This window comes from Nocardia sp. NPDC004278, assembly GCF_053602975.1.
Genome location: NZ_JBSGEQ010000017.1, coordinates 68,207 through 125,877 on the forward strand (window position 1 = coordinate 68,207; position 57,671 = coordinate 125,877).

Genomic DNA, 57,671 nt, shown 5'->3' on the forward strand with positions numbered 1-57,671 from the left:
GGCGGAGAACGCTGCACCGGCCACCTCGATCAAGCGCTCGTGCTCACGGTCCTCGGCATTGTTGACTTTGACCGTACGCACGCCGGTGAGCGCGCGTTCAATATCTGCAGAAAGTGCGCCGACGCTCTCTTGCAATCGAGTCGAGGCTACCTCGATTCTCGTCATAACCAGCAACATCGCACCCGCGGCAGCACCAACGGTAACAATAACGATCGAGAACAGCAGCCAATCGAGGTATATCATCACCGCGACGGTTCCAATGAGCGTGATCGACCCGGTCAATATTTGAACGAGGCTGGCCCCGACGGCGTTCCGAACCACCGTCGAATCGAGTGTCACGCGTGAAATCAAGTCCCCAACCCTGAGCGATTCGAGTGTGGGAATTCTCAACCTCAGCAGATGTCCGGCCAAGCGATTGCGCACAGACAAAAGCACGGACTCACTGGATCGCTCGAGGATGTAGAGTCCGCTGGTGTCGGTTACGGCATACAGGAGATAGGCGCCTATCAACGCGGTAAGGGACCATATGATTGCCGCACCCGAAACCGCATCCCGAATGACCTGTCCGGCCAGCAGTGGTTGCACCAATGACAATCCGGTACCCACGAGAAGAAGTGCCGTTGCTGCCAACAAGGAATTTCGATGTGGTGCGATCAACCTGAGCAGAGCCCCGACTCTGCGCAGCCACGAATCGTGCTGCCGAGCGTCACCGTTGTCAGCTGACATCTTCACCCACTTTTCGCATGCCGGCCGACCACGATCAGTCGGCTGAATGTAGTCATATCTCCCGCCTCACCGACGAGCTTGCCGTCTGCTTCGACCCATGCGTGCGCGGCGAACGGCAGTTCTGTGCGAACGCCGACACACCACGTCGTCCACGCGCCATATCTTCGGCTCAAGAGGGTGGTTGCCACAGACCGCATCAGACACCCGTATCGTCCGGCGGCATCGGGGCTGACTTCCACTACCTGCCGTCTCCATCTTTCGGCATCTTCGAACGAAGCCGGATGACTTCCTCGGTTCAATTGCTTCAAGGACCACTCGATTCGCCGCGGCGGCAACATGACAACGATCCTCGCGGCTCGAACAGCCCACCTCGCGGAAAATCGTTCCCCCCTGCGTCCGTCCGCATCGAATTCGGTCCCGAGGGCCATATGATAACTCACGCGAGCACCAATCCGACATCCCGAAGGTGGTCCAAGAGTTCTTTTACATCACGCCGTACGGTAGCCGCGTCGACATCGAACTGATCGAGCACTGCCGCAATGGGATCGGCGCCGCCATCCATGACAAGCGACGAAAACACCTCCGCCGCTACCGGATTCAGCCGCCAATAGTCGCCTAGCTGCATATCTAGAATCACACCCCCGTACTCGGTTCGTACGAAAGACAAGCCTGGTCTCAGTGTCACGGTATCCATGTTCCTGCTGTTCCCTCATGTTCTTCCTGCGCTATTGATTTTGCGGTTCGACGAAATTTCGCTCCAGGTCTCGCAGCCAGAGCTCGCATGCGATCGTTGTATACATCGTTCCCTCCTCCAATTCGAACGAACTGGGATTCGCGCACAACTGCTTCAGTTTCTTCGAATCGATGAGGCCGATGTCGCCGAGCCGCGACCCTTCCCATAGCGCCACGAGTTCGTCGCGATGCTTTCGCAATCCGATCTCGACATCATGAGAGCCGTCGTCCTTCGTCTGCCGTTGCAAAACCACATCAGGAACGATCCCGCGTACCGATGCTCTGAGCAGGGGTTTGTATGTCCACGCGCTGACCCGGTGCTGAACGGCCACCGACAAGGAAGCGGAGATCACTCTGTCGTCGAAATAGGGTGCCGCCAAAGGTGGTCCACCCGCAGCCAACGACATCCGATTCAAGACCGCCACCGTTCTGGCGCCCTCGATTACGGTCTCGAGTTCAACATGACATCCACGCTCGGGTGCCAGCGGTTCAGTAGCGGATGCCATCCAGAAGATGCCTTCGCTGATTGCCTTTTTAGCGGTTTCTGTCGCCCACACCGGCACGGATGGAGTAATTGCCCAGCCCAGCATCGGTTTACGCTTTTCTGGCACACCCACGACCGGCCTGGAGTTCTTCTTCCACCACGAATGGAAACCGGTCGGCTCAACAGCGTCGTACAACAGGTCTCGCAATCGCCATCCGCCAAGGGCCCCAAAGCCCCGCAACCCCCGCCACGCGGTGAACGGACGATGCCACAGCAGATCGCGATAGCGGGTGGGTAAACCACTGAAGATGTGGTCACCCCCGTGGCCGGTCAGATGCACACTGGGACCGAAAGTCGACGCCAATCTTGCGAGCGCACCGACCCGACTTCTGCCGACGATCAGCGGTGACGGCTCGTTCAACCAGGTCGGCCCATCCTCCAGCCCGGCATATGTAAAAGGTAACTCGGAATCCGGGAGAATCGTGTGTTGCACTTCTGGCAGGTGCTCTGCGGCGCGCAGAGCCCACCCGAGGTCCTCATTCGCAGAATCGCGTCCGCGCGCGGTCAGCAGCTTGATCTTTGCCGGTCCCCTCGCGGCTATGAAGCTTATCGATGTCGAGTCGTAACCGCCGGAAAGCTCGGAAGTAACCGTGCCACCCGCGGCTGTGCGAGCCGATACCGCACCCACAAGCCGGCTCCGGACCTCATGCGCCCCTTCGTCGAGGTCCCGAACCAATGTCGTTTCTGTCCTGTCCCGGACCGACCGGGACGTCCCTCTCGGCGTGATGATCAACCCGGAGCCTGGGGACATCGGCTCAATTCCATCGAGCAACGGACGTTGTGCAAGGTGATGGGGTATCGGCTCGAGCAGATGCGCGGCGAGGGCGCCGACATCGAGCCCTCCGCCGACAAGGTGCTGCAGGGCGTGCACCGTGTCGGCAGCAATGTCGATACCGTCCACTCGAGATCGGTACAGGCTGCGAGACCCGTATATGGAACCATTCACATAGATGTCGCCATTCACATTGACGACAGAGTGAAAGCATCCATCGATCGCGTCGAGAACGACTCGCCATCGGGCTGCCGAATCAATCGACATCGCATACTCGAGAACCGCGTCTTCGTCGATCAGAGCGTGTCCGAGTATCACTACTCGCGCCGCGCGCCCAACCTTGTACAGGATGGGCCGGTCTCGGCAATTTCCAACAATCATCGGCCGTTCCGAAGGGTGTTCGGCCAACACTTTTCCCCACGGGAGAAGACGCCTGGCGATGCTCGCTCCTCCCTCATTATCGGGGAGTACGACGAATCCTGTCCGAGCATCGCCAGTCATCTGTTAACCTCCTGCGATTCGAGCTCGCTTATGCTGCCGAATCAAATCATTCCGCGACGTCCGACCAGCAAGTCGGATTCCGTCGTGAAAACCCCTCCGGTAAGTGTTCGAAAGTCCCCGCACTTGGCAACGACCGGCTTCTCGTACGCCTTCTTTTCCGGGTTCTCTTCCATCTTTCCCTTTCCTTTCTTTACTCGCACTCCGCCTGGGAGGCGCTCTCATCCTGAGCCGGGTCTGCACCGGTTCAGAAGAATCAAATGAAATAGACAAATCTATGTTGTCGAAGCAAATATCGTCGCGGCTGGACGTGTTCGTCGACTAGATGCCGAATCGGCAAATATCGGAGTTAGATCGACTTCTGGCCGATGTGCTTGTTGACACAGGAAATGTCGTGCCGGCTTTGTCATCTCTACTGATCAACCCCCGTACCGAGTCCGAACAAACATTTGGTCGTCGTTCCGGACGTACAGCTGCCACCCAACGCGGTTATTTCGGGCTATTTTGCGAACCATCCCCCGTGCCGCCTGGCGATTGCTCCCCGTCCCCGATCACCATCTTGCGCTGCAGTGTGCAGCTCGTCAAGTAGTCGACCCAGAAAGTCAATCTCGAGTGTGCACAACGGGACTCGGGGTCGGCGCTCGCCTGCTGCAGTAGTAGCGAGGAGTTGGCCGCGCCCGAGAATTGGGAAACTTCGAACGCGCGCAACCGTTGTCACCGAGTGGAATCCGCTGAACCGCGACGCAACTGGGCCGCCGGGAGGCGTTGCCCACCGGCGGCCCAGCCACTCTTCGCTGTCAGGCGTAGGTGCAGGAGATTCCGTTACTGGTTCCGCCCTGCGGTCGTTACGGTGATCAGCACCGTCCCCGCCGCCTCGGCAGGGGATACGGCCGTGATCTGCGAGGCGGAGTCGACGGAGAACGAGATCGCCGGTGTGCCACCGAAACTCACCGCGGTCGCGCCGGTCAGGGCCGTCCCGGTGAGGGTGACGGCGGTTCCGCCGGCCGTCGTGCCCGACGTCGGACTGACCGTGGTCAGGGTGGGAACCGCCGCGTAGGTGAACGCGACACCGTCGACAGTTCCACCCGGAGTGGTGACGGTGACCAGCACCCGGCGGGGGTGACCGCCGTGATCTGCGTGTCGGAGTCGACGGTGAACGATCTCAATCGTCAAGCCGCTTATGCGGTCAATGATTGGTTGTTGGCACAAGAGCACACCGGGCGCATCGAAGTGCCCACGATCTCGGCGGACCTGTTGCAGGTCGCGCGCAAGGTGCAGAACAGATACATGGCCATGCGCCTGGATCTCACCGACGCCACCAATGTGTCATTAGCCGAGCGATACGAAACTGTGGCGGTGCTGACACTCGACCGACGTGCTTTCCGCGCGGTTACCCCGCTCACTGGTCATACTGCGTTCCGCCTGCTGCCCGACGAACTCTAGCCGATCTGTCGAACCCTCTCCGACGTCGCTGCCGAACTGGACGGCGATCTGGCCGACGACGAAGGCGCGGCCGGATTCCGCATCCGGGCATCTCTCCCGATCCGTCGCGCCCACAGGTGCATCAGCTTCTGCGCGTCGCATCCACTACACAGGCATCCACGGCTCGCACCCGCTCGTCTCCCGGCGAGATACTCAGCGGTGACGACGAGGCTTTCGGGAATTGCGAGTTGCTGCGTGCGCCACCGGTGGAGGCGAAGACGACGTGGTCGCGCAGGATCCACACGTCCGAACGCTCTTCCATCTGTCCGGATGCGTCGAGGGTCGTTGCAGCGAAGAACGTGAGACGACCGTCAATGATCACCGTGGCGTTGGTGAGCCGGTAGCCATCCATGGTGAGGCCCGCTTGCACCTGCGCGACAACGTTTTCCGACGCTGGCGCGCATCGCGGATCCGACAGGGACGCGGGCGCAGCGGCCGGTGTGGTCGGCGTCGCGGTAGGGGCAGAGCTGCTCGTTGTACTCGCCGCAGTCGATTCCGACTCTTCGTCACCCAGGCCGAGCGCCTTTGAGATGAGCACGACGAGGACTATCAGTGCGAACACACTGACAGCGCTGGTGATCAGGGCCCGTACCACAGCATTGGCTTGCCCGCGTATGCCGAGGTGTTCGTCTGGTTCGATGGGCATGGGAGTCTCTCTGTGTGATCGACGGATTGGAACCGTGCCGCGAGCACCGAGTACCAGGCACGCGCGGGCATCGTTGACGGCCGAATCTGGCAGCGGCACAACCGAAGCCAGACAGACAAGGGGTCATCGACGGTGTAGATGTTCGGCTCTCGGCCACGCAGACTGCCGCCGAACATGCTCGTGCACACCGGAATCGACCCGGTTGCGCCGCTCTGCACGGCTACGTGGATCCAAAGCCGCAGCAGCGATACCAAGCAACACCAGCACGATGATGACGCCCACGACAGATCCGCCGATCAACAACAACCTTTTCCTATTCCCTGGACAGATGCGCGGCACGAACACCGCCATCGATGATCTGATAGCCCTTGCGGCACAAATACTTTCATGTCACACCTCCACAAACCAGCCCCGCGAGCGCGGTCCTGCCATGCACTCGGGTCACCACGGGTACCTACGTGCTGCGCTACTAGGTGCACCATCAGCAATGCAACAAGCGGATGTTCGGCGAACCCGCAAGAACTACGGCTACTACACCTGTCAGCCGCAACTGGATCGCGTCGCAACCCAGAGGCGTACGTCGACCACCCCCGAGCGGTGTACGTACGCGAAGACGCGCTGCCGGAGTGCGTACAAACCTTCTTCAACGAGCGAGTGTTCGTTCCCGACCGCACCGCGTGCTACGCCACCAAACTGCGCGGCCACGCTCCAGCGACCGCCACGACATCGAGCAGCGGATCGCCGCGATCGAAGACGATCGCCGAGGTCACCCGCCGCCGGAACAACCTTCTAGACGAACGCGAATCCTGCTCCACCTCCAACGGTGGCGAGGTCGCCGACGCCTGGGTCGAGCGGCTACGCCACCGGTTCGCCGAACTCGAACACAAACACCGCACCAAAAATACCGAGCTGGACTCCGCGAACGAGCGAACCACCACGTGCGCCAAGCCGAACCGGCACGCGATAAAACACGACAGGCCGGGCAACAACCGAAAGTTGCCCACGTTTTCGGTGCCCTCGGCAGGACACGCAAAACATGGGCAACTGGGAACCGCCTGGTCATCGTGGGTGCGTATCCAGTTCGAGTATCGCAACTACGCTGAGGATGCTGGCGGCGGAGACATCCAAGCGCGGCCTCAACATCGCCTTCAACCGCTCCGCGTATTCCCTCGAGAGAAGCTGCCGTAAGACTTGTCATCCACGGCGACATACGCATCGGCGACCGTAATGTCAGCCGCCCGCACGAGCCGACGTGGCGGCGTGTACCGTGCTGCTGTTCTGTTACTCAGGCGGTACGGCTCCGGTAGCAGCCTGTGAGTTCGGCGCGCAGTCGCGAATCCCCTTTGGGCACCTTATCGATCCCGCGTTGGGGCTGATCCGCCGACGGGATGGCAGTGTCGCCACCTGCATGGGCGGCGATCCCGGAACACTGGACGCTGGTCGGCGGAGAAGGGGCCCAGTTGCAGTCTGCGGGCACGCCGGTGCGAGTTCTGTTGTGGCGTAGCTGTTGTCGACCGGGTTGTTGGGTCTGCGGGCGGGGCGAGTTCGTCGATGCCCGGCGTGGTCTGCTCAGCTGTTATCGGAACGTGTCGCGTGATCAGTGTGGACTTCGGTTCGATCGCCGGTGTCAGTGGTGGTCCGGTGCTGGGCGGCCCAGCTGGCGAGGAATGATAGCTGTTCGTGTGCGGGGGTGTCGGGGACTGCGCTGTAGGCGATGACGACCAGCCCGTCGCCGGGTAGATGCAGGGCGTCGCCGGTAAGTTCAATGTCACCGACGAGCGAGTTGTGCAGGGTTTTGCTTGTTGTGCGGTGCAGTCGTACGGCGTGTCGGGCCCAGCGGGTGCTGAATTCGTCGCTGCGCGTGGTGAGTTCACCGATCAGGTCGCTGAGGGCCCGGTCGGTGGGGGAGCAGCCGGCCTCGGTGCGCAGAGGGTGCTGACGATGTGGTCGGCCATGGTGTCCCCGTCCGCGAAGAACTCGTGGGAACGCCCGTCCAGGAAGACGAATCGGGGGAGGTTCACCGGAAGTACACCCGGATCGAGGATTCCCTCATAGAGAACGGTGCACAGGGTGTTGGCCGCGACGATGTCCATGCGGGCGTTGCGGACGTAGGCCGGTGTTCCGGTCATTCCGGCCTGGGGATTGGCCGGCACCGGGGACATCCTCACCCTCTCCAGCCGCCCGCTCCGGCGTGATTCGCTCGCCCGAACCGGACATTGCCCCGCGGAGCGTCACCCGGCATGGTCGGGCCGTCTTCGTATCGATGCTCGGACGTCGAGCAGCGCGGCGATCATATCCAGCCAGCGGGCGAACAGGACGTCGCGGCCGAGATCGGGCGTGGATGAACACGCGGCGGTGAGCCAGGAGTGGGCCAGGCGGGCGGGCACCGCCCCCCGCAGCGGCTCGGCCAGTTCGCTGCATGCGATGATCCCCATTGCACGTACACAGTCGGCCAAGTACCTGACGGCATAGGGAATCACCTGCTGGCCCTCCAGTAAATACGACGCGGCGATCGCCGACTCGGTGAACAACGGGTGCAGATTGGCTGCGGGGACCAGCGCTCCTTCCGTTATGGCGGCGACCACGTCAAGGACCCGCAGCGCATCGTCGGACCTGCGTATCGGACTTTCGGTGCTCAACTCGCCTCCGCCTCGAACCGCCGATGACCGGACGCGGATCCCGGAACCGGATCGCGCACCACCGGAGGCGGATCGCGGTGCGTGGCCGGATCGTGCAGATCGCGTTGAAGATCGTGCTGGAGCTGATCTAAGCGATTGCTGAGATCGGTCGTCGCCACCGGCGGATCGTTCTGCACCGGAACCGAATCGGCCGTCACCGGCGGCGGATCGTTGGGCGACAGCATGCGAATGGTGTGGCCACCCTTGATGTCAGCACTCTCGTAGGCTCCTGTTACGCATGCCATCGCCTGCACAAACTCGGCGAACGCTCCTGCGGCAGTCTTGGCCTCTGCCGACCACGCCTCGTGAAATGCCGTCCATGCCTTTCCGACGTCAGGATCACCGAGTTGCGCCTCGGTGACATCCGTGGTCGCCAATGGCAGCATGGTATCGGCGAAGTCATCGAAGATGTGGCCGAGCCGACCGGCCACACCTGGCAGTCGGTCGGGGTCCATCTCGAACCCGTACGCCGACCATCCACCCAGACCGCTGTCATTCTCGGGAGCTCGCACCATCCATCCACCGTGCCGCGTCCGGGCCGGGGCGAACATCCGCTATCACACCGAATTTCTAGCCAGGGATCATTGCGGTACGTCTATTTCCCGAGGGACCGGCTCGTGGCCATTCGTGAGATAGCCGAGTTTTCCTTCTACGAAATCGGTTTCGGGCACCCATTGGGTAAAACCCCACGGATTGTAGATCTCGAGCTGATCGCCATGATGGCCGATGATCATCATCTGGTGACTGTCATGAAAGGCGTTCTTTGCCAGGTGGGCGTCTTCATAAACATGCACGACGACAGGCTTGCCCATGTCGACGGAACCCTCAATCTGCTTCAGGGCCGCACTTCGGGTGGCTGAGGTATCGATATCGCGCTCTGAATAGTGACCGCCCGCAGGGCCACTCAACCATTCGTTCGCCAGTGCGTTGGAATGTCCTCCACCCCAGCCGTGGTCATCCATCGCAAGGTAGGTGTTCTGCAGTCGTGTCTGCACCGCGGCGGGCGTATCAACCCCTTTGGGCGGATTGTTCTGCCAATCCTTGCCGAATCCTGTCGTCAGTCCGAGCATGTAGACCGGGTCGTTCATCGCCCGTGCCACAACGGTCGAGGCCGCAACACAATCGCCGTGATCACCTTGGTCGAAGATCGCCACCCCTTTATAAGTGGCCTCGGCCTTGCTCCCGAACTTCGGATACAGTGGAGGAATCAGATGTTGGACCAACCAATTCGTATCACTGCCGTGCGGATGTATCTCCGCCTCGAATAGCCGTATGACATCGAGTGAGTTCCCGGCGGCCAGGGCCTTCCACAGAATGCCCGCTTCCATCGGGGAGCGGCTCTGCTCGAGCATCCGCTCGAAGGCATCGCGCTGGTCGGCAGGCAATGCGGCATAGCGCTGACCGGCCAAGTCCAGAGCGTTCGGGGTAAGCAAGCCCGGAGTGCTGTAGGCCAACGTGACCGCGCTGAGCGGATCGATTGGTTGCACACCGAAGATCCAACGCACGCCACGGTTTTGGGCCAAGTGCGCACGGGCATTGGCAGCGAATTCGGTGAGGTCCCTCGCCACCGTCGTTGCGGCAGCGTCGTATTGTTGGGCGGCCTGCACCAGGCAATCGCATCCTTGGTGGGCCAGCGTCATGGCCTGTCCCAACGACTTGCCCGACAGGAGGGGGCGGCCGTTGATCACGCGTAGTGCTTGGGTGACCAGTGCACGACCTTGCCCATCAGTCGCCACTGCGGCACCGACGGCGCTACTCCACTTTTGGAGACTGTCCCCGGCGCTTTGGAATGCGCCATGACATGCGGATATATCGGCGGCAATCGCTTTCAGCGCCGTACCAGCGTTCTCTGCGGCCTTGCCCCGCCATGCCGCCGGAAGTTGGATCGTGTGGATGATCTGCATAGTGTCATCGAGCTCCGCCAAACGGGTCGCAATCCCGTGGTAGCCCTCAGCCTGGCGGGCGATTTGACCGGCGTCTCCGGGTGGTGTGGGCAGCTTGAGCGCCCACCGCAGCGCATGTTCCAGCTGTCCCGCGTTGTACGCCGAGTGGACGAAGTGCTGCACGGACTGAGCAGCTTTCGACAGGCTCACGCGCCCACCTCCTCCGAGATAATCCGACCGCAAGCGTGGCCTAACACCCCTTGTTCGATGCCACCAATAAAGGTCGAGCACCTGATCGTACATTGCCGCGATCCCATCGGAACATTGCCAGTCACGGAAAGACCCGACTGAATCGCCGTACCGGGGCGAACATTCGGCCATCGCGGCCGGGTGAGCGTAGATCCCAGTAGCCCTTCGTGCGATCAAAAGGCTCGTTCGCACGGGCGAGCGCACTGACCTGATGACCTGACCTGTGACGTATCAGGATATCCTTACCGTTTCGTGTTCCGGACATCCTTTCCCTGATCCTGGCGTGAGAAATTGTCAAAACCTGTGGTTCGGCAGGATTCAGGCGACCTCCGACTGGGTGGTGTCGGCCGGGCCTGAAGCTTCTCAATCCGAACACTCGTCGGTCCGGAACTTGAGATTGAGCCTGTCGGCACGGGGGCTGTCTCAACACGGCGTCTCGGCGGCGGCGGGACCGCGTGCACTCTTCGCCGCACACGGACACGATCCGAAGGCTGCGAAGTCGCGAATTCCATTGGAATTCAATCGGGTCGGCGCACTGCCCCTTTAGAGTCACCGCCGGGCTCCATGTGGGTCCGCGCTAGCCGCTCGAGTTCCGCGTCGATGTCGTCTCCGCGGCCCAGCGCGACCGACGTGTCCAGCCGGCCTACGGCGGCATACTGGGCGGATTCGTCGGATGTGGAGGCAATCACCTGGTCGTAAATGTGAAGCGCCCGTTCGGGTTCGCCCGCGAGCTGCCACTGCCCGGCGGCCTCCAGTAGTATCTCGGCCCGTTCGCTCGGATGGTCGGCGACCTCACGTTCATAGCGCTCGGCGAGCTTGCGCGCCTTCAGCTGATTCGATACGCGCTCACCATAACCCAGAGCGAACCACACCTGGCGGCTCGTTCTGAGCCGAGGCGTTTAGGCGTTGGACCAGGGGCTTTCATGGGGCCAGACGAGTCCTGCGCGCGGCAGCGGCTTCTTCCGCATGGCTCCGGCCGGACCGACTCCAACGCCGCCTGCATCGTCCGGAATCCGACTCTGTGCATGTCAACGGAACGCGACGCCATGTTGGCCTTGTGCACGACGATGACATCCACCCAACGCCGCGCCGCCGCAAACACCGCGGCCGACCTACTCATCGGCCAACTCTGAACGAGCACACCGACATTCGACGGCCGGATCAGCGACCCAGCCTCGGTCGTGACCGTCGCGCGGATAGGCTCCCGCCTGCGCGAGCTGGAGTGTGATTTGATCGAGAATCTATCGAGTGGCTGCGAGCCACGATGTCGATCCCGTCGGCTGGGTGGTGCCTGAGTCGGGTGCCGGTGGCTGGGGCTCGATGGGCGACCGAGGCAGAGGTGGGGACCAGCAACATGCGGATCGGACTGTGGTCAGGAGCGCATCGCTGCCGTGCTGATCGAGCAGGTCGCTCATCGCCGCAACGTTCTCGGCCAGCTGTGCTTCGTAACGTTTGATATCGGCACGTTTGATATCGGCGACCAGGTCCTTGGCCAACAACTTCTGGACACGGTCGGTGCCACTGATCGGGCGCATACCACGGAGAACAATTGTGGCCTTGGCAGCGGTTAGGTCCGTGGGCACTCCACCGGGCAGCAGCTCGCGCAGCAGCGCATGTAATTGGTTGACCGAGCGAGTTCGTTTCTCGGACAGGGTTTTCCGCCGATCATTGAGTAAAGCGAGGGAGGCGGCGTGTGTTTCTGGGCGTACCGGCCGCGCATCACCGTGCATCGCCGCGACGCTGGCCGCCGCTGCGGCATCGATACGGTCGTTCTTGCGTCGGCCGCCGCGGGAGAGCTGCCGCACTCGCGCCGTCGCAGCAGGTGCTACGTCAACGCGCCTGGGGATTGGATCCGGCGTGCGCGGATGATCACGGCGAGTTGGGACGGTATGTTCACTGCGGAGATTGCGAGCGAACTGGGCTGTCATCGGCAGACAGTGCGAGAACGGTTGCACCGGTTCAATACTTACGGCTTGGATGGTCTGGGCGATCGGCGAGGGGCAGGGCGTAAACCGCGGCTGACAGAAACAGAGCGCAGCCGGATCGTGGCCTTGGTCGCCACCACCCGCCGGGGCGTTTGACCCGGCGATCCGACGGGGCTGGAGGCCGAGCACGTCGGAGCGCCGTCGAGCTGGACCCTGGATTCGCTCACCGCGGCCCTGCGTGCCGAAGGCATTGTCGTAGGCCGTAGTCAGGTGCGCAGAATCCTTGCGGCAGAGGGTGTTCGATGGCGTAGACCGCGGTCGTGGACGGCGAGTAAGGACCCGTACTTCGTCCCAAAAGGACCCACATCGTCGGTCTCCACACGCAGCCACCCGCGGGCGCCACGGTAGTATGCGCCGACGAACTGGGCACGGTCTCACCCCGAACTTTCGGACCCGCACCAGGGTGGTCCGTCGACGGGCACCGGATCAAAGCGCCACTGGAATACTCGCGCGGCCCGGACAAGACCTGGGTCTGCGGATCGATCCGCGTCCGCGACGGCCACGCCGTCACGCTCACCGCGTCCTCCCACAATAGCGTCAAATACCAGCGCTTCCTCGAACTGATCGAACAAACCAATCCGACCGGTGACATCTACATCGTCACCGACAACCTGTCCAGTCACAACAGCAAATCCACCCGCTAATGGCTCGAGGACCATCCGAGGATCAAGCACGCGTTCATCCCCGTCGGGGTGTGCTGGCTCAACCTGCAAGACCATGGTGGCGGATCTTCCGGCGAGAAGCCCTTGCCGGACAAACCTTCGCCGACCACACAGAGATCGACCGAGCCAACCACCAAGCCACTGCTGCCCTAGATGCCCGCGCACGACCATGGATCTGGGGCAGACCAGCCCCGAAACCCCGAACCCTACGCCGCCGCTTTGTGTACCACCTTTGAGGAACGCAGCACTAGTGCAGCAACTCGTTGGTTCTGTTTTGTGTCCGGGGATTCGGTGAAGCGGTTTCGCATTCGAGTTCGGTGTGCCTGGTGATAGCACTGGTACCGATCGATCAGCTCGGTCTTGTGCGAACCCCGGCGGTGCCGCAGCCGAACTCGTTGGTCGAGCAGCAACAGTCAGTGCTCGCAATTGCAACCTGATCGCAACTGTTTCGCTTGTCCAATCGGTGCCCTCGGCAGGATTCGAACCTGCGACACCCGCTTTAGGAGAGCGGTGCTCTATCCCCTGAGCTACGAGGGCTGATCTGGTGGGTGCCGGGGGCGCCTACCGGGACTTCGGGGAGTCTACCGGGTCGGGTGCATAGGGGCCGCATCGATTTGGTGGGGAGCGTGATGGGGGCGTCATTTGGTCGATATCGGATTGGCGTTGACCGAGGTGGAGCGACTGTCTGAGACCATTCTTTGGCTCGGTCTGTTTTTGGCCGGTCTCCGGGCATGCAATGACGCAAGCTGGAGGCTCTGCTCGGGGTGGCGATGGCTCCGCGGGAGCGGTGGCTCGATGTCGCGACGGGTCGCTATAGGTGTGTCGAGCGTTCGACTCCGGAGGTGTCGACCCGAAGGTCGCCGCTGGTGTGGAGCCGACTTCCGCTAGGTGTCGGCCCCTGGCGTGAGGTCGGCTTTTGTCACGCAACACGCGAAAGTTGTTACTGCGCAGCGATTCTCGTTGATGCGGGGCGCCGAATCTGCGGTGACGAGTTTGCCGCCGGGCTGTGGCGCTCGGAATGTTTCGGCCGAAAAGCCTTGCGTAGGAAGGGAAGTGAAAGTCAACTTCAGGGCGGTGACCTTGGTGGTCGACTTGTCCGTTCGTGGAAGATCGAAGGCGGAACCGAATCCGTAGTAGATCAAGGAAAACTAAACGCTCTGTCTCAGACAACAAAGCAGCGGACGAGAGTTGCGTCCGCGGGAGGGCTATTCCGGTAAGACCGGCCTGTGCTCAGCCGGGTGGTCAGAACCCGCCGTCGAACCCGCCCCCGTCGAACCCGCCGCCATCGAATCCACCCCCATCGAACCCGCCGCCACCCGAGTCGTATCCACCTTGATCGCCGGAGTACCCACCTTGATCGCCGGAGTATCCACCTTGATCGCCGGAGTATCCGCCCTGATCACCCGAGTCGTACCCCTGATCCCCGCTGGCCGCATCGAGCCCGTCTTGATATCCCTCGCCATAACCACTTTCGAAGCCCTGCACGTCATACCCCACCCCGGACATTCCGGAGAACAGCGACGAGAACAGCAGCGCCGAACCCAAACCCCATGCGCCGGCGATCAATGCGGGCCGCCACCATGGTTCGGAGTACCAGCCCGCGGGCACCGGCCGCCCCGCGACCCGGCCGCCCGGATAGTAATTCGGTGTCTCCGCCGAGGGGTTGGGTGAGGCGGCGACCTGGCGGCCGTCGTATTCGACGACCCGGTTCTCGGTGACCCGACCTGCGGTGTCCTGGCCGTCCAGTGCTGGAATCACCGGACCGGGATCCATGCCCATCGCGATGCGCGCCGCCCGGATGTAGTACATGCCCTCGGCCGCGGTCTGCTTGGCCAGCCGCGCCTGGGCGGGCGTGCGCGCCTGCTCGATCTGCGATCCGGCCGCGATATGCCGTTCCGAGGCGTCCGCGAGTGCCTGCTTTGCCGCCTCGCTGGTGCCGTTGAGGTTGTACACCTGGCCCGCGAGTCGTTCGATCATCTGCCTGGCGTCGGCGGCCGCGTCGTCGAATTCCCGCACCGCGCGCTGTTTGGTCTGCTGCGTCAGGAAGACGACATAGGCCGCCGCGAGCAGAATGACAACGCCGATCAGTAGCCACAACACCGCTCGCGCCCCTTTCATCCTCAGTTTCAGGTCGCCCCCAGTTTACTGGGGACTTGCTGAGACTCGGCTGAGCTCGGCGGCGGGAAGAGCCGCCGTCTCTATTGTCCGGCGAGCTGGCGTGCGATGACCAGGCGTTGGATCTGATTGGTGCCCTCGAAGATCTGCATGACCTTCGCCTCGCGCATATAGCGCTCCACCGGGAAGTCCTGGGTGTAACCGTAACCGCCGAACACCTGTACCGCGTCGGTGGTGACCTTCATCGCGGCATCGGTGGCTATCAGCTTGGCGACACTGGCCTGGCGCGAATAGGGCAGCCCGGCATCGCGGCGGCGGGCGGCGTCGAGGTAGGTCGCGCGCGCCGAATCCACCGCCGCGGCCATATCGGCGAGCACGAAACCGAGGCCCTGGTGATCGATGATGTGGCGACCGAAGGCCTCTCGTTCCTTGGCATAGGCGACGGCATCGTCGAGGGCGCGCTGGGCGAGACCCGTCGCGACCGCGGCGATGCCGAGCCGGCCCGAGTCCAAGGCACTGAAGGCGATCGAAAGTCCTTGTCCCTCAACGCCTATCAGGTTTTCAGTGGGTAAAAAGGCGTCGTCATAGGCGGCGGTGGTGGTCGGGATGCCGCGCAGGCCCATTTTCGCTTCCGGCTTGCCGAAACTCAGGCCTTCGGTGTCGGCGGGCACCAGGAAGCACGAGATTCCGCGCGAGCCCTCGCCGGTCCTGGCGAAGAGCGTGTAGAAGTCGGCGCGGCCGCCGTTGGTGATCCATGCCTTCGATCCATTGATCCGATACCCGCCCTCGACCGCGGCGGCCCGGCAGCGCAGCGCGGCCGCATCGGATCCGGCGTGCGGCTCGGAAAGGCTGTAAGCGCCGATGGTTTCGCCGGAGAGCATGGTCGCGAGCCAGCGCCGCTTCTGCGCATCGGTGCCGAAGGTGAACAGCGGATGGCAGGACAGGCTGTGCACGCTGACCGCGACGGCGACCGCGGCCCAGCGGCTCGCCAACTCCTCGAGCACCTGCAGGTACACCTCGTAGGGCTGATCACCGCCGCCGAATTCCTCCGGATACGGCAGACTCAGCAGCCCGGCCGCGCCGAGGGCGGGAAAGACGCCGTCGGGGAAGGTCCCGGTCCTCTCGGACCCGACTACACGCGGCTCGAGCACCTTGTCGGCGATATCGCGCGTGAGCTCGATCAGGTCGCGGGCCTCTGGGGTCGGCAGCATCCGGTCAACAGGCATGTCGCCTGTTCTACCCGGTCGATGCCGGGTCGCGACAGGGTGGTCGCCTGTGTCCAATTGGACACGGCATCGCATCGGACTCGACGCCGATAAATGGCGCGTCCGCAATCAGCGGTAATTGCTCTCCGCTGTGCGAAACTGGCCCCGCACAGCTGACAATTTCGAGCGACCTGCAAGCAGTCGCTACGGTTGCACTCCTCACCCTCGGAGGACTGTCCATGAAGAATTCTGTTGCGTCACTGGAGCTACCCGAACCCCTGGTCATAACGCTGGGGAATCTCAAAGGCGGCGTCGGAAAGACCACATCAGCGTTTTTCTTGGCCGCATATTTCGCGCAGATCCATGAATTGCGCGTGCTGGTGATCGATGCCGACCCGCTCAGTCAGACCGGATATTCCTGGTATCGGCGGCTGGTCCGGGGCGGTATCGAGGTGCCATTCGAGTTGATCGCCTTCCCGTCCCGGCACGTCAACGACTGTATTGCCGACAATTCCGGGACGTACGACGTGATCATCGTCGATGCCGGAGGTGAGTCGGCCGAGATATTCAAGGCCGCCATTCCGCAGAGCGATGAGCTGATTCTGTTGACCAGCGTGAGTCCCTCGGAAGTGAAGCGGGTACCGAGTACGTACAAGGCCGCGGAGGAGGCCGCGATGGATAGCGGTCGCGAGATCAGGGTGCGCGTGCTGATGACCAAGGTGCCGGTGACGATGAAGAACGGCGTGAACGTCTCGACCGAATATCGCACGCAGCGCGGAAATCTGGAGGATGCGGGCTACGACGTATTCGAGTCCTATTTGAGCGCGTGGAAATGGTATCGGGAGGCGGCCGACGGCGAGGTCGGCCAGGGTGCCGAGAATCCGATCGTGGACCTGGGGGAGTATCTCCAGGTAGGAGACGAGTTGGTCAGTCCGTATGGGGTCGCGGTGGAGGTGCCTGCCTGATGCCTCCGCAGCGTAGAAAGGGTTCCATCGGATCCGTCGGTAAGGGCTCGATCGGTGGCGCGAATCCGTTGGCGGACAGCGCCGAACACACGCCGCCGGTTTCGCCGCTGCGCGACGCCGAGTGGCGCACGGGTGCGCTGAGTGCCGCATCCCTGGATGTGATCGCCCCGCCCGCGAACGCAACCGCACCGGTCGCGAACGCAACCGCACCGATTCCGGCTGCGACGGTCCCGCTCGCCGACGTGACCGCACGGGTCGCGAACGCAACCGCGCCGATTCCGGCTGCGACGGTCCCGCTCGCCGACGTGACCGCACCGCTCGCCGATGTGCTGACGATGCCGCTGCCCGTGCCGAGCGGGGCCGAGCTGGCGGGTCCGCTCGACGCTCATGAGCAGGCGCAGTTGACGGCCTGCGAATCGTCCATCGATGGTCTGCGCGTTGCCTTCTGGACCGCCGGACGGGCGCTCCAGATCGTGCGGGACGGTCGCCTGTACCGCGATCGGCACGCGACCTTCGACGAGTACGTCGAGCAGCGCTGGGATATGCAACGGTCCTATGCGCACAAGCTGATTCGGGCTTGGCCGCTCGCCGCGAAACTGCATCCGGTCGCACCGGCTATCAATGAGGGACAGGTCCGCGAGTTGCTGCCGGTCGCGGTCCAGCACGGTGAGGATGCCGCGGTCACGGTGTATACGACGATCGCGGGCACCGATGATGTGAAGGTCACCGCGGGCAAGCTCCGGGAGGCCGTCGCATTGCTGCCGGAGCAGTTCGATAAGGCCGAGGTGGTCGCGCTGCTGCAGGCATGGTTGCGCGGGGAGCTGCGGGACCGGTCGAACCAGCGGGCCGTCGATCTGTTCGCGGCCGTGGAATCGCGATTCGCCGCGCTGACGCGACGAGTTGTCAAGGGCTCGAACAATGATCCGGTGGCGGCGCGTGAATTCGCCGCGAAACTACGAACTCTCGCCAGACAGATCGAGGAACAGATCACCGCGTGAGTAACCGATTGCCGAAAATGCCCCGTCGCGAAAGCAGTTGCGCGACGGGGCATTTTCGATTAGTTATGATTTTGTTATCTCGATATCGTGTGTTGCGCCTTGCAATTCGCTAGAACTGTCGAAATATAGACGTTCGGATCCACTGGACTACAGATCACCGTGATGGTTTTCGAATCAATTCGAGGTCTTGGTGAAGTCCTACACGCCGATGCAGTGCGGCGTTGCACGGCCAGCCAGGGCCTTCGATACGAGGATCGGAGGACCGGATCATGGCATCATCTTCGGAGGGTCGATATTCCCGCTTCCTGCGGCGCGCACTCCCATGGGTCGTCGGCGCAGGGGTCATCGCAGGCGCGGCCATTGCCGCGACACTGCTGGGAGGACAGGCCGCGGCACAGCCACTGACGATTCCAGGTATCGGGACATACGAAGTCCCGGACGACTTTTCGATTCCAACCGCGATTCCCGGCGTCGATTTTCCGACGGAGGGGCATGCATCGCCCGATGCAATTCCCGCGGTTGCGGAATCCGCTGTACTTCCCGAATTCGCCTCTGCTGAAGTTCTGGGGAAGGAACTTTCGGCTCCGCTCGCGGTTCCGAGTGCGGAACTGCCTGCACGCCTCGCCATTCGCGGCGCGGAACACGCTGTACCCCTGGTAGTTCGGAATGCGGACCTCCCAGCCCGGTCGGAGTCGCTGGCAGCCGTGCGTTCGGCGCTCCCGGTGATTCCTGCCAGCGGTGATCCCGTCGCTGTCTCGGAACTCGCGCCAGTTGTGGTTTCGGGTAGGGAGCTCTCGGCTCCGCTCTCGGTTCCGAGCGCGGATATCTCCGCGCCCCTGGCGGTTCCGGGCGCAGACCTCATGGTCCAGTCGGTGACTCCGTCGGCCTTGCGTTCGGCGCTTCCCGTGGTTGCTGCGATCGGTGATTCCGTCGCCCCGGTGGAGGCCGCGCCGACCATCGCTTCTGGTAAGGAGCTTTTGGCACCGCTGGTGCGTCCCGGTGTGGGACTCGCTGCGCCGCTGCGTGTTCCGGGGATTGCGCGTTCGGCGCTGCCTTTGGTTGCTGCGGTTGGTAATTCCGCTGCTCCGGTGGAGATCGCTCCTGTCGCGGCCGCCGGTCAGGAACTTTCGGCTCCGCTCGCGGTTCCGGCTGCGGAACTGTCCTCGCCTCTGGTCATCCCCGGCACGGAACTGACGGTTCCCGTTGCGGCGGTCTCGCTCCCATCGGAAGCTCTGGCGGCCGCGCGTTCGGCGCTCCCGGTGATTCCTGCGATCGGCGATTCCGCCGCTCCCGCGGACCTCGCGCCGGTCGCGGTTCCGCCGACGGAACTTTCGATACCGCTCGCGGTTACGGGTGCGGACTTTTCAGCGCCACTCGCGGTGTTCAGCTTCGGGCGTCCGGCTCCGCTCACGGTGCCCGGTGCCGAACGTGCGCCGACAGTTCCGGGGATCGAGGCCGCAGCGCCCATAGTGATTCCGGGGACCGCGACTTCGGCACCGCTGACGCCTCCCGGGGCGGAACGTTCGACGCCCTCGGCGGCTCAGGGCACGGACCGTCCGGTGCCCCTCGGAATTCCGGGTGTGGAGCTGTCGATACCCGCGACTGTTCCGGGGACAGGGATTCCACTGCCCGTCGATGTGATCCGCAATGAACTCGCATTACTCACCGGTGTACTCGGCATCAAGCCGCCTGCTCCGGCGCCCGCGCCCGCGGTGGCGCCGCCGCGCACGCACGGCGCGATCGCGGTCGACGCCGCGCGGACCAAAGTCGGCACCGAGTACAGCATGGGCGCGACGGGTCCGGATGCATTCGACTGTTCCGGACTGGTCCAGTGGTCTTACGGACAGGCCGGGGTGAAGGTGCCGCGCACGAGCTATGAGCAGCTGTCCGCCGGTACTCCGGTTTCCCGGGACGAATTGGAACTCGGTGACGTGGTGTCCTTCTATGGCGGCGATCATTCGGCCCTCTATGCCGGTGACGGCAAGGTCATCCACGCCTCGACCTACGGGGTCGGTGTGACGACGTCGCCGCTGTCCTCGATGCCGTATGCGGGGGCCCGCAGGTACTGACCGCCCGTCGCCGGCGATACGACATGCTTCCGTCTCATTTACGCCATTGTCGGCAGGTCGACTGGCATAAATGTGCCGCACCGACTAAGACAATGAGCTGTTCGAAATGGGGCGGACCGGTCTGTCGGCGGCCGAGCAGGGGGTGTCGCCGCCGGACCGGTCCGAAGGGACGGTTTCGCTACGCGGCCCACCGTTCTATTATCTGCGTATGAATGCAGATAGCGAGCTAATTCGGCCGCCGCTCGCGGAGGACCAGGTCGGGCTGGTTGTCGAGGTCTTCCGGATGCTGTCGGACTCGACCCGCGTGCAGGTGCTCTGGGCGCTGGTGGACCGGGAACTGTCGGTCAATGATCTGGCCGGTCGTATCGGCAAACCCGGCCCTTCGGTATCGCAGCATCTGTCGAAGCTGCGGATGGCTCGCTTGGTCCGGACCCGCCGCGCCGGTACCACGATCTTCTACAGCCTGGAGAACGAACACGTCCGCCAGTTGGTCGTCGACGCGGTGTACAACGCCGAACACGCCGGGCCCGGCGTGCCCGCGCATCACCGCGGCGATGGTGTGGTGCGCGAACTGCCGTCCCGTGATCAGGCGGTGGCGGAATGAGTCACGAGCGCAATCCCGAACGGTGGCGGGGTATTTCGCACGCACACGGTGACGAAGTCCAGAATGCCGAGGCGCACAGCCATGTGGCGAATGCTGGGAACGGCCATGGTGCCCGAGACGGCCGTGCGGTCGACCGCGACCATGGACCGGATCACAGCCACGGACCAGGGGATGGTCACGAATCCGAGTTCGGTCATCGGCTGGGCAACGGGCCGGATCACGACCACGGAGTGGGACACCGGCATCGACATGGACACGGTCACCATCACGCGCACGAACCGGAGCACGACCACGGGCATCGACACGGACACGGTCACCATCATGCGCACGGTGCGGATCACGACCACGACCATCCGGGTGGTCTGCGGGGAGCTCTGCGCGAGATCTTCGTGCCGCACAGCCACGATGCCGCGGACAGTGTCGATGATGCGTTGGAGGCCAGTGCGGTCGGCATTCGTGCGGTGAAGATCAGTCTGGGGGTGCTCGGGGTTACCGCGCTGCTCCAGGTGCTGATCGTGATGGTGTCCGGGTCGGTCGCGTTGGCGGCGGACACAATTCACAACTTTTCCGATGCGCTGACCGCGGTGCCTTTGTGGATCGCATTCGCGCTCGGTCGCCGGGCCGCGACTCGGCGCTACACCTATGGATTCGGGCGGGCCGAGGATCTGGCCGGGTTGTTCGTGGTCGGCATGATCACGCTGTCCGCGATCATCGCCGGATACGAGGCGGTGCGCAGGCTGATCGATCCGGTGCCGATCCAGCATGTGAGCTGGGTTGCGGCGGCGGGGCTGATCGGGTTCGTCGGCAATGAGACCGTCGCGCTCTATCGGATCAGGGTCGGGCGGCGCATCGGTTCGGCGGCACTGGTCGCGGACGGATTGCACGCGCGGACCGACGGATTCACCTCACTGGCGGTGCTGATCGGCGCGGGCGGTGTCGCGCTCGGCTTCCCATTGGCCGACCCCATTGTCGGACTGCTGATCACCGTCGCGATCCTGGCCGTGCTGCGGACGGCGGCACGAGATGTGTTCCGCCGCTTGATGGATGGTGTCGAACCCACGCTGGTGCACACCGCCGAGCAGGCATTGGCCGCCGAACCCGGCGTGCTGGGGGTGCGCAGCCTGCGGATGCGCTGGATCGGGCACCGCCTGCACGCCGATGTCGAACTGGATATCGCCCCGACCATCACCCTGGCTGATGCCCACCGCCTGGCCCACGGCGCCGAGCACACCCTCACCCACGCCATTCCCAAACTGGACACCGCTCTCGTGCACGCCTATCCGGCCCACGTCGCGGTCTGAACCGGAGTCATCCGGGCGCCTCGAAAGACCATGTGACGTGTCGCGCCAGGTCGCCGCCGAGCTGCGCCGTGCTCGCGCTCAGACCGCTCGACATTGCCGATGGGATCGGCTGCTGGACTCGGCTGCGTTGCGGCGCAGCGCCGGGTCGCCGCTGAGCTGTGACAACTGAGGGCACCTGCCCGCTCATGTGATTCGCGGTCGCCCCGTCCGTCCGACCTACCCTTGGGTAGCATCCGGGGGTGTGATGTGGCTCATGGTCGGCAGGCCGCCGTAGCCACCGAAGAAAAGGAGTACCGATGTTGAGCACCATGCAGGACGAGCCGTTGTCGCTGGCGACGTTGCTGCGCTACGCATCGACGTTCATGGGCGATTCCACCGTATCGACCTGGACCGGAACCGGCGTACGCACCATGACCTACCGCGAGCTGGGCGCCGAATCGGCGCGTCTGGCAAATGCGTTGCGCGGCTTGGGAATTGGCGTCGGCGATCGCGTCGGCACCTTCATGTGGAACAACAACGAGCATATGGTCGCCTACATCGCGGTGCCCGCGATGGGGGCGGTGCTGCACGCGCTCAATATCCGGCTCTTCCCGGAGCAACTGGTCTTCGTCGCCAACCACGCCGAGGACCAGGTGGTGATCGTCGACGGCTCGCTGCTGCCGATGTTCGCCCAGTACCTGCCCAATCTGAAGACTGTCCGCCACGTTATCGTGGCCAATGGCGACGCCGCCGCACTGCAGGCCCCCGAGGGCGTCCAGGTGCATTCCTACACCGAACTGCTCGCCGCGCAGCCGGATACCTACGACTACCCGGTGATCGACGAACGATCCGCCGCCGCAATGTGTTACACCTCCGGCACCACCGGTGACCCCAAGGGTGTGGTGTACTCGCACCGCTCCAACTGGCTGCACGCCATGCAGGTCTGCCAGCCGACCAGTATGGGCTTCTCCGCTAGCGACTATGTGCTCGCCATCGTCCCGCTGTTCCACGCCAACGCCTGGGGCTTGCCCTACGCGGCGCTGATGTCCGGCGCGAATGTCCTCATGCCGGACCGCTTCCTGCAGCCCGGCCCGCTGCTGGAGATGATGGCGTCGGAAAAGCCCACCTTTGCCGCCGCGGTCCCGACCATCTGGGGCGGCGTACTCGCCGGACTCGCGGCCAAGCCGCAGGACATCTCGCATCTGCGTTCGGTGGTCGTCGGTGGTGCGGCGGTGCCGCCGTCGATGATGCGCGCCTTCCAGGAAAAGCACGGCGTTCGCATCCTGCACGCCTGGGGCATGACCGAGACCTCCCCGCTCGGCAGTGTGGCCCACCCGCCCGCCGGGGTGACCGGCGATGCCGAATGGGAGTACCGCTTCAGCCAGGGCCGCTTCCCCGCCAGCGTGCAGGCACGCCTGATCGGCGACGACGGCAGTGTCGTCCCCAATGACGGTCGATCCCTCGGTGAGTTGGAAGTTCGCGGCCCGTGGATCACCGGCTCGTACTACTCCCCGGACGGCGCGCAGATCGACCCCGATAAATTCGACGATGGCTGGCTGCGCACCGGCGACGTCGGCAAGATCAGCCCCGACGGCTATCTCACCCTGGTCGACCGTTCCAAGGATGTGATCAAGTCCGGCGGCGAATGGATCTCCTCGGTGGATCTGGAGAATGCGGTCATGGGCCATCCGGCCGTCGCCGAGGCCGCGGTCATCGGTGTGCCCGACGAGAAGTGGGACGAGCGCCCCCTCGTCGCCATCGTGCTCACCGACGGCGCCGAGACCAAACCCGAGGAGCTGCGCGAATTCCTCGCCGACAAATTCGCCAAATGGCAACTGCCGGAACGGTGGACCTTCATTGCTGAGGTGCCCAAGACCAGCGTCGGCAAATTCGATAAGAAGCGCCTGCGCGCGCAGTACGCCGACGGCGAGCTGACGGTCACCACGCTGTCCTGACGGAACGACCCCGCGTCACCACTTCAGCATGGGCAGTGGTGACGTGGGGTTGGTTCGGATCCGCTGCGCCGTCAGTTGCACCAACCGGCGGTGGAAGCCCTTGTCCGGATGGCGCTTCGCCAACTCGCGGTAGGTCGAGCGGGGTACGCCGAAACGTCCGAGTAGGCCGAATTCGACGTCGATGGCATCTGCTCGGCGGAAGATTTCGATCGGGTCGGTGCGCTCACCTGCGGGCCGAATCTTGTGGTGCTGGTCGATCATGGTGACGACGAGATGGGCGAGGTCGGGTCGGTCGATCTGGTCGAGCCACTGCAGCGCGAGGTCGGCGGAGGGCGCGAGGTAGTCGAAGGTGCCCGCCGTCCAGATGCCCAGGTCGTGAAAGGCCGCGGCCGTCAGGTACTCCTCGCGGGTGCTCGGCACGGGCCCCGAGCCACCGGCGAGCAGATCGCACAGCTGCAGCACCCGCAGCACATGATTGGTATAGGCCACGCGATCCGAACCGAGTTGCGGCAGCCAAGGATCGAGGCGCCTGTCGACCTCGTCACGAAGATCATTGCTGCTCATGCGCGCTCACATTACGCGCGATACCGCCGATACGGCGGGAGCATCGGCGCTATCGCCCAGCACGTCGGCGCGGCCGGAAGTCCGTGCCGCGCCGAGGTTTTGTGCTGTTGATCAGCAGTTGCGGAGTTCGGGGCTCTGGTTCAGCAGTTGGGCGCGCGTCCCGATGAAGGTGGAGTAGGTGTCGCCGCCGACCGCGGAGATCGGGAAGGCCGCTACCCGGTGGCAGTTCTGGAAGGCGAGTTTCACGTTGAAGTGGCGTTCCAGGCCGCCGCGGATGGCGTCGGAGGCCATGGCTCGCAGCAGTTGTCCACGGGCCACTTCATCGGGCGGAGCGACGATGTTGTCGGCGAATTCGACTGTGCCGGAATGCAGCTCACCGGCCACCCGGCTGACGACCTCCCAGGCGTAGGGGAGGGAGAGCCGGACGACCTCGACGAAGTCGGCGTCGTCGACCTCGCCGCGTTCGGCGCGTTCGAGTAGGGCGGTGGGAACATCGAGGGACATAGCGCTCTCCTGACCTGGATGGCTGTTGCGATGCCCCTCGATTCTAATCGGAAACTGTTGTCAACAAGACTGGATTCGTCCCGAAAGTGCTTTGGTCAGTGCGGTTTTCGCATCCGCGGCCAGCTGCCGGACCAGATCGCCAGCCGGTAACTCGGGTGCCAGTTCGTGGGTCTGGCCCGCCCACATATTCACCTCTTCCGGGTCGCCCGCCGCCCGTGCGGCAGCCCGCAGCGGCGCTGTGGCGTAATGGATTTCCGGGTAGGCGGACGGTGCCGTCGCGGTGTGTTCGTCGATGAACCGATTACGCAGGCCACGCGCCCGGCGGCCGGTGAAGGCGCGGGTCAGCACGGTTGGGGCAGCCGTGCTCAGCGCGGCGCGGTGCAGCGCATTGGTGCCCGCCTCCGGACAGCGCAGGAAGACGGTGCCGAGTTGGACGGCCGCCGCGCCCGCCGCGAGTGCTGCCGCGATGCCAGCGCCGGTGGTCAGGCCGCCGGTGGCCACGATCGGCCGGTCCACGGCGGCGTTGAGCAGCTGCAGCAGGGCGAGCAGTCCCAGCGGGTCGGTGGCGTCATCGGCGACGCGATCGACGAAGGTGGCGCGGTGCCCGCCCGCCTCGGCGCCCTGTGCGATCAGCACATCGGCGCCCGCCTCGACCGCGAACCGGCCCTCGGCGACCGAGGTGACCGTGACCCACACCTCCGAGCCCGCCGCGTGCAAGCGGGCGATCTCCGCGGCGCTGGGGCAGCCGAAGGTGAACGTGACCACCGCGACCGGGGTATCGACGAGCAGTGCCAGCTTCGCGTCCCAGTCGTCGGTGTCGTACTTCGGCGTGCCGAGTTCGTGCGTGCGACCCAGCTCGGCCAGGTAGTCGGCGAAACTCTCGGGCGGTGAAGCGGGTCCGGGGGTGAAGAGATTCACCCCGAGCGGCGCGGTGGTGAGTTCGCGCGTGGCCGCGAGTCTTGCCGCGGTATCGGCGACGGTCAGATATCCGGCGGCCAGCAGTCCCAGCCCGCCCGCCGCGGAAACCGCCGCGGTCAACTCCGGAGTGGACGGTCCGCCCGCCATCGGCGCCAGCACGATCGGAACGCTCGTGTTGTCGAGGATCACGCATCTCAGTCTGGCTCATCGGCCGTCGCCGGTGACCGGCGTCGCCCGGAAGTCACGACGCCGTGATGTCCCGCTAGGCGTCTGACCAGGCTCTTACCCAGGACTTGGGCAGGAAAGGTTGCGGAATGGTCACGACGGGGTAGAGTTCCCGTCACAACGGACACCGAAACGTTACAAATTTCGGAACCGGCGAATCGTTACAGAACGGTCGGGGCCGACTCGGGATCCATTGAGTCACTGTAGGTCGAGTGCAAGGACCAGCTTTGTCGCAGCATCGGGTAGGCCCCAGTTCCATAACCGTCATGAGTCTGATCGGTGAAGGCGTTGCGGGTCGGCCGGCGCGGCATCGCGCCGAGCCGTCGACCACCGACCGGGTGAAGGTCGCGGCCGGTGTCGCGGTCGCCGCCGGCGCACTCATCGGCGCCACCGCCCAGGTCGCTCCGGCCATTGCCGCCCCACTGCTGCCGGGCGCGCACGACGGGGACGAGGAAGCCGCCGCGCCCATGACGTTCAAGGGCACGGCGGAATTGCCCGTCGAAGAGATCAAGGCCGCGACTCCGGTCGCCGAGGTCGCGCAGGCCGTCGCCACTCCGGTGGCCGCACCGGTCGCGGCTCCGGTCGCCAACCCGTTCGGCATCGGCGGTCTGCCGCCGGAGATCGCGGGCCCGCTGGCCCAGGTCGAACAGATTCTCAAGGGCGCACAGCAGCAGATCGCCCCGGCCGCCGCGGTGCGGCCGGTCGCCGGTGAGATCAGCTCCGGATTCGGTTCCCGCTGGGGCGAATTCCACTACGGCCTCGACTTCGCCGACCAGCTCGGCGCGCCCATCCACTCGGTGAGCAATGGCACCGTGATCGAGGCGGGCCCGGCCTCCGGCTTCGGACTCTGGGTGCGGGTGCAGCAGGACGACGGCACCGTCGCGGTCTACGGCCACGTGAACGAGATGTTCGTGCAGGCGGGTCAGCGGGTGAACGCGGGCGATGTCATCGCCACCGTCGGCAACCGCGGCAATTCGACCGGACCGCATCTGCATCTGGAGATCTGGGATCAGAACGGCAGTAAGGTCGATCCGATGCCGTACCTTGCCGCCAAGGGTGTCCCGCTCCAATGGGGCCCTTCGGCGCACTGATTTTCTTGCCCGGCTTGAGATTTCGACGTTCACAAGGCCCCCGCGGCGACCGGTCGGTCGTTAGGCTCGGGCCCGTGAGCGAGCGGAGTGCCGGCGAGGTGCAGTCATGACCGAGCTGGGCGATATCTTCGAGCCGGGATCACCGCATGGGCGCACCTACGCCGTGCTGGTGCATCATCCGCGTTCCAGTCTGGCCGAGATCGCGGGATATCTGGGTATCTCGAGCGAGGCCGCGTCCGCATCGCTGGAGGTGCTGACGGGGCTGCAGGCCGCGGTCAGCCAGCTGTCCACCGACGGCGAGGCCATCTGGGACGCGCACGCCCCCGAATCGCTATCGGAGGCCGAGGCGCGGCGCAGACAGCATGAGATCAACCAGATGCATGCCGCGGCAGCGCGACTCAGCGAGACCTTTCGTTCGGTGCGGCGCTCACCGCGCACCAATGGCGCGATCGTTCCGGTCTTCGAACGCATGGAGATGCTGGCGGATTTCGAAGAGGTGCAGACCTCGGCCCGCACCAGCGTCAAGGTGATCGAACGCGGTCCCTACCTCAGCGATCCGGAACGCGAGCGACAGCTGTTCCTGCTCAAGCGCGCCCGGATCGGCGAGGGCATCCGCTATCAGACGCTCTATCAGGACACCATCTACCAGGACGCGGAGCGGCTGCGGCATGCGCTGGCCACCAATGCCAGCGGCGCCCAGGCACGTACGCTGCCGGAACCGCCCTTCAAACTGATCATCAGCGATGATGAGCGGGCCAGCCTGGTGCTGCATGTCGACGAGCGGCGGCCGGATCCGATGGGGCTGCGCATCACCGGATCGCCGGGACTGCGGCTGCTGGTGAAGACATTCGACGTGCTGTGGTCGCTGGCCGCGCCGATTTCGGTGAATCCGACAGCCGATGAGCTCGACGAGCGGGACAAGGCGATCCTGACCCTGATGGGTTTGGGTGCGACCGATGACACCATTGCCCGCAGGCTCGGCATGTCCCGCCGAACTGTGGTCCGGCGCACAGCGCGGCTGCTGGAGCGCCTCGGCGCCAGCACCCGCTTCCAGGCCGGTGTGCAGGCGACCAGACGCGGGTGGTTGTGACTTGGGCAACTGAACTGCTCGAGTGGACAACATGGGACCGATGCTGAACGATCAGTGACCCGGGATTTTTGAGGGCTTGTGTCGCAACGGATTCGGAGGTACTAGGGCACCCTCCGCGATTCGCGGAAAGTTAGCTCTCTACGATGTCCCGATTGCGTTACGTGGCGGCGAGCACGGCGGCGGTATTCCGCGTCCGATGTTCGGCGCTGCGATGTTCGATGTGAAAGGCAAATGGTTTCGAATGGATAGGGCGCGTCGATCTGTTCGGACCAGCCGTCGACTCCGCGCCAGCGCCCCACTGCTCGGGCAGCTGCTCACGGCCGCCGTTGACGCCGCCCCCGATGCGGTGGCCATCCGCTTCGACCCCACCGGTGATACGGCCCAACAGCGCGAGCTGACCTATCGCGAATTCGACGAGGCGTCCGCACGGCTGGCCAGGGAGCTGATCGCGCGCGGCATCGGCCCCGGCGACATTGTGGCTACCGCGCTGGCCCGCTCGGTCGAATCGGTCCTCGCGGTGTGGGCGATCGCGAAGACCGGCGCGGCCTATGTTCCGGTCGATCCGGCCTATCCCGCCGAGCGGATCGCGCATATGGTGTCGGATTCCGGCGCCGTGCTCGGGCTGACCATATCGGCGCACCGGGCGGCGCTCGGCGATGCGGTCCACTGGATCGAACTGGACGATCCGGTGGTCGCCGCGCGGATCGCCGACCGGCCCGAACGGCCGATCTCCTATGCCGATCGGGTTCGTCGCCTGGATGAACGGCATCCGGCCTATGTCATCTACACCTCGGGTTCCACCGGTCGGCCCAAGGGCGTCGTGGTCACGCACGCCGGATTGGCCGGGCTGGCCGCGGTCGGGCAGCAGTACGCGCTGACCGGTGCTTCGCGGGTCACCCATCTCAGCTCGCCGAGCTTCGACTTCTCGCTGATGGAGCTGCTGTTCACCTTCTCGGCGGGTGCGACGCTGGTGATCGCGCCGCCGACGGTGTTCGGCGGTGTCGAACTGGCGGATCTGCTGCGCCGGGAGCGGGTGACGCATCTGCTGATCACCCCGGGCGCGCTGGAATCGGTCGATCCGGCCGGGTTGGACGAGCTGCGGGTAGTGGTCACCGGTGGCGACAAACTGGGCACCGAACTGGTCGACCGTTGGGCTCGCGATGGCCGGGCCGTTTTCAATGCGTATGGCCCGACCGAGGTGACGGTCATGGTCACCACCGGGCAGATGGTGCCCGGTGCGCCGGTCACCCTGGGCGGCACCATCGCGGGTGTCGGGGCTTTTGTACTGGATTCGCGCCTGCGTCCGGTGCCAGCAGGTGTTGTCGGCGAGCTCTATCTGGCCGGGCCCGCGCTCGCGCAGGGCTATCTCGGACGGCCCGGACTGACCGCGGAAAGGTTCGTGGCCAGTCCGTTCGGTGCGGAAGCCGATTGTCCGGGTGCGCGTTTGTATCGCACCGGAGATCTGGTGCGGCGCGGCGACGGCGGGGTGCTGGAGTGTTTGGGCCGCTCCGATTTCCAGGTGAAGATTCGCGGTTTGCGCATCGAGCTCGGTGAGATCGATAGTGCGCTTACCGCGCATCCGGATGTCGACTTCGCGGCCACTCTCGGCCGGAGCCTGCCGTCCGGCGTGACCGCGCTGGTGTCCTATGTGCTGCCGCGCGCCGGGGCGGTCGTGGATACCGCCGACCTGGTGACCGCGCTCGAGCGGTCGCTGCCCGCGTTCATGGTGCCCGCGGCCATTGTGGTGCTCGACGAGATTCCATTGACGCCGGTGGGCAAGCTGGATCGGGCCGCGCTGCCGGATCCGGTCTTCGCCGCGCGCGAGTTCCGCGCACCGTCGACGCGGGTGGAGCAGGTCATCGCCGATGTGTTCGCGGCGCTGTTGCTCGCCGATGGTTCCGCAGCGCGAGCAACGGGCACGGAGGCGATTGGCAGTGGGGGGCCGTCGGCGCCGGAACCCGGAGGGGATACGCGCATCCACGCGGGGCACTGTGAATCGGACACTGCTGCGCGGGTCGGTGTCGATGACGACTTCTTCGCACTCGGCGGCAACTCGCTGCTGGCCGCGCAGGCCGCCGGGCGAATCGGGGCCGCACTGGGCACGCGGGTGCCGGTGCAGTTGGTCTTCGAGGCACCCGGTGTCGCCCAACTCGCGCAGCGGCTGACGGCACATATCGGTGCCTCGGCCGAGCACGCGCTGCGGGCGCAGCCGCGCGCAGCGCGGGTTCCGCTGTCCTATGCGCAGCAGCGGATGTGGTTCCTGAACCGATTCGATCCGGCCAGCGGTGTCAACAACATCCCGCTCGCGGTGCGGTTGTCCGGTGTGCTGGATATCGACGCTTTGCGGGCCGCGGCGCGCGATCTGGTGCTGCGGCACGAGGTGCTGCGGACGGTGTATCCGGAGATCGATGGCGTGGGCAGTCAACTCGTCTTGCCGATCGAGGACGCCCGCGCGGTACCGGAACTCGAGCTCGTCGCCGCGACGGCGGCGGATCTGCCCGAGCTGGTAACCGCCGCGGCCGTCGCCGGATTCGATGTCTGTGTCGCACCGCCGATCCGCTTGCGACTGGTGCGGCTCAGCGAATCCGACCAGGTGCTGGTGTGCGTGGTGCACCATATCGCGGCCGACGGAAGCTCCATGGGACCGCTGGTGCGTGACCTCATGTCCGCCTATTCGATGCGGGCGGGCGGTGCGCGACCGCAGTGGCAGCCACTCGAGGTGCAGTACGCCGACTACGCGATCTGGCAGCGGGCAATGCTGGGCACCGAAGACGATGCGCAATCGCTGCTCGCGCGGCAGATCGCCTTCTGGCGCGCCGAATTGGCCGGACTGCCCGAGCAATTGGCGCTGCCCACCGATCGGCCGCGGCCCGCGGTGCTGTCCAGCCGCGGTGCGGTCTTCGCCTTCGAGATCGATGCCCAGGTGCATACCGCGCTGGAGCGGCTGGCGCGAAGCCATAATTCGACGCTGTTCATGGTGGTGCACGCCGCGTTCGCGGTACTGCTGTCGCGACTGGCCGGAACCACCGATATCGCCATCGGAACTCCCGTTGCCGGTCGCGGGGAGACCGCACTCGACGATTTGATCGGCATGTTCGTCAATACGCTGGTGCTGCGCGCCGATGTCGATCCCGAACGATCGTTCGACGAGCTGGTGCGCGCCGTTCGGCGCACCGATGTGGCGGCCTTGGGACATGCCGATGTGCCATTCGAGCGACTTGTCGAACTGCTCGATCCGGTGCGGTCGATGGCGCGGCATCCGCTGTTCCAGGTGATGCTGACCTTCCAGAACATGGCGCAGCCGGAGCTGGAACTGCCGGGACTGACCGTATCGGGCATCGATCTCGGTGTCGTGCAGGCGAAATTCGACCTCGAACTGACCGTGGTGCCGCGCGATGACAATGGCGCGGCGAATGGTTTGGCGGCGTCGTTCACCTATGCCACCGACCTCTTCGACGAGGCGACGGTGGCGGGCTTTGCCCAGCGGTTGCACCGCGTGCTGACCATGGTGGCCGAGGATCCGCATCGGGCGGTCGGGGAGATCGAGCTGCTCGAGCCCGCGGAGCGGCAGCGGATCCTGCGAGACTGGAACAATACCGCGCACCCGGTTGCCCCGGAATTGCTGCTCGATGGGTATCGACGTGCCGCACTGGCGTATCCGGATGCGATCGCGGTGGCCTATGAGGGGACCGAGCTCACCTATCGGGAATTCGACGAGCGCGTCAACCGGCTCGCGCGGTTGCTGATCCAGCGCGGTGTCGGCGCGGAATCCCTGGTGGGACTGGCGGTTCGGCGTTCGCTCGACCTGGTGGTCGGCATGTATGCGATTGTCACCGCCGGTGGTGCGTACGTGCCGCTGGATCCGGATCACCCCAGGGAGCGGATCGCGCACATTCTCGACACCGCGGCACCGGTCTGCGTGCTGACGACCTCGGATGTGGTCGCGGTCTCGGACGGTATTCCGGTTGTCTATCTGGATGCCGTTGAGCTGGGGGCATTCTCGGGAATGCCGGTGGCGGCCGATGAACTGCTGCGGCCGGTATCGTTGGACAATCCCGCCTACGTGATCTTCACTTCGGGGTCCACCGGACGGCCGAAAGGCGTTGCGGTCACCCACGCGGCCATCGATAACCAGATCAAGTGGATGCTCGCGCACTATCCGCTCGGTCCCGATGATGTGTATCTGCAGAAGACCGCCACGACATTCGACGTATCCCTGTGGGGATACTTCATGCCGCTGCGGGCCGGTGCCGAGCTGGTGGTCGCCACGCCCGATGGCCACCGCGACCCCGCCTATCTCGCGGAAACGATTGCCGCGCAACGGGTTACCGTCACCGACTTCGTGCCGTCGATGCTGGCGGTCTTCGCCGCGCACCTGACACCGGGATCCTGCCCGACGCTGCGCGATATCTTCGTGATCGGCGAGGCGCTGCCGCCGGAGACGGTGACCGCGGTGCGCGCGGTATCGGATGCGTCGGTGCACAACCTGTACGGGCCGACCGAGGCGGCGGTATCGGTGACCGCGTGGCGGGCGCAGGTGTTGGACCAGACCAGTGTGCCGATCGGCCTGCCGCAGTGGAACTCTCGGGTCTATGTGCTGGATTCGCGATTGCGGCCGGTGCCAGCGGGTGTCGTCGGTGAGCTGTATCTGGCCGGTGTCCAGCTGGCGCGCGGCTATGTGACCCGGCCCGATCTGACGGCGGACCGCTTCGTCGCCGACCCGTTCACCGCGGGTGCGCGGATGTACCGCACCGGTGACCTCGTCGTCTGGCGCGAGCATCCGCACCGGTTGGAATATCTGGGCCGCACCGACTTCCAGGTGAAGTTCCGCGGCCAGCGCATCGAACTCGGCGAGATCGAAACGGCGTTGCTCGCCCAGCCCTCGGTGTGCCAGTCCGTCGCGGTGGTCACGCCCACGGGTGACCAGCTGGTCGGATATGTGGTGCCGCTGCCCGGCCAACAGGTCGAGCCAGCAGAATTGCTGAGTGCGGTCGCCGAAGTGCTTCCGGCATATATGGTGCCGGCCGCCATCGTGGTGCTGGACGACTTTCCGTTGAATACCAGCGGCAAACTCGATCGCAAGGCGCTGCCCGCGCCGACCTTCACCGCGTGCGAGTTCCGTGCCCCGATCACTTCGACGCAGGAGATCGTCGCGGCCGTCTTCGCCGAGGTGCTCGGCATGGAACGGGTCGGTCTGGACGACGACTATTTCGCGCTCGGCGGCAATTCACTGCTGGCCACCCGGGTCGTCGCGCGGATCAACGATGCGCTCGAGACGAATGTCGCGGTGCGCGATCTGTTCGAGACCTCGACCGTCGCCGGACTGGCGGACCGGGTCGTCCCCGGCACCGGCTGCGCGGCGGCGGCCCGAGTGCCGCTGACCCGGGCCGAACGACCCGCGCGAGTCCCGCTTTCCCTTGCCCAGCAACGGATATGGGTGCTCAACCGGATCGATCCGGAGTCCCCGGCGTACAACCTGCCCTTCGCGATCCGGCTGACCGGCACGCTCGATGTCGGGGCGCTGCGCCGGGCGGTCGAGGATGTGCTGATGCGCCACGATGCGCTGCGCACCCGGTTCCCGACGGCGGGCACCGGTGGGCAGGCGTATCAGGAGATACTGCCGGTCGCCGAGGTGCTGCCGAATGGACTCGAGGTCGAGACCGCCGCCGATATCCTCGGCCGGGTGGTCGAGCTGGCCTCGGCCGGATTCGACGTCACCGAACAGGCACCCGTGCGGGCCCGGCTGCTGGTCGATGCCGCAGCGGATGAGCATGTGCTCGTCGTTGTCGTGCACCACATTTCGGCCGACGGTGCCTCCCTCGCGCCGTTGGCTCGGGATCTGGCGACCGCCTATCTCGCCCGCGTCGGCGGCACCGCGCCCGGTTGGTCGCCGCTCGCGGTGCGGTACGCGGATTACGCGCTCTGGCAGCGCGCGGTCATCGGTATCGAGGACGATGAGAACTCGGTGGCCGCACGGCAATTGGCGTACTGGCGCGAGCAGCTTTCCGGGCTGTCGACGGCACCGGTGCTGCCGCTGGACCACCAACGCCCGGCAGCACCGTCGGGTCGCGGTGCGTCCGTCGGCTGGACCGTACCCGCCCAGGTGCACGAAGGTCTCGTCCGTATCGCGCGCGAGCATCGATCCTCGCTGTTCATGGTGGTGCACGCCGCACTGGCGGTGCTGCTCGCCCGGCTGTCCGGCGGCTCGGATATTGCGATCGGTTCGCCGATCTCCGGTCGCGGTCAGCGGGCGCTGGACGATCTGGTCGGCATGTTCGTCAACACGCTGACACTGCGCACCGCGGTCGACCGCGGCATGGCCTTCGACGAACTCGTCGAGCACACGCGGGCAACGGATCTGGCCGCGTTCGCGCACGCGGACCTGCCGTTCGAGCGGGTCGTCGAGGCGGTGGCACCCGGCCGTGGCGCGGCATCGCAGCATCCGCTGTTCCAAGTGATGCTGGCGTTCCAGAATCTGGAGCAGCCGAGTCCGGAGCTGCCGGAGCTGACCGTCGCGGCCTTGGACGCGGGCGATATCGTCGCGAAACTCGATCTGCAGGTGGTCGTCGAACCGCGTCAGCTCGCCGACGGCAGGCCCGGTGAGCTGGTCATCGTATTCACCTATGCCACCGACCTTTTCGAGGAATCGACGGTGCGCGGGCTCGGGCGCATGCTGGAGCGCATTCTGGCCGCGGTGGTCGCCGATCCGCGGGCGCGCATCGGTGGCATCGATATTCTCGACGCCGACGAGCGCGATGAGGTGCTCACCGCGGGGGCCACGCAGTCCGATGCGGTCACCGGCGGAACCGAGCTGACCCACCTGCTGACCGCCGCGGTCGAGGACGATCCGGACGCACCCGCCCTGGTGTGGGGCGAGCGGGAAATGCCGTACCGGGACCTCGACGCCCGATCCTCGCGGCTGGCCAGGGTGCTGATCGAGCGCGGTTGCGGACCGGGCACCGGTGTCGCGATCCGGTTGGATCGTGGTGCCGACTGGGCGGTGGCGGCCTGGGCGGTACTCAAGGCGGGGGCGGCGCTGGTGCTGCTCGCCTCGGCCGGGGAAGCGGTGCCCGCCGGGCCCGAGGTGCGGATCGGGTTGACCACCGGCGCCGATCCGGTCGGCAGCGGCATCGACTGGCTGCGGCTCGACGATCCCGCGACCATCGCCGAAATCGCCGCGCAATCGGCGCGACCGGTCAACCATGCGAATCGGACCGGGGTGCTGAGCGGATCGCATCCGGCCCTCGTGGTCGCCGCGACCGGGGTGCGGATGAGCTATGACGAGGTGGCGACCGCGGCGGATCGGCTGCGCATTCGCACCGGGCTGACCTTCGAATCACGCACCTTCCAGCACGGTCGTTCCGATTCGGCGGCGGCGTTGCTCGAGGTGGTCGGTGTGGGCGCGACCGGGGCCGGTCTGATCGTGGTGCCGGGTGCGGAGACCGATCTCGGCGCCTCACTCGCCGAGGAATGGGTGACTCATCTGATCGCCGATCGGGCCGCGCTGGATGCCATTGATACGACCCGGCTCGCGGATCTGCGGGCGGTAGTGCTCGAACGCGGATCATCCGCCGGGGTCGCGCTGCCGGGGTCGTCCGCGGTGGTCTTGCTCGACGAGTTGCTTTCGGTGGGGTGGCGCTGAGGGTTCGACAATGCGTGGGGGTGGTGATCTGGCGCGGGGGTGGTGATGTAACGACAAACCCGAGGAAGTAGCTCCCTGATGGTCGGCCTGTTCGAATGTGTGTTGGTGGCGTGCGCGCGCCGTGCGCGACCGGGGTTCGGCGCATGACGCGGCCGGATCGCGAGCGGCTCAACCGGACTCGACGCCCGCGGATCAAGACCCTGCCGCAGTTGCTGACCACCGCCGTGGAGGCCAATCCGGCGGGAGTCGCGATCGTCCTCGCCGATGCGACAACGACATCGGCGCGGCTGAGCTATGCCGAACTGGATGACCGGTCGACTCGCCTGGCGCGCTTGCTGATCGAGGCCGGTGTGGGGCCGGAGGATCTGGTCGCGGTCGGCATGCCACGGTCGGTGGAGTCGGTTGTCGCGGTGTGGGCGATCGCCAAGGCCGGTGCCGGATTCGTGCCGGTCGACCCGAACTATCCGGCCGATCGCGTCGCCCGCATGCTGTCGGACTCCGGTGCGGCACTCGGCCTCACCGTGGCCTCGGTCGGCGCGCGGCTACCGGATGGGCCGCAGTGGCTCACCATCGATACCGCGGAGTTCGAGCAGCGGGTCGCGGGATTTTCGGCGGAGCCGGTCACCTACGCGGACCGGATGCGGCAATTGCGCGCCGAACATCCGGCCTATGTCATCTACACCTCGGGATCGACCGGCACGCCCAAGGGTGTGGTCGTCACCCAGGCCGGTCTTTCGAACTTCTGCGATGAGCAGCGCGAGCGCTATCGGCTGACATCCGATTCGCGCCCACTGCATTTCGCCTCACCCTCGTTCGACGCGTCGGTGCTGGAATTGCTACTCGCGCTGAGCCGGGGCGCGACGATGGTGGTTGCCGCGCCGACGGTCTACGGCGGTGCGGAATTGGCCGCGGTGCTGCGTCGGGAGCGGGTGACCCACGCCTTCATCACCCCCGCCGCACTCGCCTCGCTGCCGCCCGAGGGGTTGGACGAGTTGCGTGTGGTGGTCGCGGGTGGTGAGACCTGTCCGCCGGAGTTGGTGCAGCGCTGGGCAGTGCCGATCGCGAATGGCGTGATCCGGGAATTCTTCAATGGGTACGGGCCAACCGAGACCACCATGATGACCAATATCAGTGCGCCGATGGCACCCGGGCAGCCGGTGACCATCGGTGCGCCGATTCGCGGAATCACCGAATACGTGCTGGATGAGGAGCTTGCGCCGGTACCGGGCCGGGTCGTCGGCGAACTGTACATTTCCGGTGCGCAGGTGGCCCGCGGCTATCACGGCCAGCCGGGACCGACCGCCGCCCGGTTCGTGGCCGATCCGTTCGGCGCGCCCGGCGCCCGGCTCTACCGAACCGGCGATCTGGTGCGCTGGACGGCGGATCGGGAGCTGGAATACCTGGGGCGCAACGATTTCCAGGTGAAGATCCGTGGGTTCCGGATCGAGCTCGGCGAGATCGATGCGGTGCTGGCCGCGCACGACAGCGTCGGGTTCGTGGTCACCGTCGGACATGAACAGGACAGCGGCGCAACGGTTCTGGTGTCATATGTGCGCACAGCCGACGGCAAATCGGTCGATACCGCCGAATTGACCGCGCTGGCCGCGCGGAAGTTGCCTGCCCATATGGTGCCCAGCGCCATTATGGAACTCGACGAGATTCCGCTGACCCCGGTCGGCAAGTTGGATCGGCGGGCGCTGCCCGCACCTCGATTGGCTACCAAGGCCTTCCGCGCGCCCTCGGGTGCGGCGGAGCCGGTGATCGCCGAGCTCTTCGCCGAGGTCCTGGCACTGGATGTGCCGGTCGGCGCGGATGACGACTTCTTCGCACTCGGTGGCAACTCGCTGCTCGGCACGCAGTTGATGGCGCGCGTCGGGGAGGCGCTGGATGCCATGGCGCCGGTGCGCCTGCTCTTCGAGGAACCGACCGTCGCCGGGCTCGCCGCCGCGGTCGCGCAGTACGCCGGGACCGGCGCCCGCCGGGCCTTGCGCGCCGGTCCGCAACCGGATGCCATTCCGCTGTCGCTGGCCCAGCAGCGGATGTGGTTCCTGAACCGGTTCGATCCGACTTCGGCGGCCTATAACATTCCGATCGCCGTGCGGCTCACCGGTGCGCTCGATGTGGCGGCGCTGCGGGCGGCGGTCGCGGATCTCGTTGCCCGTCACGAGGTGCTGCGGACGGTGTATCCGCAGACCGAAGCCGGTCCGGTGCAGCTGATCCTGCCCGCGGCGGTACCCGAGCTGATGGTTCGAACGGTGCCGGCCGAACAGCTCGAACCCGCGGTGCGCGAACTGCTCTCGACCACCTTCGAGGTGACCGTCGAAGTGCCACTGCGGGCCGGGCTCTTCGAGGTCGAGACGGCAGCTGCGCCAGCCGAATTCGTACTTGCGCTGGTGGTGCACCACATTGCCGGTGACGGCAGCTCGATCGGGCCGTTGACCCGGGATCTGATGACCGCCTACGCCGCTCGATCGGCGGGTTCGGAGCCGGGCTGGGCGCCGCTGCCGGTGCAGTACGCGGACTACAGCATCTGGCAGCGCGAGCTGCTGGGCAGTGAAAACGATCCGGAATCGCTGGCGGCCGGGCAGATCGCCTACTGGCGCGACGCGCTCGCGGGGCTGCCGGATCAGCTCGAGCTGCCGATGGATCGGCCACGGCCCGCGGTGCAGTCCTTCGCCGGTGGCAAGGTCGCGGTGCATATCGATGCCGAAACCCACCGGGCGCTGGCCGAATTGGCGCGCGCCGAGGGTGCGACGCTGTTCATGCTCGTACACGCGGCATTGGCGGTACTGCTGGCCCGGTTGTCGGGCACCGATGACATCGCCGTCGGCACGCCGGTGGCCGGACGCGGTGCTGCGGCATTGGACGAGCTGATCGGCATGTTCGTCAATACCCTGGTGTTCCGGACCCGGGTGGATGAGTCCGCGCCGTTCACCGAATTGCTCGCGCGGCAGCGCGAGACCGATCTCGCGGCATTCGCGAATGCCGATGTGCCGTTCGAACGGCTCGTCGAGGTGCTCAATCCGGTGCGCTCCACGGCGCGGCATCCGCTGTTCCAGGTGGGATTGTCGTTCCAGAATCTGGCCGCGACGAATCTGGAGCTACCCGGACTGACCGTCTCGGGCGTGGATTTCGATGCGGCGGTATCGCAGTTCGATCTGCACTGGATCGTCGGCGATCAGTACGACGAGGCCGGTCGACCCGCTGGTATCCGGGGTGCGGTCACCTACGCGCGCGATCTGTTCGACGAGGCGACGGTCGCACGTTTCGTGGCGCGTTTCGTGCGGATGCTCGGCGAGATCAGCGCCACGCCGAGTGTGGTCGTCGGCGAATTGGAACTGCTCGATGCCGCGGAACGGACCGAACTGGTATCCGGCCGGAATGCGACCGACCATGCGGTGGACCCGACGGCGACGCTGGTCTCGCTGTTCGATGCGACCGTCGCCGCGACACCGGGCGCGGTGGCGCTGATGGGTGCCGATGGCGAGCCGGTCACCTATGGTGAGTTGGATGCGCGGTCGAATCGTCTTGCGCGGCATCTGATTTCGCGTGGTATCGGACCCGAGTCGCGGGTGGCGCTGGCCCTGCGGCGGTCGGTGGATCTGGTCGTCGCGATGTATGCGGTGGCCAAATCCGGTGCCGCGTATGTGCCGGTGGATCCGGATCAGGCCGCGGCGCGCACCGACTACATATTGGGCTCCGCGGCACCGGTCTGCGTACTGACCAATGCCGAAACGTCCTTCGATACCGCCATCGCACCGGTGGTCCGGCTGGACCGGCTCGACCTCGCCCGGTTGGCCGCGACGCCGATCGAGGACCGTGATCGGATCGCGCCGCTGCGCGCTGTCAATACCGCGTACGTGATCTTCACATCGGGCTCGACGGGTCGCCCGAAGGGCGTTGCGGTGTCGCATGCCGCGATCGTCAACCAATTGCTGTGGAAGACAGGCGAATTCGTGCTCGGTCCGGGTGATGCGGTGCTGTTGAAGACGGCTGCCACCTTCGATCTCTCGGTATGGGAGTTCTGGTCGGCGGCCGTCTGCGGCGGCCGATTGGTGCTCGCCGCGCCGGACGGACACCGCGACCCCGCCTATCTGAACGACCTGATGGCACGGGAATCGGTGACCACCCTGCATGCCGTGCCATCGATGCTGGATGCGCTGTTGACGACCGGTCGGCTGCCGTTCACACTGCGGCGCGTGCTGGTGATCGGTGAGGCGCTGCCCGCCTGTCTGGCGCAGCGGTTCCGGGCGACCTATCCGCAGAAGGAACTGTTCAATCTGTACGGTCCGACCGAGGCGGCGGTATCCATCACCAGCCATCGGGTGACCGATGCGGACACGGTATCGGTGCCGATCGGTGCCCCGGAGTGGAACAGTCGTGTCTACGTGCTGGATTCGCGTTTGCGGCCGGTGCCGGTTGGCGTCTCCGGAGAGTTGTACCTGGCCGGTGCGCAATTGGCGCGCGGCTACTTCGGGCGGGTGGATCTGACGGCGGAGCGGTTCGTGGCGAACCCGTTCCAGCCGGGCGCGCGCATGTACCGCACGGGTGACCTGGTGGCGTGGAATGCCGCAGGGGGTTTGGAGTATCGGGGCCGCACCGACTTCCAGGTGAAGATTCGCGGGTTCCGGATCGAACTCGGCGAGATCGAGGCGGTGTTGACCGCGATACCGCAGATCGCGCAGGCGGCGGTCATCGCCGATGCCGATCCGCGCACGGGTGACCGGCTGGTCGCGTATCTGGTTCCCGCGGCGACCGATATCGATGTGGCGCGGGTGAAGTCGGCGCTGAGCGGTGCGCTGCCGTCCTATATGGTGCCTGCCGCCTACGTGGTCCTGGCCGAACTTCCGCGCACCGCCAACGGCAAGCTGGATCGAAAGGCATTGCCCGCACCGGAGTTCGAGACGCGAGTCTTTCGCGCGCCGTCCACGCCGATCGAGGAGATCATCGCCGCGGTGTTCACCGATGTGCTCGGGGTGGATCGCGTTGGGATCGACGACGACTTCTTCGCGCTCGGCGGCAATTCGCTGGTCGCCACGCAGGTGGCGGCGCGTGTCGGTACAGCACTGGATACGCAGGTGCCGGTGCGGATGTTGTTCGAGGCGACCACTGTTGCCGCACTGGCGGTCCGGGTCGAGCAGCGGGTCGGCTCCGGTGGGCGGGCGCCATTGATCGCGGGTCCGCGACCGCAGCCGGTGCCATTGTCACTGGCACAGCAGCGGATGTGGTTCCTGAACCAGTTCGATACCGCATCACCGGTGTACAACGTGCCGGTGGCGGTGCGGCTGTCCGGTGCGCTGGATATCGACGCACTACGGCTGGCCGTCACCGATGTGGTGGCCAGGCATGAGGTGCTGCGCACCGTGTACCCGGCCCGCGACGGCATTGCCCATCAGGTGGTCCTGCCCGTGGGACAGGCGGTTGCCGACCTGGCCCCGGAAGATGTCACCGCGGGCGAGCTGCGCGAGCGGATCACCGAGCTGGTCGGTACCGGCTTCGATGTGACCGCCGAGGTGCCGGTGCGTGTCGCACTGCTGCGCTGCGATGGCGATCATGTGCTGGTAGTGGTGGCGCATCACATCAGCGCCGATGGCTGGTCGATGGGTCCGCTGACCCGTGATCTGATGCTCGCCTATGTCGCGCGCGGCGGCGGATCGGCTCCGGCGTGGACGCCATTGCCGGTGCAGTACGCCGACTTCGCGATCTGGCAGCGCGCCGTACTCGGTTCCGAATCGGATCCGGATTCCCTTGCCGGACAGCAGATGTTGTACTGGCGGCAGGCGCTCGCGGAGCTACCGGACGAGCTGAACCTGCCCGCGGATCGGATCCGGCCAGCGGTCCGCTCGTTCGTCGGTGGGCACTGCGATATCGTCATCGATCCGCAGTTGCACCGAGCGCTCGTCGATATCGCTCGCGAGCACAATGCCACGCTGTTCATGGTGGTTCACGCCGCTCTCGCGGTATTGCTCGCGCGACTATCGGGCACCGACGATATCGCCATCGGTACGCCGGTCGCCGGACGCGGTGCGGCCGAACTCGACGATGTCATCGGCATGTTCGTGAATACGCTGGTGCTGCGCACCGAGGTGCCGGGTGCGAATACCTTCGCCGAACTGCTCGCGCACGTCAAAAACGTCGACCTACAGGCGTTCGCGCATGCGGATATCCCCTTCGAGCGTTTGGTGGATCTGCTCGAGCCGGAGCGCTCGACGTCGCGGCATCCGCTGTTCCAGGTGGCGCTGTCGTTCGAGAATCTGCCGGAGAGTTCCTTCGAGCTGCCCGGATTGCGGGTCGCCCCGGTCGATTTCGATATCGCGATCGAGAAATTCGATCTGTCGCTGGTGATTCGCGAGTCGAGTGCTGGCATGGTGGCCGCGTTCTCCTACGCGCGTGACCTTTTCGATGACGCGACGGTGCGAGCCTTCGCGGACCGGTTCGTGCGACTGTTGGCGGGGATCGTCGCGAGTGTGGATGTACCGGTGGGTGAGCTGCCGATGCTCGCCGAATCCGAGGTCGAATCGCTGACCCGGGTGCAGCCGGACGATGTGATGGCCGGTGGGTTGTTGCCGGATCTGCTGGTGCGTGGACTGCGCCATGGAGCCCGTCGGACGGCGGTTCGCTATCAAGGGCGTTCCATCAGTTACCGCGAGCTGGACGAGTACTCATCGCGGTTGGCCAGGGTGCTTATCGAGCGAGGTGTCGGTCCGGAAAGCCTGGTGGCGGTCGCCTTGCCGCGCTCGTACGAGATGGTTGCGGCCGTCTTGGCGGTGTCGAAGGCCGGTGGTGCGCATGTGCCGGTCGATCCGAATTATCCGGTGGATCGGGTGCGGTACCTGCTGACCGACTCGGCCGCGATCCTCGGGCTCACCGCCGCTGATTACCTTCCCGGCCTACCCGGTGACGTGCACTGGCTCGCGCTCGATGACGCCGAGACGGATGCGTTGTGCGCCAGCCGGTCCGCCGCACCGGTGACCGACACCGACCGGATCACGCCGCTGAAACTGCACCATCCGGCATACGTCATCTACACCTCGGGTTCGACGGGTATGCCCAAGGGCGTCACCGTCACCCACGCCGGTCTCGGCGGTCTGCTCGATCACGCGGTAGCGCTGTACCGGCTCGAGTCGCACCATCGCTTCCTGCACATCTGCTCGCCGAGCTTCGACCCATCGGTGCTCGAATGGCTGTGTGCCTTCTCGAGCGGTGCGACCCTGGTCATCGTGGCGCCGAAGGTGATCGGCGGCGCCGAACTCGGCGACCTGCTGCGCACCGAGCAGGTGACGCACGCGATCATCACTCCGGCGGTGCTCGGCACGGTGGATCCGGCCGGGTTGGATCAGCTCGAAATGCTGTCCGTCGGTGGCGATGTGACCACTCCCGAACTGCTGGCCAAGTGGCAGCCGGGGCGCCGGTATTACAACGGCTACGGCCCGACCGAAACCACCATCATCTCCTCGTACGCGGAATTGACCGCAGGACAGCACATTACGATCGGTAAGCCGGTCAACGGCATGTCCGCGCTGGTACTCGACGCGCGGCTGAATCCGGTTCCGCCCGGCGTGACGGGTGAGCTGTATCTGGCGGGTGGTGCGCTGGCGCGCGGCTACCGGAATCGGCCCGGACTTTCCGCAGCGCGCTTCGTGGCCGATCCGTGGGGCGAGCCGGGTGCGCGGATGTATCGCACCGGTGACCTGGTCCGCTGGTACACGTCAGCCGGTGCCACCGCGTTCGAGCTGGACTATGTGGGCCGCAGCGACTTCCAGGTGAAGGTCCGCGGCTTCCGTGTCGAACTCGGTGAGATCGATGCGGTGCTCGGCGGCCACGAGGACGTCGAATTCGCGGTCACCATCGGCCGCGCGACGGCGGCGGGTGGCACGGCGCTGGTGTCCTATGTGCTCGCGGCGACCGGCCGCACGGTCGATCCGCAGGGGCTCACGGAGTTCGCGGCGCGCGTGCTGCCATCGCATATGGTGCCGTCCACCGTCGTCGTCCTCGACGCGATCCCGTTGACCGCCAACGGCAAACTCGACCGCGACGCACTGCCCGAGCCGGAGTTGACGGCCACGGTGTCGCGGCTGCCGTCGGGTCCGCTGGAATCGCGGATCGCCGAGCTGTTCGCCCAGGTCCTGGGCGTACCGCAGGTCGGTGCCGACGATTCCTTCTTCGCCATCGGCGGCGACAGCATCGTCTCGATCCAGCTGGTGGCACGGGCCAAGTCGGCCGGAATCAGCTTCACCCCGCGCGATGTGTTCGAGCAGAAAACCGTTGCGGGGCTGGCCCGGATCGCGGTCCTCGGCACGGAATCAGCGGCGACGGTGCTGGCCGAGCTGCCCGGTGGCGGCCTCGGCGAAATCCCGATCACGCCGGTGCTCGCCGGATTTCTGGCAGCCGGATCGTTGCGCCGATTCGCCCAGACCATGGTGCTCGCGCTGCCGGAGGGTATCGATCGCGCCGGACTGGTCGCCACCCTCACCGCCGTGCTCGATCACCACGACATGTTGCGTGCCCGCGTATGGCACAGCGACGGTCGGTGGCGCCAGGAGGTGCCCGCACCGGGAACCCTCGACGCATCGGCATCGGTATCGGAGATGCACCTGCCCGCCGACGCGGCACCGCACCAAATCGGCAATGCCGCCGTGGCCGCCGCGCTGGCGGCACTGGATCCGGCCGCTGGCCGAATGCTCGGATGCACCTGGCTGCGCAGGCCGGACGGGCGCGATCTGCTCGTCGTCGCGGCGCACCACTATGTGATCGACGGGGTGTCGTGGCGGATTCTGATCCCGGATCTCATGACCGCCTGGGCGCAGCGCGCCGCGGGGATAACGGTCGCATTGCCCGAGGTCGGCACCTCGTTCCGGCGCTGGGCACACGGTCTGGTCGAGGCAGCGGGCGCGCCATCGCGGATCGCCGAACTCGACTACTGGCACGATGTGCTGGCCACACCGGATCCCCTGCTCGGCCATCGCGCACTCGATCCCGCCGTCGATACCAACGCGACGGTGCGGCAGGTGACCGTCGAGGTGCCGGTCGAGGTGGCCGATGCGGTACTCACCACGGTGCCCGCGCGGTACCGGGGCGGCGTCAACGACGGTCTGCTCGCGGCGCTGGCCATGGCGGTGCGGACCTGGCGAGCCCGACGCGGTATCGACGCCCAAGTCACCAAGGTGCGGCTGGAGGGTCACGGCCGCGAGGAAACCACGGTGCCCGGCGCCGATCTGACGCGCACGATCGGCTGGTTCACCAGCGTGTACCCGGTCGCGCTCGATCTCACCGGAATTGCCGAGGAGACCGCGGCGGTGCTGCGGTCGGTGAAGGAACAACTGCTCGCGGTGCCGGAGCGGGGCATCGGCTTCGGCCTACTGCGCCAGCTCAATTCGGCGACCGCCGAGGCGCTGTCCGGTGATCTCGGACAGATCGGCTTCAACTATCTGGGCCGAGTGGCCGCTGGCGGTGCGCCGGAGGGGCTGACCGATCCGGGCTGGCTCCCGTCCGGCGAGCTGGGTGAGCTGGACGGCGGCCAGGATCCCGCGCTGCCAGCGAATGCAGTGGTCGATATCAATGCGATCGTCGTCGATACCGATGCGGGACCACGGATGGATGTGGCGTTCCAGTACGCGAGCGAAATCCTCGGCGAGGCGGCGGTGCGCGAATTCGCCGACGACTGGCTGACCGCCCTGACCGCGGTCGCCCGGCACGTCGCGGACCCGTCCGCCGGTGGCCTGACGCCATCGGATGTGCCGCTCGTCCATGCCACCCAGCACGAACTCGACGCCTGGCGCGCGGACCATCCGGGCCTGGCCGATGTGCTACCCGTGTCGCCGCTGCAAACCGGCCTGCTGTTCTTGATGGAAATGCTGGCGGATTCGGTGGACCCCTATGTCATCCAGGTAGCGGTCGGGCTCGCGGGCGAACTCGACCTCGATCGCCTGCACCGTGCCGCCCAGGCGGCACTGGACCGGCATCCGAACCTGCGCAGCGCCTTCACCATCGGCGCGGACGGTAGGCCGGTGCAGCTGATCGCCGATGGCGTGCGGGTGCCGTGGCGCATGGTCACCGAGGTGCCGGATGCCGATCTGCCGGATCTGCTGGCCGCCGACCAGCGCACCGGATTCGACCCGGCCACCGCGCCGCTGCTGCGATTCACGGTGTACCGCACCATATCCGGGGCCACCCAGCTGGTGCTGACCGCGCACCACATTCTGCTCGACGGCTGGTCGATGCCGCTGCTGATGAAGGATCTGCTGGTTCTCTACGCGACCAGGGGCGAGGCCGCGCAGCTGCCCGCCGCGCGGCCCTATCGCGACTATCTGGCGTGGTTGGCGCGCCAGGACCGGGAGAACACGCTGCGCGCATGGAATACCGCGCTGGCGGGCGTCGAGCCGACGGTACTTGCCCCGGCGCTGGTGCGACCGGCGTTGCCGGACACTGGTTTCGGCAGGTCGGCATTCGAGCTGTCGGCGACCGAGACGGCGGCGCTGACCGCCTTCGCCGCGGCGGCCGAGGTCACCGTGAATACCGTGCTCCAGGCCGCATGGGGCGTGGTTGTCGCCGGTATCACCGACCGTGACGATGTCGTCTTCGGCGTCACGGTATCCGGTCGGCCACCGCAGCTCGACGGGGTCGACGAAATGGTCGGCCTCTTCGTCAACACCATCCCGGTGCGGGTCCGATTCGATTCGGCGACAACGGTTTCGCGGCTGCTCACCGAGCTGCAGGCGGAGCAGGCCGCACTGCTCGAACATCACTATCTCGGGTTGGCCGAGGTCCAAGGTGTCGCGGGCGGCAGCGAACTGTTCGATTCGCTGGTGGCCTACGAGTCGTATCCGGTCGATGCCGATGGCCTGCGGCAGGCGGGCAGTGCGATCGACGGCCTGCTGGTCACCGGGGTGCGTTCGGTCGACTACACGCACTATCCGGTCACGGTGCGAGCCGAACTGGGTGCCGGGCTGCGGGTGGAGGTGCTCTACCGCGGCGATTCCGTCGCCGATTCGGCGGCGCGGGCCCTCACCCAACGGTTGCGTGGCATGCTCGGCGAATTCGTCACCGCGCCACAGCGTTCGGTTGTCGCGGTGCGCAATGGCGTCGCCACCGACGTGCTCACCCAGGTTCGGTACTGGCGCACCGCACTGGCGGGTCTGCCGGATGAGCTGACATTGCCGATGGATCGACCGCGCTCGGCGGTGCCGTCCGATGCCGGTGCCCGGGTCGGGTTCGAGATCGGCGTGCACCTGCACGACGGGCTGCGCCGACTTGCCGAGACGCGCAATACCTCGATGTTCGTGGTGGCGCACGCGGCGTTCACGGTGCTGTTGGCGCGGCTGTCCGGCCTGGCCGATATCGCGATCGGGACCCGCACCGAAACCGCGAGTATCACTGATGGTTTCGGCAATACGGTCGTGCTGCGTACCGAATATGACGCCGGTGCTTCCTTCGACGCGTTGCTCGCCGCAATCGGTCCGGTCGACGCCGCCGCATTCGCCTATGTCGATGTGCCGCTGGACCAACTCGTCGAGGTGCTCGACCCGATCCGGGTGCCCGGCCGACATCCGCTGTTCCAGGTCGCGATGGGCTTCCAGGATGACGCCGATCCGATCGCGGTGGATCTGCGCCTTTCGCTCACCGAGCGGGTCGGCCCGCGCGGTGATACGCGGGGCATGCTGGCCGAATTCACCTATGCGACAGATCTGTTCGACGCCGCCACCGCACAGGGCTTCGCCGATCGATTTGGTCGGATCCTCGCCGCGGTGGTCGCCGATGCCACGGTGACCGTAGGCGATATCGATCTGCTCGGACCGGATGAACGCGACAGTGTGTTGCGCGAATGGAATGCACGCGGTGCGTGGGTACCCGCCGCGACCCTGCCCGAGCTGATCGCCGATCAGGCCAGGCGGCGACCGGATGCGGTGGCCGTCCGCTCCGGCGACACCGCAATGACTTTCGCGCAGTTGCGGCGGCGGGCGAATAGGGTGGCCAGGGCGCTGATCGCCGCCGGTGCCGGACCGGAGTCGCTGGTGGCCGTCGCGGTTTCGCGTACCGAGGAGCTGCCGGTCGCCCTGCTCGGCGTGCTCACCGCCGGTGCGGCCTATCTGCCGATCGATACCACCTATCCGGCGCAGCGACTGGCCTTCGTGCTGTCGGACGCGGCTCCGGTCTGCGTGCTCACCACCGCGGCGCAGCGCGCCGATGTGCCGGTCGGCGACCAGCCGGTGATCTTGCTCGAGGACACAGTGGAATTCGCCGATGGCCCGATCAGCGATGCCGACCGCAGCGCACCGCTGCTCCCGGACAATCTGGCCTACGTCATCTACACCTCGGGCTCCACCGGTGTGCCGAAGGGCGTCGGCGTCACGCACCGCAATGTGGTCGAGCTGTGTGCCAATACCCAGCCGCTGTTCGGTTTCGACGAGACCGATGTGTGGACGCTGTTCCACTCCTTCGCCTTCGACTTCTCGGTGTGGGAACTGTGGTGCGCACTGGCCACCGGCGGCACCGTCGTGGTGGTCGACTACGCGACCTCGCGCGCACCGGAGCTGTTCCGCGAGTTGCTGATTCGCGAGCGGGTGACCGTGCTGAACCAGACGCCGTCGGCGTTCTACCAGCTCATCGAGGCCGACCGGGCCGCACCGGAGGCCGAAGGCGATTTCGCGCTGCGCCACGTCGTATTCGGCGGTGAGGCACTGGATCTGCGCCAGTTGCGGCGCTGGTACGACCGCCACCCCGCGGACGCGCCGCGGCTGGTCAATATGTACGGCATCACCGAAACCACGGTGCACGTATCGTTCCTGGCGCTGGACAAGCAGATCGCGGACAATCCGGCCAGCCTGATCGGGCGCGCACTGCCCGGTCTGGACGGCTATGTCCTCGACGAGCGGTTGCATCCGGTGCCGGTCGGTACACCGGGCGAGATCTATGTGGCCGGGGCCCAGCTGTCCAGGGGATATCTCGGCAGGCCGGGGCTGGCCGCGGTGCGGTTCGTCGCGAATCCGTTCGGCCCGGCGGGATCTCGTATGTACCGCACCGGTGACCTCGGGCGCTGGGGCAACTTCGACGAGGTGACCGGACTGGCGTACGCCGGACGCGGTGATCAGCAGGTCCAGTTGCGCGGCTTCCGAATCGAGCTCGGCGAGATCGAATCCGCGCTACTCGCCCAGCCATCGGTCAGCCAGTCCGTCGTCCTGGTCCGCTCGACCGAACGCCTCGGCGATCAGCTCGTCGGCTATGTGGTGCCCGCCTCCGGCGCCCGCCTCGATCCGGATGAACTGCGCACGCAGGTGGCCGAATTCCTCACCGGCTATATGGTCCCCGCCGCGATCGTGGTGCTCGATGTCATGCCGCTGACACCGAACGGCAAGCTGGATCGGCGCGCGCTGCCCGATCCGGCATTCGAGGCACGCCAGTACCGCGCGCCCGCCACGCCGATCGAGGAAGCCGTCGCCGCCGTCTTCGCGCAGGTGCTCGAGCTCGATCGATTCGGTATGGACGACAACTTCTTCGAACGCGGCGGCAACTCGCTGATCGCCACCAAGCTCACCGCGCGGCTGAGTTCGGTACTCGGCGAGAAGATTCCGGTGATGCGGGTGTTCACCGCGCCGACGCCGGGCGAATTCGTCGCGGAGATGGCGCGCCGGGCCAGCGGTCAGGTCGAGGGCGAGGCGGCCTTCGATGTGGTGCTGCCGCTGCGGGCCAGCGGTTCGGCCGAACCGCTGTTCTGCATCCATCCGGTATCCGGTATCGCGTGGTCGTTCGCGGGTCTGGCCGCCTCCCTAGATCCGGATCGTCCGATCTACGGCGTGCAGGCGCCGACGCTGGCCGCAGCGGCGGTGCTACCGGACACGATCGAGGAGTGGGCGCGCATCTATGTCGATGCGATCCGCTCGGTCCAGCCGCAGGGGCCGTATCACCTGCTCGGCTGGTCGATGGGCGGTGTCTTCGCGCACGAGATCGCGGTCCAGCTGCAGCGCGCGGGACAGCGGGTGGCCACGCTCGCGGTAATGGACAGTTATATGGCCGATCCGCCCGACGAACGCGCCCAGGGCGCGGGCTCGCCGGTGCCGGTGGCCGAGCTGATCGGCGGATTGCTCGGTGAACAGGCCGGTGACCTCGGCTTCGACACCGACGTGGACTGGGACGCGCTGGCCGAACGACTGGTCGAGCTGCCCGAGCCGTTCGCCTCCTTCGGCTCCGAGCGGTTCACCCGGGTACTGGATACCGCCGTACATTCGGTGGTCCTGCGCAATGACTATCGTCCGGCCCGCTTCCACGGCGATGTCATCTACTTCACCGCGGCGCTCGACGATGCCACCGGTTCGATCGGTGCGTCCATCTGGGCCGAGCTGGTGCACGGCAAGCTGGACAACCACGCGGTCCCAACCACCCACTGGCGAATGACCACCGCCCCCGGTCTCGCCGAAATCGGCAAGGCGCTGACCCAGGTATGGCACCCCAGGTAGGCGATCAAGATCAGGTGGAACTGGTGGCGGTAGCCTCTCGCGTTTTGCCACCATGATTTCCACGTGATCATCCGTCCAGTCGAGCGCCCTGGGTGGTGAGGGCGGTGCGGATGCGGTCGAGGATGACGTGGGGGCGGTGGTGGAGGAGGGTGGCGTTGAGGCGGATTACTCGCCAGCCCTGGGCTTCGATGCGGGCTATGCGGTCGATGTCCTTGGTGCGTTGGGTGGGGTTGGTCCAGTGTTGGGCGCCGTCGTATTCGACGGCCACCTGCCACTTCCGCCAACCGAGGTCGACGCGCGCGATGAATTCGCCGTAGTGATCACGGATCACCAATTGTGTTGTGGGGCGCGGTAAGCCGTTGTCTATCAGGAGTAAGCGTGTGTGGGTCTCGGGTGGGGATTCGGCGCCTGGATCGACGACAGCGAGCGTTGTGCGCAAGCGGTTGAGGAAACGTGCGCCCGGATGTTTCGATGCCAAGGTCGCAACCTCACCCGGTTCGAGTCCGGTGGCTGCACATAGTGCGTCCAGAATCGGTGTTGCCCGCTCGCGCGGCAGCCGCCGACCCAGGTCGAATGCTGTGCGCGCCGGAGTTGTGACCGTGAACCCGTCGACCTCGCAGCATTCGCTCGGCTCGATAACTGAGCGGATAGCACGAATCCCGCAGGGCGGGCGGCAATGTCCGCCCCTGGCGATCTCCGCGGGTTGATCGGCGTCGAGCCAGCGGGTGTTATGCATCGCGGCCGCCGAGCAACCGATCAGAACACCATCACCTTTTGCCCAATGCGCCGCGGCGCGGGCCATGCCTCCCGCATCGAGCGACCCCCCTTTGCGCATATAGACATCCGGAAACACCCGCACAAAGTTGTGCCGCAACTCCCACCGCGTAACCAACCCCGCCGCCACCGCCCAAGACCCCACAAACGCCTCATCCAATACCCCCATCCCCCCACTATCCCCACCCCCACCGACAACCCGTCCAGCGATCAAGATCAGGTGGCACTGGTGGCGGTGGCTTCTCGGGCGATGCCGCCATGGATTCCACATGATCATTTGTCCAGTTCGGACGCGGGGTGGTGGGTGTTTTGTAGAGAACGCGAGCACGGCCAGTTGACTGGGCTGGAAGCTGTGGGTCTGTCCACCTGGCTGCGGGAGGTAAGTCGGGTACGGCACTCGACGTGCCCAGCACTACACCGGCAAAACCACGGGACGCCAAACCATTTCGGGTCCAGCAACCCGGGAAGTCGGTGCAGGACAACAGGACCTACCGCAGGCCAACCAACCCGAACGCACCCCTATCCCGGATAGGCGAGCACTCGGGAATGTATTGGTGGAGGGACGCTCTCGGCGTTTTTCCTGCGAGGATGCAGGTGATCGGTTGTCCAGGTTGGCACGTGGCCGGAACCAGCGCTGGACGGCCTCAGTTGCCGCGTGTTGGGTCGAGGCTTTGTGTGCGGCGCTGAGTTCGGTGCGTGATGATGGCTATGAGGGCTGGTTGAACTCGCCAGCCTGCATGCCAGCGGTGAAAGCGTCCCGCTGGTCAGGGGTGAAGATCAGTGCGCACTCGATGGGGCGTTGTGGTGGACGCGGAGGGGTGGGTGGCCGGGGCGAGGGGTGCGTTCGGGTTGGGTGGGCTGCGGTAGGTCCTGTTGTCCTGCACCGACTTTCCGGGGTTGCTGGACCCGAATGGTTTGGCGTCCCGTGGTTCTACGGGTGCAGTGCTGGGCGCGTCGTGTGCCGTACCCGGCTTACCTTCCGCAGTCAGGTGGGCAGGCCCACGGCTTCCAGCGCGGTCGACTGGCTGTGGTTGCGATGGGCGAGGGCTCGAGAGTGTATAAGTTCTGGCCGGGCTGGCGGCTATGGGCGCGGGTTGAAATCGCCGTCGTGCACGCCAGCGGTGAAGGTGTCCCATTCGGTTGGTGTGAAGATCAGTGCGGGGCTGGGGTTCTTCGAGTCGCGGATACCGACATGACCGGCTTCGAGCCAGGCGACTTCGACACATTCACCGGCCGAACCGCATGGAAGACGCGCCAAGCCCTGGCAAATCTCACCGACCGTGCGCTCGTCGTGACCACCCAAGCAAGGAAGGGGCGCTACCAGATCACTCAGTCGGGCCGAAACACCTTGGCTACGAAGCCATTCGACCTCGGACAGTTGGGGGTGTGAAGCAATTGTGTGCCAAATGTGCGGGTGCCGCCTCGAATCTGCTTGTCTCCCAACGATGCTGGCTTATGAAACGGATCCGGCGGCATGAGCGGGCGACAGATACTCGTTACCGCGCCGCCGCTGTGCCATGCCGTGGACGTGATGTTGGCGCACGGTCTGTGGCAACGGCATCGCGCGTGCCGTATCAACCGGTGCATGTGGAAGGCGGCGGCGTATCAGACGCTCATGCTCGCCGGGCGGCTGGTTCCGCAATCGATGAGCCCGCGTGAACGTGCCGCCGCGAGAGGTATCGATTACCCAACAGCGGCCGGGATCGCCGCACTACCGCCCGGCGGCCACTCACCGGGCACGTTGCGTGAGGTGCTGGACGGGCTCGAGTCCCTGGCGTGTGATCCGTACGACTCGCGAGCCCGATAGGGGTGGCCGGGACGGGCGAGCATCGCACCGAGGTAGACGGCTGGTCGGCCGAGTGGCAGGTAGACCACGACCGCATTCGTATAACGCTGGTACACGGCGGGTCCGAAACCCCCTGATTTCGTTCATTGCGGCTTCGGCCCCGGACCTGGTGCAGATGCGAGAGCGCTTTCCCAAGCTCTCGCCGTTATGGGATGCGATTCGGCATGGGTACTGGGCGGAAGTTGCACCGCCCCTGAGGAATTCGCGAGGGCGGTTCGTTCGATGAGCGACGACAGGCGGCTTCGGCCGGAACTAACTGATCCTTTATCTGTGCGGCTTCGACAACTCACCGCGCGAGCCGGGCGTGCGGGATATCGGCTCGAACGCGCGGCCAGGGTGCCGTACGACCGGATGCTGCTCGACGCCGAAGACGGCTCGAATATCTATTCGACCGCAGACCTCGATCAGATCGAGCGGTGGCTCGACGAATGAGGTGATGAGGTGGTTCCTCAATGGGGAATCCCCGTCGAAGGTGTACCTGCTATGTGACGTATTTCACTGAAATCGAGCGCATCGCAACATCGACCGTCTGAGACCGATACACATCTGTCCCGCCTGCGCCCATGCGGCGCAGGCGCGACCGCGCATGCAGCAGGCTTATATGATGGCTCGGACTGCGCTGGCCCGGTGCAATATGCCCTCCACGGAGGGTGGGGCAGGTCCTAGCTCGACGCGAGAGGTAAATGCACTCGAATGGAAACTGCCCGCCGTTCCGCCCGTGGTAGTCGTCGCCGCAGGTCGGGCAGCCCGCTGTTTGCACAGCTGCTCACCGCCGCGGTGGAGTCCGCGGCGACTTCGGTCGCGCTGCGGTTCAATCCGACCGGCGCTGCGGCCGATCAGCGTGAACTCACCTACCGCGAGCTCGACGCCGCCTCCTCGCGGGTGGCGCGCGAGCTGATCGAGCGCGGGGTCGGCGCGGGCGATTTCGTCGCGATGGGCATTACCCGTTCGGTCGAATCGATCGTCGCGCTCTGGGCGATCGCGAAGACGGGCGCGGCCTATGTGCCGGTCGATCCCAACTATCCGCCGGACCGGATCGAGCACATCGTGACCGATTCGGGCGCCGAATTCGGCCTGACCACCAAGGCGCATCGGGCCAAGCTCGGCACCTCGACCTATTGGATCGAACTGGATGATCCGGTGGTATCCGAGCGGATCGCCGCCCGGCCGGGCCATCCGGTCTCCTATGCGGACCGGGTGCGCGTGGTGAATGAACAGCACCCCGCCTATGTCATCTACACCTCGGGTTCCACCGGTAAGCCGAAGGGTGTCGCGGTCACCCACACCGGTCTGGCCGGTCTGGCGGCGGTCGGTGAGCATTATCTGATCGATGCCGATGCGCGCGTGTCACATCTGAGTTCGCCCAGCTTCGACTTCTCGCTGATGGAGACGCTGTTCACCTTTTCGGTGGGTGCGACGCTGGTCATCGCGCCGCCGACGGTATTCGGCGGTGTCGAACTCGCCGATCTGCTGCGCCGCGAACAGGTCAGCCATCTGCTGATCACGCCCGGTGCGCTGGAATCGCTCGATACCGACGATCTCGATGACCTGCAGGTCGTGGTGGCCGGTGGCGACCGGCTCGGCGCAGATCTGGTGGCGCGCTGGGGCGATCACGGCCGGTCCATGTTCAATGCGTACGGGCCGAGCGAGGCAACCGTCATGGTCACCAGCACTGCGGCGCTGGCGCCCGGTGAGCCCGTCACCGTCGGCTCCGCAATTTCGGGCGTCGGCGCGTTCATTCTCGATTCCCGCTTGCGTCCGGTCCCCGCGGGTGTCGTCGGTGAGCTCTATGTCTCGGGTGCGGTGCTCGCACAGGGCTATCTCGGCCGCCCGGAGCTGACCGCGGAGCGCTTCGTGGCCAGTCCCTTCGGCACGGAGGCCGATAACCCGGGTGCGCGCCTGTACCGCACCGGAGATCTGGTGCGGCGCACCGATGCCGGTGTGCTGGAGTATCTGGGGCGCTCCGATTTCCAGGTCAAGATTCGCGGCCTGCGCATCGAACTCGGCGAGATCGACAATGTGCTCACCGCGCATCCGGATGTCGACTTCGCGGCCACCCTTGGCAAGACCCTGCCCTCGGGCACGACCGCGCTGGTGTCCTATGTGCTGCCGCGCGCCGGTAGCACGGTCGATACCGGTGCGCTGGCGGCCCATATCGGGGAGTCGTTGCCCGACTACATGATTCCGGCCGCCATCATGGTGCTGGATGAGATTCCGCTGACCCCGGTCGGCAAGGTGGACCGGGCGGCGCTGCCCGAACCGGTCTTCGCGGCGCGGCAGTTCCGCGCGCCCTCGACACCGGTCGAGGAGATCGTCGCCGAGGTCTTCGCGGCCCTGCTGCTCGGTGATGCGCAGGATGCGCGCGTCGGCGCGGATGACGATTTCTTCGAACTCGGCGGCAATTCGCTGCTGGCCGCGCAGGCGGCCGCGCGCATCGGTTTCGCACTCGACGTGCGGGTGCCGGTGCAGGTGATCTTCGAGGCGTCCACGGTCTCGGTGCTGGCCGAACGGGTTGAGCAGCATGCGGGTTCGGCCAGCGGCCGGGCGCTCACCGCGCAGACCCGCCCCGATCGGATTCCGCTGTCCTACGCACAGCAGCGGATGTGGTTCCTGAACCGCTTCGATGCCGCGAGCGCGGTCAACAATATTCCGCTCGCGGTGCGGCTGTCCGGGCGACTGGATATCGACGCCCTGCGGGCCGCGGGGCGCGATCTGGTCGAGCGGCACGAGGTGCTGCGCACCATCTACCCGGAGATCGACGGCGAGGGCTTCCAGGTCGTGCTGCCCGCGGGCGATGCGCGCGCGGTGCTGGAACTCGCGGTGACCAGCGCGGCCACACCGGAACTTTCGGATCTGATCATCGCCGAGGTGCTGGCCGGATTCGATGTGACGACCGCGCCGCCGGTGCGCCTGCGGCTGTTCCAACTCGACGAATCCGAATACGTGCTGGTGTGCGTGGTGCATCACATCGCGGCGGACGGCTTCTCGCTCGGCCCGCTGGCCCGCGATCTGATGTCGGCCTATTCCGATCGGGTGCGTGGCGGACGGCCGGAGTGGCCGCCGCTTGCTGTGCAATACGCCGACTACACCATCTGGCAGCGCGAAACCCTGGGCAGCGAGGACGATCCGGAATCGGTCTTCGCCCAGCAGATCGCCTACTGGCGCAACGAATTGGCCGCGCTGCCGGAACAATTGGATCTGCCCGCGGATCGACCACGTCCGGGCACCGCATCCAACCAGGGTGCCGTCGTCGCCTTCGAGGTCGGCGCGGACATCCACGCGCGATTGAATCAGCTTGCGCACGGACATAATTCGACACTCTTCATGGTCGTGCACGCGGCGCTCGCGGTGCTGCTCGCCCGGCTGTCGGGCACCCGCGATATCGCGGTGGGCACCCCGGTGGCCGGTCGTGGCGAGGCGGCGCTGGACGATCTGATCGGCATGTTCGTCAACACCCTGGTGTTGCGGACCGAGATCGATCCCGCCATGACCTTCGACGAGCTGCTGCGCGCGGTGCGCAAGACCGACGTCGCGGCCTTCGGCCATGCCGATGTGCCGTTCGAGCGACTGGTCGAGCTGCTGGATCCGGTGCGCTCGGCGGCGCGGCATCCGCTGTTCCAGGTGATGCTGGTATTCCAGAATCTGGCGCGCACCGAACTGGAGCTGCCGGGGCTGACCGTCGCGAGCGTGGATCACGCGGTATCGCTGGCCAAATTCGATCTGCAACTGGAGATCGCGGAAAATACCGACGCACATGGGATGTCGGCGACCTTCACCTACGCCACCGATCTGTTCGATGCCGCGACCGTGCAGGACTTCGCCGATCGCTTCCTGCGCGTACTGTCCGCGGTAGCAGCCGATTCCGACGCGGTGCTCGGCGATATCGATCTGCTCGCCCCTGGCGAGCGCGAGCTGGTTCTGCACGAATGGAATTCGGACGGGGCGACGGTGCCCGACGTGACCCTGGTCGACCTCATCCAGGAACAGGCGCGCCGCCGTCCGGATGTGATCGCGGTCCGATTCGGCAATACCGCACTGAGTTTCGGCGAACTGCAGCGGCGCGCGAACCGGGTGGCGCGGGCGCTGATGGCGCGCGGCGCCGGGCCGGAATCGCTGGTGGCCGTTGCCGTGGGGCGAACCGAACAGTTGCCCGTCGCACTGCTCGGTGTGCTCACCGCCGGTGCCGGATACCTGCCGATCGACACCACCTACCCGGCGCAGCGGCTCGAGTTCATGCTCACCGACGCCCAGCCGACCTGCGTGCTGACCACCGCCGATCTGATGGCCGATATTCCGGCGACGGAGCTGCCGGTCGTGCTGCTGGAGGACACCGCGGGCTTCGGCGAATCGTCGATCACCGATATCGAGCGCACGGCCCGGCTGCGTCCGGACAATCTGGCCTACGTCATCTACACCTCGGGCTCCACCGGGGTGCCGAAGGGCGTCGGCGTGGCCCACCGCAATGTGGTGGAACTGTTCGCCAATACCCAGTTGATGTTCGAATTCGACGAGACCGATG

The 57,671-nt window shown here is 65.8% G+C and carries 39 protein-coding genes, 1 tRNA gene and 1 pseudogene (2 of these 41 running past the window's edge); 18 read left to right on the top strand and 23 right to left on the bottom strand.

Annotated features, from left to right (window positions below; genetic code table 11):
* The 6 genes from ACWEO2_RS25015 to ACWEO2_RS25040 form a co-directional block, all read right to left on the bottom strand.
* Positions 1 to 726: the 5' portion of an ABC transporter ATP-binding protein gene (locus ACWEO2_RS25015; protein WP_452407524.1), read on the bottom strand. It extends 1,065 nt beyond the left edge of the window; only the first 726 of its 1,791 coding nucleotides appear in the window; the start codon lies at positions 724 to 726; the stop codon falls past the left edge of the window.
* A 2-nt stretch (positions 727 to 728) separates the two neighbouring features.
* Entirely contained in the window at positions 729 to 1,154 is a 426-nt protein-coding gene (locus ACWEO2_RS25020) for a lasso peptide biosynthesis B2 protein (protein WP_452407579.1), read from the bottom strand.
* A gap of 8 nt (positions 1,155 to 1,162) precedes the next feature.
* Positions 1,163 to 1,420, bottom strand: coding sequence for a lasso peptide biosynthesis PqqD family chaperone (locus ACWEO2_RS25025; RefSeq protein WP_452407525.1), 258 nt, complete (start codon positions 1,418 to 1,420; stop codon positions 1,163 to 1,165).
* 31 nt (positions 1,421 to 1,451) lie between these two features.
* A complete protein-coding gene (locus ACWEO2_RS25030) occupies positions 1,452 to 3,275 on the bottom strand; it encodes an asparagine synthase-related protein (protein WP_452407526.1) in 1,824 nt (607 codons plus the stop codon).
* A 41-nt stretch (positions 3,276 to 3,316) separates the two neighbouring features.
* Complete coding sequence (locus ACWEO2_RS25035; protein WP_355179768.1) at positions 3,317 to 3,448, bottom strand: keywimysin-related RiPP; 132 nt, start codon at positions 3,446 to 3,448, stop codon at positions 3,317 to 3,319.
* Between the two features lie 646 nt (positions 3,449 to 4,094).
* On the bottom strand, positions 4,095 to 4,382 hold the full coding sequence (locus ACWEO2_RS25040) for an IPT/TIG domain-containing protein (RefSeq protein ID WP_452407527.1): 288 nt from the start codon (positions 4,380 to 4,382) through the stop codon (positions 4,095 to 4,097).
* 9 nt (positions 4,383 to 4,391) lie between these two features.
* Between ACWEO2_RS25040 and ACWEO2_RS25045 the strand changes: the two genes are divergently transcribed.
* A complete protein-coding gene (locus ACWEO2_RS25045; RefSeq protein ID WP_452407528.1) occupies positions 4,392 to 4,715 on the top strand; it encodes a VapC toxin family PIN domain ribonuclease in 324 nt (107 codons plus the stop codon).
* Between the two features lie 121 nt (positions 4,716 to 4,836).
* Here ACWEO2_RS25045 and ACWEO2_RS25050 read toward each other — a convergent pair whose 3' ends face one another.
* Positions 4,837 to 5,400 (bottom strand): hypothetical protein, encoded by a 564-nt coding sequence (locus tag ACWEO2_RS25050; protein WP_452407529.1) that lies wholly within the window; start codon positions 5,398 to 5,400, stop codon positions 4,837 to 4,839.
* A 654-nt stretch (positions 5,401 to 6,054) separates the two neighbouring features.
* Between ACWEO2_RS25050 and ACWEO2_RS25055 the strand changes: the two genes are divergently transcribed.
* Entirely contained in the window at positions 6,055 to 6,588 is a 534-nt protein-coding gene (locus tag ACWEO2_RS25055) for a hypothetical protein (protein ID WP_452407530.1), read from the top strand.
* A 381-nt stretch (positions 6,589 to 6,969) separates the two neighbouring features.
* Here ACWEO2_RS25055 and ACWEO2_RS25060 read toward each other — a convergent pair whose 3' ends face one another.
* From ACWEO2_RS25060 to ACWEO2_RS25090, 7 genes are all read right to left on the bottom strand, one after another.
* Positions 6,970 to 7,329: an MmyB family transcriptional regulator gene (locus tag ACWEO2_RS25060; protein WP_452407580.1), complete on the bottom strand. Its 360-nt coding sequence runs from the start codon at positions 7,327 to 7,329 to the stop codon at positions 6,970 to 6,972.
* Positions 7,278 to 7,553 carry an MmyB family transcriptional regulator gene (locus ACWEO2_RS25065; protein ID WP_452407531.1) on the bottom strand — a complete coding sequence of 92 codons (276 nt, stop codon included), beginning with the start codon at positions 7,551 to 7,553 and terminating at the stop codon, positions 7,278 to 7,280. The genes ACWEO2_RS25060 and ACWEO2_RS25065 overlap by 52 nt, the downstream gene beginning before the upstream one ends.
* 78 nt (positions 7,554 to 7,631) lie before the next feature.
* Positions 7,632 to 8,039 carry a hypothetical protein gene (locus tag ACWEO2_RS25070; RefSeq protein ID WP_452407532.1) on the bottom strand — a complete coding sequence of 136 codons (408 nt, stop codon included), beginning with the start codon at positions 8,037 to 8,039 and terminating at the stop codon, positions 7,632 to 7,634.
* On the bottom strand, positions 8,036 to 8,593 hold the full coding sequence (locus ACWEO2_RS25075) for a hypothetical protein (RefSeq protein ID WP_452407533.1): 558 nt from the start codon (positions 8,591 to 8,593) through the stop codon (positions 8,036 to 8,038). Before ACWEO2_RS25075 ends, ACWEO2_RS25070 begins: the two co-directional genes overlap by 4 nt.
* A gap of 66 nt (positions 8,594 to 8,659) precedes the next feature.
* On the bottom strand, positions 8,660 to 10,171 hold the full coding sequence (locus ACWEO2_RS25080; protein WP_452407534.1) for a hypothetical protein: 1,512 nt from the start codon (positions 10,169 to 10,171) through the stop codon (positions 8,660 to 8,662).
* 557 nt (positions 10,172 to 10,728) lie between these two features.
* Positions 10,729 to 11,082 (bottom strand): hypothetical protein, encoded by a 354-nt coding sequence (locus tag ACWEO2_RS25085; RefSeq protein ID WP_452407535.1) that lies wholly within the window; start codon positions 11,080 to 11,082, stop codon positions 10,729 to 10,731.
* A 369-nt stretch (positions 11,083 to 11,451) separates the two neighbouring features.
* The gene (locus ACWEO2_RS25090; RefSeq protein WP_452407581.1) at positions 11,452 to 12,138 is read right to left on the bottom strand and encodes an IS110 family transposase; all 687 of its coding nucleotides are present in this window, start codon (positions 12,136 to 12,138) and stop codon (positions 11,452 to 11,454) included.
* Here ACWEO2_RS25090 and ACWEO2_RS25095 point away from each other — a divergent pair.
* Positions 12,061 to 12,291 (top strand): helix-turn-helix domain-containing protein, encoded by a 231-nt coding sequence (locus ACWEO2_RS25095; RefSeq protein ID WP_452407582.1) that lies wholly within the window; start codon positions 12,061 to 12,063, stop codon positions 12,289 to 12,291. The two genes, ACWEO2_RS25090 and ACWEO2_RS25095, sit on opposite strands and share 78 nt — an antisense overlap.
* A 209-nt stretch (positions 12,292 to 12,500) precedes the next feature.
* On the top strand, positions 12,501 to 12,839 hold the full coding sequence (locus ACWEO2_RS25100; protein ID WP_452407583.1) for a transposase: 339 nt from the start codon (positions 12,501 to 12,503) through the stop codon (positions 12,837 to 12,839).
* A gap of 482 nt (positions 12,840 to 13,321) precedes the next feature.
* On the opposite strand, the gene ACWEO2_RS25105 is transcribed toward ACWEO2_RS25100, so the two are convergent.
* The 3 genes from ACWEO2_RS25105 to ACWEO2_RS25115 form a co-directional block, all read right to left on the bottom strand.
* A tRNA-Arg gene (locus tag ACWEO2_RS25105) sits at positions 13,322 to 13,394 on the bottom strand.
* A gap of 705 nt (positions 13,395 to 14,099) precedes the next feature.
* On the bottom strand, positions 14,100 to 14,954 hold the full coding sequence (locus ACWEO2_RS25110) for a DUF1542 domain-containing protein (RefSeq protein WP_452407584.1): 855 nt from the start codon (positions 14,952 to 14,954) through the stop codon (positions 14,100 to 14,102).
* Between the two features lie 101 nt (positions 14,955 to 15,055).
* Entirely contained in the window at positions 15,056 to 16,198 is a 1,143-nt protein-coding gene (locus ACWEO2_RS25115) for an acyl-CoA dehydrogenase family protein (protein ID WP_452407536.1), read from the bottom strand.
* 218 nt (positions 16,199 to 16,416) lie between these two features.
* Here ACWEO2_RS25115 and ACWEO2_RS25120 point away from each other — a divergent pair, with 218 nt between their 5' ends.
* The 4 genes from ACWEO2_RS25120 (at position 16,417) to ACWEO2_RS25135 (ending at position 20,813) form a co-directional block, all read left to right on the top strand.
* Positions 16,417 to 17,142: a ParA family protein gene (locus ACWEO2_RS25120; RefSeq protein ID WP_452407537.1), complete on the top strand. Its 726-nt coding sequence runs from the start codon at positions 16,417 to 16,419 to the stop codon at positions 17,140 to 17,142.
* Entirely contained in the window at positions 17,142 to 18,140 is a 999-nt protein-coding gene (locus ACWEO2_RS25125; protein WP_452407538.1) for a hypothetical protein, read from the top strand. The genes ACWEO2_RS25120 and ACWEO2_RS25125 overlap by 1 nt, the downstream gene beginning before the upstream one ends.
* Positions 18,141 to 18,409: 269 nt before the next feature.
* A complete protein-coding gene (locus ACWEO2_RS25130; RefSeq protein WP_452407539.1) occupies positions 18,410 to 20,209 on the top strand; it encodes an NlpC/P60 family protein in 1,800 nt (599 codons plus the stop codon).
* Positions 20,210 to 20,417: 208 nt separating this feature from the next.
* Positions 20,418 to 20,813, top strand: a complete 396-nt coding sequence (locus tag ACWEO2_RS25135) for an ArsR/SmtB family transcription factor (protein ID WP_452407540.1) — start codon at positions 20,418 to 20,420, stop codon at positions 20,811 to 20,813.
* Here the strand turns inward: ACWEO2_RS25135 and ACWEO2_RS25140 are convergent.
* Positions 20,795 to 21,154: a hypothetical protein gene (locus tag ACWEO2_RS25140; protein WP_452407589.1), complete on the bottom strand. Its 360-nt coding sequence runs from the start codon at positions 21,152 to 21,154 to the stop codon at positions 20,795 to 20,797. The genes ACWEO2_RS25135 and ACWEO2_RS25140 overlap by 19 nt on opposite strands.
* Between ACWEO2_RS25140 and ACWEO2_RS25145 the strand changes: the two genes are divergently transcribed.
* Positions 21,044 to 22,114, top strand: coding sequence for a cation diffusion facilitator family transporter (locus tag ACWEO2_RS25145; RefSeq protein ID WP_452407585.1), 1,071 nt, complete (start codon positions 21,044 to 21,046; stop codon positions 22,112 to 22,114). The genes ACWEO2_RS25140 and ACWEO2_RS25145 overlap by 111 nt on opposite strands.
* A gap of 296 nt (positions 22,115 to 22,410) precedes the next feature.
* Entirely contained in the window at positions 22,411 to 24,048 is a 1,638-nt protein-coding gene (locus tag ACWEO2_RS25150; RefSeq protein WP_452407541.1) for a long-chain fatty acid--CoA ligase, read from the top strand.
* A gap of 15 nt (positions 24,049 to 24,063) precedes the next feature.
* On the opposite strand, the gene ACWEO2_RS25155 is transcribed toward ACWEO2_RS25150, so the two are convergent.
* The 3 genes from ACWEO2_RS25155 to ACWEO2_RS25165 form a co-directional block, all read right to left on the bottom strand.
* Positions 24,064 to 24,612: an HD domain-containing protein gene (locus ACWEO2_RS25155; protein WP_452407542.1), complete on the bottom strand. Its 549-nt coding sequence runs from the start codon at positions 24,610 to 24,612 to the stop codon at positions 24,064 to 24,066.
* A gap of 111 nt (positions 24,613 to 24,723) precedes the next feature.
* Positions 24,724 to 25,116 (bottom strand): SCO5389 family protein, encoded by a 393-nt coding sequence (locus ACWEO2_RS25160; protein ID WP_452407543.1) that lies wholly within the window; start codon positions 25,114 to 25,116, stop codon positions 24,724 to 24,726.
* 60 nt (positions 25,117 to 25,176) lie between these two features.
* Positions 25,177 to 26,223, bottom strand: coding sequence for an NAD(P)H-dependent flavin oxidoreductase (locus ACWEO2_RS25165; protein ID WP_452407544.1), 1,047 nt, complete (start codon positions 26,221 to 26,223; stop codon positions 25,177 to 25,179).
* Between the two features lie 302 nt (positions 26,224 to 26,525).
* Here ACWEO2_RS25165 and ACWEO2_RS25170 point away from each other — a divergent pair, with 302 nt between their 5' ends.
* The 4 genes and pseudogenes from ACWEO2_RS25170 to ACWEO2_RS25185 form a co-directional block, all read left to right on the top strand.
* Positions 26,526 to 27,350 carry a M23 family metallopeptidase gene (locus ACWEO2_RS25170; protein ID WP_452407545.1) on the top strand — a complete coding sequence of 275 codons (825 nt, stop codon included), beginning with the start codon at positions 26,526 to 26,528 and terminating at the stop codon, positions 27,348 to 27,350.
* 106 nt (positions 27,351 to 27,456) lie between these two features.
* On the top strand, positions 27,457 to 28,440 hold the full coding sequence (locus tag ACWEO2_RS25175; RefSeq protein WP_452407546.1) for a DNA-binding response regulator: 984 nt from the start codon (positions 27,457 to 27,459) through the stop codon (positions 28,438 to 28,440).
* Between the two features lie 241 nt (positions 28,441 to 28,681).
* A complete protein-coding gene (locus tag ACWEO2_RS25180) occupies positions 28,682 to 36,082 on the top strand; it encodes an amino acid adenylation domain-containing protein (RefSeq protein ID WP_452407547.1) in 7,401 nt (2,466 codons plus the stop codon).
* A 221-nt stretch (positions 36,083 to 36,303) separates the two neighbouring features.
* Positions 36,304 to 50,532, top strand: a pseudogene (locus ACWEO2_RS25185) (amino acid adenylation domain-containing protein); the annotation flags it as partial.
* Between the two features lie 67 nt (positions 50,533 to 50,599).
* Here ACWEO2_RS25185 and ACWEO2_RS25190 read toward each other — a convergent pair.
* A complete protein-coding gene (locus ACWEO2_RS25190; protein ID WP_452407548.1) occupies positions 50,600 to 51,475 on the bottom strand; it encodes an endonuclease domain-containing protein in 876 nt (291 codons plus the stop codon).
* Between the two features lie 912 nt (positions 51,476 to 52,387).
* Positions 52,388 to 52,564, bottom strand: coding sequence for a DUF397 domain-containing protein (locus ACWEO2_RS25195; protein ID WP_452407549.1), 177 nt, complete (start codon positions 52,562 to 52,564; stop codon positions 52,388 to 52,390).
* Between ACWEO2_RS25195 and ACWEO2_RS25200 the strand changes: the two genes are divergently transcribed.
* The 4 genes from ACWEO2_RS25200 to ACWEO2_RS25215 form a co-directional block, all read left to right on the top strand.
* Entirely contained in the window at positions 52,499 to 52,696 is a 198-nt protein-coding gene (locus ACWEO2_RS25200; protein ID WP_452407590.1) for a hypothetical protein, read from the top strand. The two genes, ACWEO2_RS25195 and ACWEO2_RS25200, sit on opposite strands and share 66 nt — an antisense overlap.
* Before the next feature lie 84 nt (positions 52,697 to 52,780).
* Positions 52,781 to 53,113 carry a hypothetical protein gene (locus ACWEO2_RS25205; protein WP_452407550.1) on the top strand — a complete coding sequence of 111 codons (333 nt, stop codon included), beginning with the start codon at positions 52,781 to 52,783 and terminating at the stop codon, positions 53,111 to 53,113.
* A gap of 309 nt (positions 53,114 to 53,422) precedes the next feature.
* A complete protein-coding gene (locus ACWEO2_RS25210) occupies positions 53,423 to 53,584 on the top strand; it encodes a hypothetical protein (RefSeq protein WP_452407551.1) in 162 nt (53 codons plus the stop codon).
* 261 nt (positions 53,585 to 53,845) lie between these two features.
* Positions 53,846 to 57,671: the 5' portion of an amino acid adenylation domain-containing protein gene (locus ACWEO2_RS25215; RefSeq protein WP_452407552.1), read on the top strand. 3,563 nt of this gene lie beyond the right edge of the window; only the first 3,826 of its 7,389 coding nucleotides appear in the window; its start codon is at positions 53,846 to 53,848; its stop codon lies off the right edge, out of view.

What these genes read in the sequence shown, in the direction of transcription:
- ACWEO2_RS25020 (WP_452407579.1), bottom strand. Translation starts at nt 1,154, where the DNA reads ATGGCCCTCGGGACCGAATTCGATGCGGACGGACGCAGGGGGGAACGA.
- ACWEO2_RS25025 (WP_452407525.1), bottom strand. Translation starts at nt 1,420, where the DNA reads ATGGATACCGTGACACTGAGACCAGGCTTGTCTTTCGTACGAACCGAG.
- ACWEO2_RS25030 (WP_452407526.1), bottom strand. Translation starts at nt 3,275, where the DNA reads ATGACTGGCGATGCTCGGACAGGATTCGTCGTACTCCCCGATAATGAG.
- ACWEO2_RS25035 (WP_355179768.1), bottom strand. Translation starts at nt 3,448, where the DNA reads ATGGAAGAGAACCCGGAAAAGAAGGCGTACGAGAAGCCGGTCGTTGCC.
- ACWEO2_RS25050 (WP_452407529.1), bottom strand. Translation starts at nt 5,400, where the DNA reads ATGCCCATCGAACCAGACGAACACCTCGGCATACGCGGGCAAGCCAAT.
- ACWEO2_RS25075 (WP_452407533.1), bottom strand. Translation starts at nt 8,593, where the DNA reads ATGGTGCGAGCTCCCGAGAATGACAGCGGTCTGGGTGGATGGTCGGCG.
- ACWEO2_RS25090 (WP_452407581.1), bottom strand. Translation starts at nt 12,138, where the DNA reads ATGACAGCCCAGTTCGCTCGCAATCTCCGCAGTGAACATACCGTCCCA.
- ACWEO2_RS25115 (WP_452407536.1), bottom strand. Translation starts at nt 16,198, where the DNA reads ATGCCTGTTGACCGGATGCTGCCGACCCCAGAGGCCCGCGACCTGATC.
- ACWEO2_RS25120 (WP_452407537.1), top strand. Translation starts at nt 16,417, where the DNA reads ATGAAGAATTCTGTTGCGTCACTGGAGCTACCCGAACCCCTGGTCATA.
- ACWEO2_RS25125 (WP_452407538.1), top strand. Translation starts at nt 17,142, where the DNA reads ATGCCTCCGCAGCGTAGAAAGGGTTCCATCGGATCCGTCGGTAAGGGC.
- ACWEO2_RS25130 (WP_452407539.1), top strand. Translation starts at nt 18,410, where the DNA reads ATGGCATCATCTTCGGAGGGTCGATATTCCCGCTTCCTGCGGCGCGCA.
- ACWEO2_RS25135 (WP_452407540.1), top strand. Translation starts at nt 20,418, where the DNA reads ATGAATGCAGATAGCGAGCTAATTCGGCCGCCGCTCGCGGAGGACCAG.
- ACWEO2_RS25150 (WP_452407541.1), top strand. Translation starts at nt 22,411, where the DNA reads ATGTTGAGCACCATGCAGGACGAGCCGTTGTCGCTGGCGACGTTGCTG.
- ACWEO2_RS25155 (WP_452407542.1), bottom strand. Translation starts at nt 24,612, where the DNA reads ATGAGCAGCAATGATCTTCGTGACGAGGTCGACAGGCGCCTCGATCCT.
- ACWEO2_RS25160 (WP_452407543.1), bottom strand. Translation starts at nt 25,116, where the DNA reads ATGTCCCTCGATGTTCCCACCGCCCTACTCGAACGCGCCGAACGCGGC.
- ACWEO2_RS25170 (WP_452407545.1), top strand. Translation starts at nt 26,526, where the DNA reads ATGAGTCTGATCGGTGAAGGCGTTGCGGGTCGGCCGGCGCGGCATCGC.
- ACWEO2_RS25175 (WP_452407546.1), top strand. Translation starts at nt 27,457, where the DNA reads ATGACCGAGCTGGGCGATATCTTCGAGCCGGGATCACCGCATGGGCGC.
- ACWEO2_RS25180 (WP_452407547.1), top strand. Translation starts at nt 28,682, where the DNA reads ATGGATAGGGCGCGTCGATCTGTTCGGACCAGCCGTCGACTCCGCGCC.
- ACWEO2_RS25190 (WP_452407548.1), bottom strand. Translation starts at nt 51,475, where the DNA reads ATGGGGGTATTGGATGAGGCGTTTGTGGGGTCTTGGGCGGTGGCGGCG.
- ACWEO2_RS25200 (WP_452407590.1), top strand. Translation starts at nt 52,499, where the DNA reads ATGACCGGCTTCGAGCCAGGCGACTTCGACACATTCACCGGCCGAACC.
- ACWEO2_RS25205 (WP_452407550.1), top strand. Translation starts at nt 52,781, where the DNA reads ATGAGCGGGCGACAGATACTCGTTACCGCGCCGCCGCTGTGCCATGCC.